53 protein-coding genes (1 of these 53 cut by a window edge) are annotated in these 56,164 nt (G+C 67.8%); 28 read left to right on the forward strand and 25 right to left on the reverse strand.

The features are described 5' to 3' along the window. The 4 genes from FFS23_RS05115 to FFS23_RS05130 form a co-directional block, all read right to left on the reverse strand. Positions 1–2,501 (reverse strand): TonB-dependent receptor (locus FFS23_RS05115; RefSeq protein WP_137897721.1); only part of this gene is annotated, 2,501 nt, incomplete at its 3' end. A gap of 83 nt (positions 2,502–2,584) precedes the next feature. Next, a complete protein-coding gene (locus FFS23_RS05120; protein WP_137897722.1) occupies positions 2,585–3,532 on the reverse strand; it encodes a FecR family protein in 948 nt (315 codons plus the stop codon). A 76-nt stretch (positions 3,533–3,608) separates the two neighbouring features. Further along, complete coding sequence (locus FFS23_RS05125) at positions 3,609–4,097, reverse strand: RNA polymerase sigma factor (protein ID WP_171009363.1); 489 nt, start codon at positions 4,095–4,097, stop codon at positions 3,609–3,611. Between the two features lie 58 nt (positions 4,098–4,155). After that, the gene (locus FFS23_RS05130; RefSeq protein ID WP_249340529.1) at positions 4,156–4,665 is read right to left on the reverse strand and encodes a hypothetical protein; all 510 of its coding nucleotides are present in this window, start codon (positions 4,663–4,665) and stop codon (positions 4,156–4,158) included. A gap of 392 nt (positions 4,666–5,057) precedes the next feature. Here FFS23_RS05130 and FFS23_RS05135 point away from each other — a divergent pair, with 392 nt between their 5' ends. The 7 genes from FFS23_RS05135 (at position 5,058) to FFS23_RS05165 (ending at position 13,606) form a co-directional block, all read left to right on the forward strand. After that, positions 5,058–5,972, forward strand: a complete 915-nt coding sequence (locus FFS23_RS05135) for a transferrin-binding protein-like solute binding protein (protein WP_137897724.1) — start codon at positions 5,058–5,060, stop codon at positions 5,970–5,972. Positions 5,973–6,451: 479 nt separating this feature from the next. Next, positions 6,452–8,470: an HAD family hydrolase gene (locus FFS23_RS05140; protein WP_137897725.1), complete on the forward strand. Its 2,019-nt coding sequence runs from the start codon at positions 6,452–6,454 to the stop codon at positions 8,468–8,470. Then, positions 8,467–9,600, forward strand: a complete 1,134-nt coding sequence (locus FFS23_RS05145) for a glycosyltransferase (protein WP_137897726.1) — start codon at positions 8,467–8,469, stop codon at positions 9,598–9,600. The genes FFS23_RS05140 and FFS23_RS05145 overlap by 4 nt, the downstream gene beginning before the upstream one ends. Positions 9,601–9,796: 196 nt before the next feature. After that, positions 9,797–10,702, forward strand: a complete 906-nt coding sequence (locus tag FFS23_RS05150) for a galactosyltransferase-related protein (protein WP_137897727.1) — start codon at positions 9,797–9,799, stop codon at positions 10,700–10,702. After that, positions 10,699–11,772 carry a glycosyltransferase gene (locus FFS23_RS05155; RefSeq protein WP_137897728.1) on the forward strand — a complete coding sequence of 358 codons (1,074 nt, stop codon included), beginning with the start codon at positions 10,699–10,701 and terminating at the stop codon, positions 11,770–11,772. The genes FFS23_RS05150 and FFS23_RS05155 overlap by 4 nt, the downstream gene beginning before the upstream one ends. Next, positions 11,769–12,686 (forward strand): polysaccharide pyruvyl transferase family protein, encoded by a 918-nt coding sequence (locus FFS23_RS05160; RefSeq protein WP_137897729.1) that lies wholly within the window; start codon positions 11,769–11,771, stop codon positions 12,684–12,686. Before FFS23_RS05155 ends, FFS23_RS05160 begins: the two co-directional genes overlap by 4 nt. A 5-nt stretch (positions 12,687–12,691) precedes the next feature. Beyond that, a complete protein-coding gene (locus FFS23_RS05165) occupies positions 12,692–13,606 on the forward strand; it encodes a glycosyltransferase family 2 protein (protein ID WP_137897730.1) in 915 nt (304 codons plus the stop codon). On the opposite strand, the gene FFS23_RS05170 is transcribed toward FFS23_RS05165, so the two are convergent. Further along, entirely contained in the window at positions 13,603–14,091 is a 489-nt protein-coding gene (locus FFS23_RS05170; RefSeq protein ID WP_137897731.1) for an RES family NAD+ phosphorylase, read from the reverse strand. The genes FFS23_RS05165 and FFS23_RS05170 overlap by 4 nt on opposite strands. Before the next feature lie 23 nt (positions 14,092–14,114). Beyond that, positions 14,115–14,465, reverse strand: coding sequence for a hypothetical protein (locus tag FFS23_RS05175; RefSeq protein ID WP_041394159.1), 351 nt, complete (start codon positions 14,463–14,465; stop codon positions 14,115–14,117). A 102-nt stretch (positions 14,466–14,567) separates the two neighbouring features. Here FFS23_RS05175 and FFS23_RS05180 point away from each other — a divergent pair, with 102 nt between their 5' ends. Beyond that, entirely contained in the window at positions 14,568–14,996 is a 429-nt protein-coding gene (locus FFS23_RS05180) for a hypothetical protein (RefSeq protein ID WP_137897732.1), read from the forward strand. 85 nt (positions 14,997–15,081) lie between these two features. Further along, the gene (locus tag FFS23_RS05185) at positions 15,082–16,161 is read left to right on the forward strand and encodes a DUF5694 domain-containing protein (RefSeq protein WP_249340530.1); all 1,080 of its coding nucleotides are present in this window, start codon (positions 15,082–15,084) and stop codon (positions 16,159–16,161) included. Between the two features lie 46 nt (positions 16,162–16,207). Here FFS23_RS05185 and FFS23_RS05190 read toward each other — a convergent pair whose 3' ends face one another. Next, a complete protein-coding gene (locus tag FFS23_RS05190; RefSeq protein WP_041394156.1) occupies positions 16,208–16,444 on the reverse strand; it encodes a hypothetical protein in 237 nt (78 codons plus the stop codon). A gap of 222 nt (positions 16,445–16,666) precedes the next feature. Between FFS23_RS05190 and FFS23_RS05195 the strand changes: the two genes are divergently transcribed. Beyond that, the gene (locus FFS23_RS05195) at positions 16,667–18,691 is read left to right on the forward strand and encodes a TonB-dependent receptor domain-containing protein (protein WP_171009364.1); all 2,025 of its coding nucleotides are present in this window, start codon (positions 16,667–16,669) and stop codon (positions 18,689–18,691) included. A 14-nt stretch (positions 18,692–18,705) separates the two neighbouring features. After that, the gene (locus FFS23_RS05200; RefSeq protein WP_137897735.1) at positions 18,706–19,188 is read left to right on the forward strand and encodes a hypothetical protein; all 483 of its coding nucleotides are present in this window, start codon (positions 18,706–18,708) and stop codon (positions 19,186–19,188) included. Positions 19,189–19,204: 16 nt separating this feature from the next. Here FFS23_RS05200 and FFS23_RS05205 read toward each other — a convergent pair whose 3' ends face one another. Continuing rightward, positions 19,205–20,398 (reverse strand): PQQ-dependent sugar dehydrogenase, encoded by a 1,194-nt coding sequence (locus FFS23_RS05205; protein WP_137897736.1) that lies wholly within the window; start codon positions 20,396–20,398, stop codon positions 19,205–19,207. A 272-nt stretch (positions 20,399–20,670) separates the two neighbouring features. Here FFS23_RS05205 and FFS23_RS05210 point away from each other — a divergent pair, with 272 nt between their 5' ends. Both FFS23_RS05210 and FFS23_RS05215 read left to right on the forward strand, forming a co-directional pair. After that, positions 20,671–21,612, forward strand: a complete 942-nt coding sequence (locus FFS23_RS05210) for a diguanylate cyclase domain-containing protein (RefSeq protein ID WP_171009365.1) — start codon at positions 20,671–20,673, stop codon at positions 21,610–21,612. A 66-nt stretch (positions 21,613–21,678) separates the two neighbouring features. Then, on the forward strand, positions 21,679–22,461 hold the full coding sequence (locus tag FFS23_RS05215) for a hypothetical protein (RefSeq protein ID WP_137897738.1): 783 nt from the start codon (positions 21,679–21,681) through the stop codon (positions 22,459–22,461). Between the two features lie 16 nt (positions 22,462–22,477). On the opposite strand, the gene FFS23_RS05220 is transcribed toward FFS23_RS05215, so the two are convergent. After that, a complete protein-coding gene (locus FFS23_RS05220) occupies positions 22,478–22,951 on the reverse strand; it encodes a hypothetical protein (protein ID WP_212742912.1) in 474 nt (157 codons plus the stop codon). A gap of 24 nt (positions 22,952–22,975) precedes the next feature. Here FFS23_RS05220 and FFS23_RS05225 point away from each other — a divergent pair, with 24 nt between their 5' ends. Continuing rightward, the gene (locus tag FFS23_RS05225; protein ID WP_137897739.1) at positions 22,976–23,344 is read left to right on the forward strand and encodes a hypothetical protein; all 369 of its coding nucleotides are present in this window, start codon (positions 22,976–22,978) and stop codon (positions 23,342–23,344) included. A 60-nt stretch (positions 23,345–23,404) separates the two neighbouring features. Here FFS23_RS05225 and map read toward each other — a convergent pair whose 3' ends face one another. Together map and FFS23_RS05235 are read right to left on the reverse strand one after the other, a co-directional pair. Beyond that, positions 23,405–24,172, reverse strand: coding sequence for a type I methionyl aminopeptidase (gene map, locus FFS23_RS05230; protein ID WP_137897740.1), 768 nt, complete (start codon positions 24,170–24,172; stop codon positions 23,405–23,407). Next, the gene (locus FFS23_RS05235) at positions 24,172–24,363 is read right to left on the reverse strand and encodes a ParD-like family protein (protein ID WP_041394142.1); all 192 of its coding nucleotides are present in this window, start codon (positions 24,361–24,363) and stop codon (positions 24,172–24,174) included. Before FFS23_RS05235 ends, map begins: the two co-directional genes overlap by 1 nt. Positions 24,364–24,698: 335 nt before the next feature. Here FFS23_RS05235 and FFS23_RS20015 point away from each other — a divergent pair, with 335 nt between their 5' ends. After that, complete coding sequence (locus FFS23_RS20015; protein ID WP_171009366.1) at positions 24,699–24,854, forward strand: hypothetical protein; 156 nt, start codon at positions 24,699–24,701, stop codon at positions 24,852–24,854. A 55-nt stretch (positions 24,855–24,909) separates the two neighbouring features. Here the strand turns inward: FFS23_RS20015 and FFS23_RS05240 are convergent, their stop codons facing one another. After that, positions 24,910–25,917, reverse strand: a complete 1,008-nt coding sequence (locus FFS23_RS05240) for an aldo/keto reductase (protein WP_249340531.1) — start codon at positions 25,915–25,917, stop codon at positions 24,910–24,912. Between the two features lie 174 nt (positions 25,918–26,091). Here FFS23_RS05240 and FFS23_RS05245 point away from each other — a divergent pair, with 174 nt between their 5' ends. Both FFS23_RS05245 and FFS23_RS05250 read left to right on the forward strand, forming a co-directional pair. Next, entirely contained in the window at positions 26,092–28,122 is a 2,031-nt protein-coding gene (locus tag FFS23_RS05245) for an alpha/beta fold hydrolase (RefSeq protein WP_137897741.1), read from the forward strand. A gap of 13 nt (positions 28,123–28,135) precedes the next feature. After that, the gene (locus FFS23_RS05250; RefSeq protein ID WP_137897742.1) at positions 28,136–29,221 is read left to right on the forward strand and encodes a catalase family protein; all 1,086 of its coding nucleotides are present in this window, start codon (positions 28,136–28,138) and stop codon (positions 29,219–29,221) included. Positions 29,222–29,506: 285 nt separating this feature from the next. On the opposite strand, the gene FFS23_RS05255 is transcribed toward FFS23_RS05250, so the two are convergent. Beyond that, entirely contained in the window at positions 29,507–30,226 is a 720-nt protein-coding gene (locus FFS23_RS05255) for a Crp/Fnr family transcriptional regulator (RefSeq protein WP_041394135.1), read from the reverse strand. A gap of 196 nt (positions 30,227–30,422) precedes the next feature. Between FFS23_RS05255 and FFS23_RS05260 the strand changes: the two genes are divergently transcribed. Further along, positions 30,423–30,713: a hypothetical protein gene (locus FFS23_RS05260; RefSeq protein ID WP_137897743.1), complete on the forward strand. Its 291-nt coding sequence runs from the start codon at positions 30,423–30,425 to the stop codon at positions 30,711–30,713. A 1-nt stretch (position 30,714) separates the two neighbouring features. Here the strand turns inward: FFS23_RS05260 and FFS23_RS05265 are convergent, their stop codons facing one another. The 4 genes from FFS23_RS05265 to FFS23_RS05280 all read right to left on the reverse strand — a co-directional run bounded on the left by FFS23_RS05265 (position 30,715) and on the right by FFS23_RS05280 (position 34,654). Then, complete coding sequence (locus FFS23_RS05265; protein WP_137897744.1) at positions 30,715–31,698, reverse strand: GGDEF domain-containing protein; 984 nt, start codon at positions 31,696–31,698, stop codon at positions 30,715–30,717. Further along, entirely contained in the window at positions 31,691–31,924 is a 234-nt protein-coding gene (locus FFS23_RS05270) for a hypothetical protein (protein WP_137897745.1), read from the reverse strand. Before FFS23_RS05270 ends, FFS23_RS05265 begins: the two co-directional genes overlap by 8 nt. Positions 31,925–32,147: 223 nt before the next feature. Next, positions 32,148–33,473, reverse strand: a complete 1,326-nt coding sequence (locus FFS23_RS05275) for a chloride channel protein (RefSeq protein ID WP_137897746.1) — start codon at positions 33,471–33,473, stop codon at positions 32,148–32,150. Between the two features lie 62 nt (positions 33,474–33,535). After that, positions 33,536–34,654: a serine hydrolase domain-containing protein gene (locus FFS23_RS05280; RefSeq protein WP_137897747.1), complete on the reverse strand. Its 1,119-nt coding sequence runs from the start codon at positions 34,652–34,654 to the stop codon at positions 33,536–33,538. A gap of 361 nt (positions 34,655–35,015) precedes the next feature. On the opposite strand from FFS23_RS05280, the gene FFS23_RS05285 reads away from it, so the two are divergent. From FFS23_RS05285 to FFS23_RS05295, 3 genes are read left to right on the forward strand one after another with little or no spacing between them, the layout of a single operon-like run. Beyond that, the gene (locus FFS23_RS05285) at positions 35,016–36,953 is read left to right on the forward strand and encodes a methyl-accepting chemotaxis protein (protein WP_137897748.1); all 1,938 of its coding nucleotides are present in this window, start codon (positions 35,016–35,018) and stop codon (positions 36,951–36,953) included. Between the two features lie 51 nt (positions 36,954–37,004). Next, positions 37,005–38,813 carry a methyl-accepting chemotaxis protein gene (locus FFS23_RS05290; protein ID WP_137897749.1) on the forward strand — a complete coding sequence of 603 codons (1,809 nt, stop codon included), beginning with the start codon at positions 37,005–37,007 and terminating at the stop codon, positions 38,811–38,813. Positions 38,814–38,860: 47 nt separating this feature from the next. Further along, complete coding sequence (locus FFS23_RS05295) at positions 38,861–40,561, forward strand: methyl-accepting chemotaxis protein (RefSeq protein WP_137897750.1); 1,701 nt, start codon at positions 38,861–38,863, stop codon at positions 40,559–40,561. A 15-nt stretch (positions 40,562–40,576) separates the two neighbouring features. Here the strand turns inward: FFS23_RS05295 and FFS23_RS05300 are convergent, their stop codons facing one another. Next, the gene (locus tag FFS23_RS05300; protein ID WP_137897751.1) at positions 40,577–41,011 is read right to left on the reverse strand and encodes a pyridoxamine 5'-phosphate oxidase family protein; all 435 of its coding nucleotides are present in this window, start codon (positions 41,009–41,011) and stop codon (positions 40,577–40,579) included. Between the two features lie 194 nt (positions 41,012–41,205). Between FFS23_RS05300 and FFS23_RS05305 the strand changes: the two genes are divergently transcribed. Further along, positions 41,206–41,853 (forward strand): PAS domain-containing protein, encoded by a 648-nt coding sequence (locus tag FFS23_RS05305; protein WP_137897752.1) that lies wholly within the window; start codon positions 41,206–41,208, stop codon positions 41,851–41,853. Here FFS23_RS05305 and FFS23_RS05310 read toward each other — a convergent pair. Beyond that, on the reverse strand, positions 41,850–42,620 hold the full coding sequence (locus FFS23_RS05310) for a thioesterase domain-containing protein (protein ID WP_137897753.1): 771 nt from the start codon (positions 42,618–42,620) through the stop codon (positions 41,850–41,852). The two genes, FFS23_RS05305 and FFS23_RS05310, sit on opposite strands and share 4 nt — an antisense overlap. A gap of 353 nt (positions 42,621–42,973) precedes the next feature. Here FFS23_RS05310 and FFS23_RS05315 point away from each other — a divergent pair, with 353 nt between their 5' ends. Further along, on the forward strand, positions 42,974–46,012 hold the full coding sequence (locus FFS23_RS05315; RefSeq protein ID WP_137897754.1) for a TonB-dependent receptor domain-containing protein: 3,039 nt from the start codon (positions 42,974–42,976) through the stop codon (positions 46,010–46,012). Positions 46,013–46,063: 51 nt separating this feature from the next. Here FFS23_RS05315 and FFS23_RS05320 read toward each other — a convergent pair whose 3' ends face one another. From FFS23_RS05320 to FFS23_RS05330, 3 genes are all read right to left on the reverse strand, one after another. Then, positions 46,064–46,252, reverse strand: coding sequence for a BrnA antitoxin family protein (locus FFS23_RS05320; protein WP_137897755.1), 189 nt, complete (start codon positions 46,250–46,252; stop codon positions 46,064–46,066). Positions 46,253–46,280: 28 nt separating this feature from the next. Beyond that, positions 46,281–46,556: a BrnT family toxin gene (locus tag FFS23_RS05325; protein ID WP_137897756.1), complete on the reverse strand. Its 276-nt coding sequence runs from the start codon at positions 46,554–46,556 to the stop codon at positions 46,281–46,283. A gap of 92 nt (positions 46,557–46,648) precedes the next feature. After that, a complete protein-coding gene (locus FFS23_RS05330; protein ID WP_137897757.1) occupies positions 46,649–48,799 on the reverse strand; it encodes a TonB-dependent receptor in 2,151 nt (716 codons plus the stop codon). A 207-nt stretch (positions 48,800–49,006) separates the two neighbouring features. On the opposite strand from FFS23_RS05330, the gene FFS23_RS20020 reads away from it, so the two are divergent. Continuing rightward, positions 49,007–49,144 (forward strand): hypothetical protein, encoded by a 138-nt coding sequence (locus FFS23_RS20020; RefSeq protein WP_171009367.1) that lies wholly within the window; start codon positions 49,007–49,009, stop codon positions 49,142–49,144. A gap of 24 nt (positions 49,145–49,168) precedes the next feature. On the opposite strand, the gene FFS23_RS05335 is transcribed toward FFS23_RS20020, so the two are convergent. Next, positions 49,169–51,247: a TonB-dependent siderophore receptor gene (locus tag FFS23_RS05335; RefSeq protein WP_137897758.1), complete on the reverse strand. Its 2,079-nt coding sequence runs from the start codon at positions 51,245–51,247 to the stop codon at positions 49,169–49,171. A gap of 447 nt (positions 51,248–51,694) precedes the next feature. Between FFS23_RS05335 and FFS23_RS05340 the strand changes: the two genes are divergently transcribed. The 3 genes from FFS23_RS05340 (at position 51,695) to FFS23_RS05350 (ending at position 53,651) form a co-directional block, all read left to right on the forward strand. Then, positions 51,695–51,943 (forward strand): helix-turn-helix domain-containing protein, encoded by a 249-nt coding sequence (locus FFS23_RS05340; protein WP_137897759.1) that lies wholly within the window; start codon positions 51,695–51,697, stop codon positions 51,941–51,943. Further along, a complete protein-coding gene (locus FFS23_RS05345) occupies positions 51,940–53,205 on the forward strand; it encodes a type II toxin-antitoxin system HipA family toxin (RefSeq protein ID WP_137897760.1) in 1,266 nt (421 codons plus the stop codon). The genes FFS23_RS05340 and FFS23_RS05345 overlap by 4 nt, the downstream gene beginning before the upstream one ends. A gap of 167 nt (positions 53,206–53,372) precedes the next feature. Next, positions 53,373–53,651: a hypothetical protein gene (locus tag FFS23_RS05350; RefSeq protein WP_137897761.1), complete on the forward strand. Its 279-nt coding sequence runs from the start codon at positions 53,373–53,375 to the stop codon at positions 53,649–53,651. Between the two features lie 61 nt (positions 53,652–53,712). Here FFS23_RS05350 and FFS23_RS05355 read toward each other — a convergent pair whose 3' ends face one another. Next, positions 53,713–54,603, reverse strand: coding sequence for a hypothetical protein (locus FFS23_RS05355; RefSeq protein ID WP_137897762.1), 891 nt, complete (start codon positions 54,601–54,603; stop codon positions 53,713–53,715). 914 nt (positions 54,604–55,517) lie between these two features. On the opposite strand from FFS23_RS05355, the gene FFS23_RS05360 reads away from it, so the two are divergent. Continuing rightward, positions 55,518–55,958: a hypothetical protein gene (locus FFS23_RS05360; protein WP_137897763.1), complete on the forward strand. Its 441-nt coding sequence runs from the start codon at positions 55,518–55,520 to the stop codon at positions 55,956–55,958. Here the strand turns inward: FFS23_RS05360 and FFS23_RS05365 are convergent. Beyond that, positions 55,955–56,164, reverse strand: partial view of a hypothetical protein gene (locus FFS23_RS05365; RefSeq protein WP_137897764.1) — the 3' portion only. 141 nt of this gene lie beyond the right edge of the window; the window shows 210 of its 351 coding nt (coding positions 142–351); the start codon falls outside the window, past its right edge — the gene reads right to left on this strand; the stop codon is at positions 55,955–55,957. The two genes, FFS23_RS05360 and FFS23_RS05365, sit on opposite strands and share 4 nt — an antisense overlap.

The following is a 56,164-nucleotide window of genomic DNA, read 5'->3' on the forward strand; positions in this document are numbered from 1 at the left end:
CGGCCGGAGGCGGGCACCCAGGTGGTCGACATGACGTCATAATAGAAGCGGTCGCCGATATTCTCGGCGCTGAGGTCGAGCCGGGTCGCCGCCCAGGGCTGGAACTGGACGAAGCCGCCCCAGATCGTCTCGTTGTTGAAGGTCTGCGCCGCCTCGGTGGTGACGCGGGCACCGAAGACGTTCACCCGGGCGCCGAGGGTCAGCGCGCGATCGAACAGGCGCAGGCCGAGCGTGCCGCTGCCCGAATAGCGCGGCGGGACATAGACGCGCTGGTAATCGGAGACGAACGGCGTCTCGTCACACTGATCCTGCGTCATGCAATATTCGACGTGATCGTAGCGCGTATAGGCGCCCTCGGCGAACAGGCGGCCGATGTCGTAGCTGCCGCTCACCTCATAGCCGCGGAAGTCGGCGTGATCGATGTTGTACGGCGTGCGCCACCATTTGTAGCCGCCCTCGGTGCAATATCGCTTCTGGTTGCACTGGCGGCGGATGACATAGTCCTGATTGTGGTTGTCGAACCGCGACACCTTCAGCCGGAGCCGATCGCCAGCGAAGAGCAGACCGTCGCGCAACACGTTGACGCCGAATTCGATGTTGTGGGCGCGCTCGGGGCGCAGATTGGGGTTGGGCACCAGATAGGTCCAGGCCATCGCCATCGTCCATTCGCGCAGGCTGACCGGGCGATAGCCCTCGGCATAAGAGGCGTAGACGCCGATGCCCCGGAACGGCGACAGTGTGATGCCGCCGGAGACCGTCGTGCCGCTGCCGCTGCCGATCTTGGACACCGCCCGCAACTCCTTGGTGCTGCGCGGATCGTCGTCGGCGAGATCACGGCGCAGACGATAATATACGTAGCGGGCGCTGCCGTTGAGCGTCAGCCAGTCGGCGACGTCGATGCGGTTGTCGGTGAACAGGCTGGTGATCTGCCGCTCGCCGTTGGCGTTGAGCAGCATGGCCGGTTCCTGCATGTCGTCGCGCGCCTTCTCCAGCGCGAGCGAAACGCCGTTGCTGCTGGTCAGCACCGCGTCGCCGGGCAATTCCACCACCGATCGATTGACCAGCGACGCGCCGGTGTTGCGGGTGTGGAACGGCGCGTCGGACGCGATGCTGCTCTCGACCTTGTCGACCACCGCGCCCTGCACGGTCAGATCGATCAGCGACTGCCCCGCCGGCTTGAACCCGTATTTCGCGGTATAGGTATCGGTCCTGGCGAATTGTTCGGGCTTCTGGTTCTTGCCCTGCGCCCAGAACAATTCGCTCTCCCAGGACTCACCGTAGCGGCTGTCGTAACGGATATAGCCGAGTTCGAGGCTGTGCTCCGGCGCGACGTGCCACGTCGCCTTGAGCAGGCCGGAGGTGGTGTGCTGGCTGGTGTTGAGCACCTCCTCGCCGCGGTCATATTCGCCGACCGGCTCGCCGCCCTGGCGGCCGGCAAAGTAATTGCCCTGATCGCGTCGCGACACCGCGGCGACGAGATCGACGCGGGCGAAACGCGCGCCCAGTGCGACGCTGCCGAAACGGTTGCGGAGCGCCGGCCAGTCGCCGTCGCGGAACCGCGGATGGAAATCCTCGTCCTTGTCGCCGAACCGGCCGCCCGATGCGCCGATCTCGGGCGGAGATACGGTGTTGCTGCCGATGCTGCCGCGCAGGCGCAGCGCGTAATGTTCGCCTTCGGGCACCAGGTCGCCGACCCGCAGGGTCGAGATGTTGACCACGCCTCCGGTATAGCCTGCCCCGGCCGGCCCGCCGGTCGGTCCCTTGTCGATCTCGATGCCGCCGATCAATTCCGGGTCGATCGACAGGCGGTTGTTGCTGCCGGTGTAGCCGCGATAGTCGGAACTGGCCGATTGCGCCCCGTCGACCAGCATCGCGACGCGGCTGGCGCCTTGCAGCCCGCGGATGTTGACGTCGAGCGTGTTGCCGATGTTGGCGCCGCTCGAGATGACCCCGGGTGCGGTCTTGAGGATGTCGCCGATCGCGGTCGGCGGGATCCGGTCGATCGCGGCGCGCGTGACATAGGCCGATGAGCCGGCGGTGCGGAACGGCCGGTCGGCCTCGTCGCGGCGGGTGCCGCCGGCGCCGCGGCCGGCCGCATCGTCGCCTGCGCCGGCGACGTGGAGCGTGGCGAGCGCGACATGCTCGCCGTCGCCGTCCGCCTGTGCCGCGGTATCGGGCAGCAGGGTCAGCGATCGCCCTTCCAGCCGCCCGTGCAGACCGGTGCCGGCGAGCAGCCGGGCCAGTGCCGCCTCACGCGACAGCGTGCCGCTGACCCCGGCGGTCTGCTTGTCGCGGGCGAGTTCGGCCGGATAGGACAATTGCAGATCGGCCTGTTCGGCGAACCGCCGCATCGCCTGTGCCAGCGGTCCCGCCGCGACGTTGAAGCTGCGCGGCTGTTCCGCCGCCTGCTGCGCGCGCGCCACGCCGACCGCCATCGTCGCCGATGCCGCCAGCATCGCCGGCACCATCGCGCCGCGGATCACCCTGCCGAACCGTATCATGAAGCCCCCAAACGCTAATGATTGTCATTACCGTTACGGAAGACGAACGATCGGCGGGATACCCGACCCGGCATCCAAAATAATCAGCCGGCGTAGAGGATCGTCACCCCGCCGAGATCGAGACGGCGCAGGCCGAGCGACGATGCGATCAGCGCCAGCGCCGCTTCGGGACGATCGAGGTCGTAGACGCCATCGACGCGGCGTTGCGCCGCGCGTGGCGACAGGAGGATGCGGCCATGGCGATAAGGCTGCAACGCCGCGATCACGTCGCCGAGCGGCTGGTCGTCGGCGATCAGCCGGCCGCGGAGCAGCGCGACGGCGGCATCGCGATCGAAGCGGCGGTCGGGTGCCAACAGGCCGTCGGCGGTATAGCGCACCTGCCAGCCCTCGCGCAGCGACGTCCCGCCGCGACCGGTGCGCACCTCGACGCGATGCTGGAGGACATCGACCTCGGTCGCGCCGGCGTCGCGCCGTACGATGAAGGCGGTGCCGCGGGCGATCGCCTGGCCGTCGCCGCTGGCGACTGCGAACGGCCGGGCGGGATCGCGGCGGACCGCGAAGGCGGCAGTGCCGCGCAACAGGCGCAGGTCGCGGCGGTTGGCGTGCATGTGCCACGCCAGCGCGCTCTGCGGTGCGAGCCACGCCTGCGAGCCATCGGGCAGGCGGATCAGCCGGCGCTCGCCGATGCCGGTGATAGCATCCGCCTGCCACCGCAGCCGCAGCGCGTCGCCGGCCGGGATCAGCACGGCGAGCGTCGCGGCCGCGGCGCTCGCCGCGAGTGCAAGCCGCGGTCGCGTCCATATCGCGCTGCCGGCGCGGCGACGCGGCCGGCGCGGCGGCACGCGCACGGGCGTCGGCGGCAGCAGGATCGCCGCGAGCCGGTCGTAGGCAGCGGCATGCGTCGGGTCCGCCGCCAGCCATGCGGCAAAGGCGCGCGTCTCGCGGCGCGACAGCGGCCCCGCGTCGAGGCGGACGACCCAATGCGCCGCTTCCTCTGCCGGCGGTACGTCGCGTGGCGGCTGGCGCGTCATGATCCCGGTCCTTTCGATCCTGCTCCCTGCAAGACCAGACGGCCGGGCGCGGCGAAACCCGACCTCGGCCTGACGCTCACGGGTCGGGTTCGTCGAGCGTGCGGGCGATCTGGGCGAGCGCGAGGCGCAGATGCTTCTCGACCATGCCGCGGCTGATGTTCATCCGTTCGGCGATCGTCGCCTGGTCGAGATCCTCGAAGCGGCGCATCAGGAACGCCTCGCGGGCCCGCGGCGGCAGCGTGTCGGCGAGGCGGCGGATGCGGGCGAGCCGGTCGCGGGCCAGCGCCTGCGTCTCGGGCGAGGCGGCGCGGTCGGCGACATCCTCGACGCGATCGCCGGCGTCGACCAGCACCTGCGCGGCGCGGCGGTACCTGGCGCCGCGGTCGATGACGACGCTACGCACGACGCGGAACAGATAGGCGGCGGGGTCGAGGACATGGCCCTGGCGCAGGCCGGGGAGCGCGCGCAGCCAGGCTTCCTGAACGATGTCGCCGGATTCCTCGCGCGGCGCCAGCCGGCCGACGAAACGACGCAACCGGCGATCGAGATCTGCAATGTCACGCACGATCACGGGCGACTATCAATAATGATAATCACCCGCAACAAGGAATCGTATACTCGGATTATGTGCGTCGACGCCTCGACGTGTCGACACCGCGACGGGTCGATGGATGCATCAGCCGCCGACGGGTGAGCGGCGGATCCTCGAACAGGTCGCGGATGGCGCGCCGGCGGAAGGCGTTCCACCAGCGTTGCCAGCGATGTTCGGCGGCATCGTGGAGCATGTGGCAGCGCTGGCACAGAGCGGCGAGGTTGGCGGCGGCATTGTTGCCGGGATCGTGGTCGAGATGCGCGCAGGCGAGCACGACATAAGTGGTGCGCACGCCGGCGAGCGGCACCGCACCGCGCCGCATCGCGATGCGGCGGCCGTCGCCGTCGCGCCAGCCGGTCGCGGCGCCGTCCCACCAGCGGCCGTCGCCGAGATGCGCGACATGGCGGCGATGCGGCCGGCGGCAGCGCTCGCAGCGCGCGCCGGCGCGCACGAAGCGGATGGCGCTGGACACCTGCGGCCAGTCGATCGGGTAGAGCCAGCGGTTTTCGGCGCGGATCGGCATCGCGATTCTATGAATCATCGCCGAGTCGCCGCCAAGCTTAATCGTTACCGCTTTGCGACTTAAGTCGATGACGTTGTAGGCAGGAAGCCTGCCTACACACGACAAATCCGGCAAGATTCACAGTGCGTTTGATGTCGCCGTGAAAGCGGATGGTGTTCCGAATCAAAGTTGTGCCGAGGCACAAATGTGATTGATATAGCGGTGTTATCACCATCATCGGTAATGATAGATGCGAGCGCCAATGCAAGTATGATTTTTATCGAATGAAAAATATGTTTCAATAATAAGAAAAACAACTGCTGGTTTGCTGATGAGATAATTTTTCGAAGGTGCAGCCCTCATAGCCTTGCCATTCTATAATCAAGAAGTGGTGAACGATGTGTTCGCCTGATGTCTATGGAGTGGAAATAATGGCGCGGCGGGTGATGACAGCGATGGTATTGGTGCTAGCCGTAAGTGGATGTGGCTCGGACGGTAAAAACGGCGCAACGTCGTCGGTGCCGGTCACTAACGGATCAACGCCTTCACCATCGCCTTCACCATCGCCGTCGCCGTCGCCAACGGCGTCTCCGTCTCCGACACCCGCGGCAACGCGAACCTACACGTATGAACGGGCCACCGACTTCACGCAGGATCGCAAATTTACCGGTTATGACCGGATCAGCGTCAAGCTGGCGAATGAAAAAGCGCTCAGCATAGAGTTTTCGTCTTCCGAGACGGCGGTCACCAGCTACGCGACACAGGGCGGAAAGATCACGCTCGCGGACAGCACAGATCTGCCTGGTAGCGGTGCGTATTCTGCCGGCGATTTCACGCTGAAGTCGGGACAGCGGGCGACCTACTCCGCTGCGGGCGGCACCGTCAGCATAGGCCTTCCCGATCTGCTTAAGGCGTATGAATATTTTACGTTCGCGTTGTTCAAGGGCTCCAACATCGCCCGCATTCTGGTGGTCGGCTCACCAACCGATCCGAAGGAGATCACGAGCGCGGGTACCCTGACCTATCTCGCGTTGATCCAGGAGGAGTCGAACGACAAGGGCAAGGCTAATGCGCAGGCTTTGACGATCAATACCAGCGCCGGCACAGTTTCGGGTACCATCCCGATGGTCAACAGCTCGGACACGACAACGGATTATGAGTTGACCGGAAAGATTGATGCAAATGCAAAAGTCACCGGCACCTTGCGCAGCAAGGACGGCGCCACCACGGGTCAGTTCCAGGGTCGTCTGTATGGCAAGGGCGGTAAGGAGATCGCTCTGCTGGTCAGCCTCAAGCAGACTGACGGCAGCTTTTTCGGAACGGTCCTCACCGGCCGCCTGAAATAACATCTGATCCCGGCCAAGCGTCTCGCGCTTACCGGCGTGAACGCTTGGTTTTGGTCGTTTGATTTTAAGGCCGGTCGACGTTCGGGGTCTAAGCAAAGTCCCCCCCCCCCGGCCAAGAAAAGATTTGCCTGATTGTCGACTCGGCCTGAAATTCTGCGTTTGCTTTCATAGGAAGTAGATCTCGACCTGCCCGGGTCGCGGCGTGGCATCAACCAGCAGGTTGGCCGGCAAAACTCTTATCGAATAGACCATCCGCATCGTGCACCGGCGCGGCAACAGGCGGATCGCGTCGGAAAGGAGGGGGCCGGCGGGCATGACCTGAACGTCGACCGGCGTTGCGCCGACTGCGCACCATCCATGATCCCCACCCCGTTCTATCTGAATCCCAACCGTCGCTTGCCGACGCAGCCGACTGCTGCCCCCAACGAAACCAATTTGCATCGGTAAACGTTGCGTTCAGACAATAACTTGGGGGTCGTTTGTTCATCCTGCATCTGGCCCTCGGCGGTTGTCTGAAGTCGCCGCCCGTCGCTTATGGGATCACCGCGGATACCGGTGGGCATATCGCTTACGTGCTCGAGGCGGCGCGGGCACAGGCGCGGCGTGACGATGTCGACCAGGTTTCGATCGTCACCCGCCGGTTCGCCGATGCGCGGCTTGACCCCTGCCATGCGCGCGCGCGCGAGACGCTCGACGCCAAGGTGACGATCGACCGGATCGCCACCGGGTCGGAGGCCTATCTGGAGAAGGAGGCGCTCGACGCCGAGCTGCCCGCGTTCACCGCGGCATTTTGCGCGCATCTGGCGGCGCTGCCGCGGCTGCCCGACGTGATCCATGCGCATTTCGCCGATGCCGCGGCGGTTGCGCGCGCCGCGCACGCGCGGTTCGGCATCCCCTTCGCCTATACGCCGCACGCGCTCGGCATCGACAAGCGCGCGGCCGGCCTGGAGGGCGAGGGGCTCGACGCGCGGATCGACGCCGAGCGTGCCGCGATCGCCGGCGCCGCGGCGATCCTGGTGTCGACCCGTGACGAGGCGGAGCGGCAGATCGGCGGCTATGACGTGGCGGTGACGGGGCGTATCCACTGCCTGTCGCCCGGCGTGCCGCAGCGCGACGCGGCCGGCGCCAACGATGCCGACACGCTCGCCGACCGGCTCGGCGACTGGCTCGACCGGCCCGAGCTGCCGATCCTGTTCGCGGTGGCGCGGCCGGTCGCCAAGAAGAACCTCGCCGCGCTGGTCTGCGCCTATGCCGGCGATGCGGCGCTGCGGGCGCAGGCCAATCTGGTCATCCTCGCCGGGCGTCACGATCATGCCGTCGGCGAGGAAGCCGCGGTGCTCGCCGAACTGCATCGCCTCGCGGCGGACCCGGCGCTTGCCGGGCGGATCGCGCTGCCGCCGCGGCATGACGCGGCCGATGTCGCCGCGCTCTACGACCGCGCCGCGCGCGGCGGGGTGTTCGTCAATCCGGCGCTGCACGAGCCGTTCGGGCTGACGCTGATCGAGGCGGCCGCGGCGGGCGTGCCGGTGGTGGCGACGCGCAACGGCGGCCCCGCCGAGATCGTCGCGCGGCTGCACCATGGCGTGCTGATCGATCCGCGCGACGACGCCGGCATCGCCCGTGCCTGCCGCGCGATCATCGGCGATCCCGTCCGCCACGCCGCGCTCGCGCACGCCGGCCGCACGCGGGTCGGCGCCTATTGCTGGACGGACTATGCCGCCGCCTCGGTCGCGATCTATCGCGACATCGCCGCGCCGCGGCTGCTCGCCTGCGATATCGACCATACGCTGACCGGTGACAGTGACGGCGCCGCGGCCTTCGCCGCATGGCGCGGCGCATCGCCGCTCGGCTTCGTCGTCGCCACCGGGCGCGGGATCGAGGCGGCGCAGGCGATCCTGGCGCGCTGGCAGCTGCCCGAGCCCGATGCCTATATCGTCGATGTCGGGACGCGGCTGCTGCTGTCCGACGGTGCCGGCGGCTGGCGTGGCTGCGCCGATTACGCGCGCGCGCTCGACGCCGGCTGGGATCGCGCCGTGGTGGTGCGCGCGTTGGCGCCGCTCGGCGTGACGCCGCAGCCGGTCGCGACCGAAGGGCCGCACAAACTGAGCTTCTTCGGCACCGCGGCGGATGCCGCGGCGATCCGCGCCACGCTCGCTGCGGCGGGGCTGGGCGCGCGGGTGATCTTCTCGCACGGCGAGCTGATCGACGTGCTTGCGCCGGCGGGCGGCAAGGCCGCGGCGATCGCTTTCTATGCCGCGCGCCACGGCTGGTCGCTCGGCCAGTGTATCGCGGCGGGCGACAGCGGCAACGACGCCGACATGCTCGCCGCCTGCGGCCAGGCGATCGTCGTCGGCAATGCCGGCGACGAACTCGCCGATCTGCCCGTGCGCGCCGGTCTGTACCGGGCGAGCGCGCATCATGCGGCGGGGATCGTCGAGGGGCTCGACCGGCTCGGCCTCGTCGCGTCCGCCACCACGCCGCTGGCGCAGGCGGCGTGAGGCCGCTCGGCTATTTCGTCCACCATCAGGGACGCGGCCATGCCGAACGCTGCGCGGCGATCGCCAACGCCTTGCCGCCGACCCGGCCGCTGACGCTGTTCTGCGCGCGCGACGACATCTTCCCGGCGCTCCCGCCGCACGTCGCGATCGTCCGCCTGCCCTCGCTGTTCGAGCCGAGCGGCGACGAGGCGGGGGCGATGGACTGGGTGGCGACGCCCGACACGCTGCATTGCGCGCCATTGGGCTGGCCGGGCATCCGCCGCGCGATGGCGACGCTGGCGAACTGGTTCGACGCGGCCGACCCGGCGCTGATGATCTGCGACGTTTCCGCCGAGATCGCGCAGCTCGCCCGCATCTGCTCGGTGCCGCACGTCAAGATCCTCCAGCATGGCGATCGCGGCGATCCCGGCCATCGCGCCGCCTATGACGGCGCGGCGGGGCTGCTCGCGCCGTTCCACGCCGCGCTCGCCCAGCCCGAATGGGATGCGGGCATGCGCGCCAAGACGTGCTTCGCCGGCGGGCTCGGCGTCGACACCCGCGTCCCCGAGCGCGAGGTGGCGCGGCAGCGGATCGGCGTCGCGCCGGACGAGGAAATGATCCTGGTCGTCGCGGGCGGCGGGGGCGGCGGGTTCGCGGCCGCGCCGCTCGGCGTCGGTGCGCGCGCGACGCCGGCCGCGCGCTGGATCACGATCGGCCCGGTGCAGCGCGACTGGCATGCCACCGAGCCCGCCAATCTCGAGCATCGCGGCTGGGTCGACGATGCCGCCGACCATATCGCCGCGGCGGACATCGTCATCGCCTCGACCGGCAACACCACCTGCCAGCAGATCCTCGCCGCGGGGCGGCCGTGGCTGGCGGTGCCCGAGTGGCGCTATTTCGACGAACAGCATCGCAAGGCCGAGGCGCTCGCCGCGGCTGGCGTCGCCTGCGTGCGGCCGCATTTGCCCTCGTCGGCGGCCGGCTGGAACGCGGCGCTCGCCGAGACGCGCGCCGGCCACCGTCCGGCAGCGCAGCGCGCGATGATCGCCGACGCACCCGCCGAGGATGCGGCGCACTGGCTGGAGGCGCTGAGCGACCGGTTGTGGACGCCGCAGGCGGTCCGCCCTGCTACCGCACCCGAGCAGGCATGACCCCCGCCCCACCCACTCCGTCACCCCGGACCCGTTCCGTGGTCCACTCTGCGGCGCGGTGCGTGGCTGAAGGGGCGAGCGCACGCCTGCGGCTCGGTGGATCCCGGAACGAGTCCGGGGTGACGGATATTGGGGGCAATCTCCTAAGGCCCACGACCCTCACGCACCCCAGCCCTCCTCTCTTACGGAACCCGCTATGACCTCCATCTCCGTCGTCACGCTCGCCAAGGGGCGGCCCGATCATCTCGTCAATCTCGTCCATGGCCTGACGCGGCAGCGCCAGATGCCGGTCGAGCTGATCGTCGCGGTGATGCAGGCGGAGGCCTATGCGCTGCCCGCCGCCCCCTTTCCGATCCGCCAGATGCACGTCGTCGCCGACGCGCTGCCGCTCGCCGCGGCGCGCAACGCCGCAGCGCGCAGTGCGCAGGGCGAGGGGATCGTCTTCCTCGACATGGATTGCATCCCGACGCCCGATCTGGTCGCCGATTATGCCGGCTTCCTCGCCGACACCGATGCGCTGCTGATGGGCGAGGTGCTCTATCTGCCCGGCGGGGCGACCGAGGCCGATCTGTCGATGGACCGGTTCGAGGCGCTTGCGGTGCGCCATTCCGACCGCCGCGGCCCCCCGCCGCAGGGCGTCGAGCGCTGCAACGACTATCGCTGCTTCTGGTCGCTCAACTTCGCGATGCGGCGCGCGACCTTCCTCGCGATCGGCGGGTTCGACGAACGCTATGTCGGCTATGGCGGCGAGGACACCGATTTCGGCAAGACGCTCGACCAGGCCGGCGTGGAGATCGCGTGGATCAAGGGCGGGCGCGCCTATCACCAATATCACCCGCACCATATGCCGCCGGTCCATCATCTCGACAGCGTCGTGCGCAACGCCGAATTGTTCGAGGCGAAATGGGGCTATCGCACCATGGGCCATTGGCTGCACGCCTTCCGCCTGATGGGGCTGGTCGACGACACCGCCGGCCGGCCGGTGCGCATCCTGCGCCGTCCCGGCCCCGAGGATTTCGCGCTCACCGGCCAGCAGAGCCACCAGCCCTATGCCAATACCGCCAGCGTCATCCGCCAGCTCGAGGCGCGCGCCGCGGCATGAGGATTGCGATCCTCGCCCATGTCCGTCAGCGTATCGCGCAGCCGTTCGCGGGCGGCATGGAGGCGCATTGCTGGCAGCTCGCCGCCGGCCTGCAGGCGCGCGGCCATGACGTCACTTTGTTTGCCTCGGGCGACAGCGATCCGCGCTTCGCGATCGATCCCGTCGTGGCGAAACATTACGAATGCGTCTTCCCCTGGGCGGAGCATCGCGGCTCGGCGCCGCTGATCGCGCATCTCGACGCCGGCTATGCCGCCGCCTGCGACCGGATCGAGGCAGGCGGCTATGACGTCGTCCACAACAACAGCCTGCACCGGTTCGCGATCGAGCCGCGGCGCACTGCGGTGACGCCGACCGTCACCTCGCTGCACGTGCCGCCCTATGATGCGTTGCACTGGTTCGTCCGCGCCAGCGCGACGTCGGGGCATCGGCTCACTGTCACCTCGGCGACGCAGCTTGCCGCCTGGTGGCCCGAGGGCGCGCCGGCGCAGGCGTCGGTGCTGCACAATGGCATCGATGCCGATGCGTGGCGCTTTTCGCCGCAGGGCGACGGCAGCGCGCTCTGGTGCGGGCGGATGACCCCCAACAAGGGGCCGCATTTCGCCGCGCAGGCGGCGCTGCGTGCCGGCGTGCCGCTCACCTTGTTCGGACCGGTCGAGGACCCCGATTATTGGGCCGCCGAGGTCGCGCCGCTGCTCGGGCCGACGGTACGCTACGGCGGCCATCTCGCCGGCGCGGCGCTCGCGGCGGAGATGGCGCGCGCCTCGGTGTTCCTGTTCACCCCCTGCTGGGACGAGCCGTTCGGTCTCGTCGCGGCGGAGGCGATGGCGTGCGGCCTGCCCGTCGCCGCCTTCGACCAGGGCGCCGCGCGCGAGGTGATCGGCGAGGCCGGTGCTTTCGCCCCTGCCGGCGACGTCGCCGCGCTCGCCGCAGCGATCGGGACGGCGCTCGCCATCCCCCGCCTCGTGCCGCGCGCGCGGGTCGAGCGGATGTTCACCCGCGATATATGGCTCGACCGGTGCGAGGCGCTCTATCGTGCGGCCGGCGCCGATCGTGCGGTGCTCGCGGCATGACCGCGCCTGCATCGCTGGCGGTGCTCGACGCCTGCTATCGCGCGCATGTCGGCGCCGGCGCGCCTTATGCGCTGGTCGATTTTCCCGATCACGCCAATGTCGGCGACAGCGCGATCTGGCTCGGCGAGCTCGCGATGCTCCGCCGCATCGCCGGCTGTGGACCTGTCTACGTGTCGACATGGCACGACTTTGATGCCGATGCCTTCCGCCGCGCCTGCCCGAGCGGCACCCTGTTCCTCCATGGCGGCGGCAATCTGGGCGACATCTGGCCGCATCATCAGCATTTCCGCGAACATCTGCTGGCGACGGTGCGCGACCGGCCGGTGGTGCAATTGCCGCAGTCGATCCACTTCCGCGATCCCGCCAGGGCCGGGCGGTTCGCCGCGCTCGCCGCGGAACATCCCGATTTCACGCTCTACGTCCGTGATGCACGCAGCCACGCCTTCGCCACCGCGCGGATCGCCTGCCCCGTCGATCTCGTGCCCGATTCCGCGATCGCGCTGGGGGCGCAGCCGCGCGGCGCGGCCGAGGTCGCGCTGCTGATGCTGTTGCGCAGCGACGACGAACGGCGCGATCATGGCGGCGCGCCAGCGGCGCCGGCGCGTGTGGTCGACTGGCTGGACGACGATCCCGATGTGCCAGCCGGTACCGGCGTCGCGGCGCGCGAGGCGCAGGCGCAGGCGCGCGTTGCGCGCGGCCTGCGGCTGCTCGCGCAGGGCGAGGTGATCGTCACCGACCGGCTGCACGGCCATATCCTCGCCGATCTGCTCGGCATTCCGCACGTCGTGCTCGACAACGACTACGGCAAGATCGCCGCTTATGCCGCCGCCTGGCCCGCCGCCACGCCGGTCGCGACCGCGGCGACGATGGCGGAGGCGCACGTCCTCGCCGAACGGCTGCGCGACGCGGGGTGAGCGGCGTGCGTCCCGATGTCAGCCTGCTGGTCTGCACGCGCGACCGCAGCGCGTCGCTGGCCGCGACGCTCGCCTCGATCGACCGGGCGGTTGCGGCGGCCCCGGCGCTGGCGGTCGAGGTGATCCTCGTCGACAACGGCTCGCGCGACGATACGCCGCGGCGACTGGCGGCGTGGCGGCCGCTTTTCCCCGTCCATCGGCTGCACGAGGCGCGGCCCGGCCTCGCCCGCGCGCGCAACCTCGGCCTCGCCCGGGCGCGCGGGCGGATCGTCGCGATGACCGACGACGATTGCGTCCTCCACGCCGATTATTTCCCCGCGCTGGTCCAGGCGTTCGCCGAGGTGGCAGGGCCGGCGATCATCGGCGGGCGCATCCTGCTCGGCGACCCCGCCGACCTGCCGGTGACGGTGAAGCTGGAGGATCATCCGATGACCGCGCCCGCGGGCAGCTTCCCCGGCGGCTTCGTGATGGGCGCCAACCTCGCCTTCACCGCCGACGTGCCGCGGCGGGTCGGCGCGTTCGACGCGCGTTTCGGGGCCGGCGCGCCGTTCGTCGCGGCGGAGGACACCGATTTCCTCGTTCGCGCGATGCGCCAGGATATCGCGCTGCACTACGATCACCGTTTCGTCGTCGACCATCATCACGGCCGCCGGCGGCTCGACGAGGAGACGGCGTTGCTCGCCGGCTATGGCTTCGGCGACGGTGCGCTCTACGCCAAGCACTGGCGCGATCCGCGCATCCGGCGCGCGCTCGCACGCGACATCGCCGACCTGCGCCGCGATCTCACCGATCCCGTCACCACCCATGGCGGCATCCGCGCCTTCTACGCCTTCCGCCTGCGCCACAAGCTGCGCGGCGCGGTCGGCTATTGGCGGCATCGCGCGGACGATGTCCTGCGGCGACGCCGGCCGTCGCGCTAGCGGCCGGTCAGCACCGCCTCGGGATCGAGCAGGGTCAGCGCCGCGCCTTCGCCGGCGAGGCGGGCGTCGTGCCATTGCCACAGCACCAGATTGGTGCCGCCACGGTGCTGGACCGACGGCACCAGCGCGCCCTCGGCGCCGGCATCGCGCAGCGTCTGCGCCAGCGTCCAGCTCGGCGGGATACCGCCGTCCAGCTTGAAGATGCGGCGCCATTGGCAATCGAGGATCGCCGGATCGGCGTCGCGCAGGTCGGCGATCGCCGTCGCGACCAGATCATAGGCGACCAGCGTCCCCGGCCGCACCAGATCCTGATGCATCTCGCGGATCGCGGTATTGTAGTCGGCGGACAGATAGAGCGCGGCCATGCCGGGCGGGTTCCAGCGTCCGCCGGTCAGATGCGCACCGCTGTCGAACGGCTGCCCCTGCCAGCGGACGCCGAGCATCCGCCAGTAGCGCGCGGCGAGCGGATGGAGCGGAACGGCCATGCGCCGGTCAGCTCAGCGACCCGTCACGCATAGACGCCCTGGTCCATCGTCTCGAGCGTCCACAGCACCGCCGCGGCCTCCCCCGCCTCGACCAGTTCCTCGGCGGTCTTGCCGAAACCGGCGATCGGCTGGTGCCGGAACCAGATGATCGCCTTGCCCTCGTCGCCGGACAGTTCGGCCGCGCGCGCGATGATCCGCGCGATCTCGCCGAGCTTGGCCTGCACCGCCGGGCTCTCCGGCTTGGCGGCCATCGTGTTGCGGTTGACGTGCGCCAGCCGCGCCAGCCGTGCCATCGGCAGTCGCAACCGATCCGCCATGCGGCGCGGGGCGATCATGTCGTGATCGCGGATATCATCGAGAAACGCGGCTAGCATGAGTGCACTCCCTGCCCGCTATATGCATTCAAAACAGCCATGACGCAATGGAGCCGCGGTCCGGCTTGCCGGGTTTATCCGTCAGGCAATCAAGGAGGATGTATGACACGCATGACGATCGCCGCGCCGCTGCTGGCGCTGCTCGCCGCGACCGGCGCCTGGGCCAGCGTCGATCCCTCGCCCAAGCCGGGCGGCGTCTACCGGCTCAAGCCCGGTATCTACGTTATGAAGGGCGCGAGCTGCCGCGATCCGGCCAATGCCGAGCTCCGCCAATATGACGGCCGCGGCCTCAGCACCGCACACACCCGCGCCTGTCGCGCCCGGGTGCTGTCGCGCAAGGGGACTCGCTATACCGTCAGCCAGTCGTGCATCGACGCGGGCGCCGGGCCCGCGCCCCGCTTCATCGAGCGCCAGACGGTGAGCGTCGCCGATGCGCTGACCTTCATGCTGGCGACGCGCGGCCCCGCGACGTCCTATCGTTACTGCCCGGTCGACCAGCTTCCCGCCGGGCTGCGCAGCGCGGTGCAGTGATCGTATACCGCTGTATTGCTCACCCAATACAGCGGTGGTAGCATGACGCATCCGCTTTTGGGGGATGCGCATGGTACGCAGGTTTGTGGGTGGGGTCGTAGCGGCGCTGTCGCTGGCTGGGGGAGCAGCGCCGGCGCAGGATTACCACCCCATCTTCCACCCGGAGACGTTGAAAGGACCACCCGTCGGCAGGCCGAACGAAGTGCTGGTGCTCGGGACGCCGCACCTGTCGGGCCTCCCCGAGGATTTCGATCCGGCGACACTCACGCCGCTGCTCGACCGCCTCACGGACTGGCGGCCGACGGGGATCGCGACCGAGGATATGTCCGGCTTGCAATGCGCTGCGCTGCGTCGTTACCCGTCGCGTTATGCCGGGACGGTCGAGGCCTATTGCTTCGATCCCGCACCCGCCGGCCGTGCGATCGGGCTCGACGTCCCCGCCGCCAATGCCGAGGCGGAGCGGCTGCTTGCCGGCTGGCCCGCCGCGCCCTCCCCCGCGCAGCGGCGCCGATTGGCGGCGGTGTTCCTCGCCGCGGGCGAGCCGAATTCCGCGCTGGTGCAATGGCTGCGACTGCCCGCGGTGGAGCACCATGCTGGCGACGGCCTCGACGCCACGCTGGTGGCCGCGCTCGATGCGCGCAGGGTATTGCGTAACGAGAGCAGCCTGATCGCGGCGGTACTCGCCGCGCGGCTCGGGCTCGAACGGCTGTGGAGCGTTGACGACCATTCCGCGGACACGCCCGACAGCCCCGATCCCGCGGAGCGCAAGGCGTATCAGGCGGCGATCGAACGGGCCTGGGACAATCCCGCCAATCGCGCCCGCGTAGCGGCGGAGGCACCGCTGCGGCGCGGCCTGTCGCAGCCCGGCGGCCTGCTCGCTTATTATCGTTTCCTCAATTCGTTCGAGATGCCGCTGCAAGCCTATCGCGCGGATTTCGGCGCAGCATTGATCGAACCATCGCCGCAGCAATTCGGCCGGGGCTATGTCGGTTATTGGGAGACGCGCAACCTGCGTATGGTCGCGAACATCCGCGACGTGCTCGGCCGCTATCCCGGCATGCGGATGCTCGCCATCGTCGGCGCGTCGCACAAAGGGTATTACGAGGCCTATCTCAGCCAGATGCACGACGTGCGGTTGGTCGATCTGCAGGTCGTGCTGCGCTAGCTGCAGGGGGAGCCGGCGACGCGAGGGTCGCCGGCTCCCGATTCGGTCAGCGGCAGACGCGGACGCGGCGGTCGTGGCGGATCACGGTGCGGCAGCGGTCGTGACGGTTGCGCTCGAAGCGGCGGCCGCGATCGTGACGCATGCCGTGCGGACCGCGATGGTCGCGATGCTCGTAGCGGCCGCGATCGCGGTCGTGGTCGCGGCGCTGCGCGTCGGCGGTGCCGACCGTGCCGAGGGTGGCGGCGATCATGCCGATGGCGCCCAGGATCGTGCTGATTTTCATGGATATCTCTCCGCACCCGGAAATGGGCTGGTGGTCAGCATTACGCGACCGACATGACATCGTTCCTGAACGAACCCGCGGAGGGTGGCCGATCAAAACCGGCCCATCCAAGCACTTGTCTTAAATATATTGACTCGCATTAGCTCTTGATCGACCGCGCTGTCCGTCGGTCAGCCTGGAGGTCCGCAGGGGAGCGGATCATGGCGCCGGTCGGGGGATATGATGAGGAAGATCTGGATCACCGCGTTGCTGCTGTCGGCGACGCCGGTGACGGCGTGGGCGCAACAGGCGCAGTCCGTCGACGATGACCACGCGCCGGCGACTGACGACGCGCTGGCGTCCGCGGCAACCGATATCGTCGTGACCGCATCAGGGCAGCGGCAACGCCTGATCGACGTTCCCGCGAGCGTATCGGTGATCACCGCCGAGCAGCTGGCGGTTCGCCCGGTCCGTGATCTCACCGATATCCTCGATCGCAGCGAGGGCGTCACGCTCAACCGCGCGGGCAACCAGCGTACCATCCAGATCCGTGGCCTGCCGAGCAACTACACCTTGTTCCTGATCGATGGGAAACGCGTCAACGCCGGCAATGCGGCGTTCCGCGGCAACAATTTCGATTCCAACTGGGTGCCGGTCGAAGCGATCACACGGGTCGAGGTGGTGCGTGGCCCCTTGTCGTCGCTGTACGGCACCGATGCGATCGGGGGCGTCGTCAACGTCATCACCAAGCCGGTCGGCGATGCGTGGCATGGCACGCTCGCCGCGGACAGCACGGTGCAGCAGGATCATGCGTCGGGCAATTACGACAAGCTCGGCGGCTATGTCAGCGGCCCGCTCCTCCCCGGCACGCTCGGGATCAAACTGTACGGCGGCCATAATGTGCGCGAGGCGGACGCTCCGACGCGCAATGCCGCCGGCGCGACACTGGCCGGATTCGACCGGGTCGAGGAGACGTTCGCCGACGGGACGCTGGTCTGGACCCCCGACCGGCGCAACAGCGTCTCGCTCAATTACGGCTACAACCGGCTGCTCCATGGCGACACGCCGTTGACCCGTCGGAGCGCGGCGCTGACCTATGAGGGGACGTTCGACTGGGGCCACGGCCAATTGCGTGCCTATGGCAACCGCATCCGCAACCTGGCCGGCAACGTGTCCGGCAGGGTTCAGCCCAATCGGGCCAGCGATGGGCAGGTCGACGGGCGACTGACCGTGCCGGTCGCCGCGCTGCGCCAGACCTTCACCGCGGGCGGCGAATATCGCGATCAGGCCCTCTACGATCCCGCGCATCTGACCGGCATGCCCGGCGTTCCGGGGGGCAGCATGCGGCCGAGCACCCGGGTCGGCCAATGGGCGCTGTTCGGCGAGGACGAAATTCGGATCGTCGATCGTCTGCGGCTGACGCTGGGCGACCGTTATGATCGCCACGAGCATTTCGGCGGGCGCCACAGTCCGCGCGCCTATCTGGTCTGGCATCCCGTCGATCGGGTGACGCTCAAGGGCGGCTGGGCGCGCGCCTTCCGCGCCCCGACCCTGCTCCAGAATGCGCCCAATTGGGGGTCGGTGTCATGCGGCAGCGCGACCGCCGGCTGCTACATCATCGGTTCGACCGCCCTGCAGCCGGAAACCAGCACCAGCTACGAGGCGTCGGCGCGGTTCGACGGCACGGGCATGTCCGCCGGCGTTACCCTCTTCCGCAACGAACTGCGCAACCAGATCAGCATCGTCAACCGCACGCGCGATCCACAGCTGGCCCGCGCCTATCCCAATTTCGTCGGTATCCTGCCCGATGGCCGTCCGATCTTCCGTTACGAGAATCTGGCGCGGGTGCGGACGCAGGGGGTCGAATCCAGCCTGCGTGCCGACGTGACCCGTCGGCTCGAGGTGACCGCCAACTACAGCTATCTCGATGCGGTCAACCGGTCGTCCGATCCGGCACTGCCGGTCGCCTATACGCCCGCACATTCCGCCAACCTGTCCGCCAATTGGCAGGCGGGCAATGCGTTCGGCTGGTTCGCGACCGCCAATTACGTCGGCCGCCAATATCTCAACGTCTCGCCCAACCCCCGCTATACCGTCACGCGCGACGGCTATGCGACGGTGGACACGTCGGTCAGCTACCGCTTTCCACGGCTGACGCTGCGGGCCGGGCTGCTCAACCTGTTCGACGTCCGCCAGGATAGGCTGACCAGCATCGACTATAACGAGGACGGCCGACGTGCCTTCGTCTCCGCCGCGGCGCGGTTCTAGCGCGCGGGAGTGCCTTGCACAGCGCGCTGCGCGGCGCGGCGCGCGTCGCCGCTATAATAAGGATCATCGCGGATATCCGGGGGGACGGCGTGGATCGGGCAGGGATACAGGAGCAGGCGGAGGAATTCGTCGCATATTATCAGGATGATACGGGCAGCGCCTTGGATTATTCCGAAGCGGGCATCGGTCAGATGGACGCATTTCTCGAAGGGCTTCACCAGAAGAGGGTCGATCCGGCGGACGTCGCCGATCTGGTGATCGGCGTGGCCTGCTATGTCGGCGAGGTGATCCGGCGCAATCTCGGGGGCGCGTGGGCGGACGACGGCGATGCCGCGGCGCGCGGCGGCATGGTCTTCAACCCCAGCATCGTCGTCGGATCGCTGCCGATCCGGCCGGTCGATGCGGTCTGCAACCGCATCAAGACCGGCGAAGCGGAGTCGCTGTCCGGCTGTTATGCCAGCCTGGCGCGGCGCGCGACGGAGCGATCGTCGACGTAACGGCGCCTCGCCTCCCCTATCGCGGCGTCAGCTGGACCAGCGCGCCCCCGGATCCGTCGCGCAATACCCAGAGCGTGCCGTTCGGCCCTTCCTCGATCTCGCGGATGCGGTTGCCGAGGCCGATGCGCGCGACCTCGCTGGCGGTGCTGCCTGACACCCGGACGCGGACGATGCTCTGCTGCGCCAGCCCGGCGAGCAGGAAGTCGCCGGTCCAGCCGGAAAAGGCGGTGCCGCGATACTGGATCATCCCGCCGGGCGCGATCACCGGCGTCCAGCTGACCAGGGGCGGCGTATAGGCGGGGTTGGTGGCGTGGCGCGCGATCGGCGTGCCGTCGTAATTGTCGCCCTCCGACACCCGCGGCCAGCCGTAATTCTTGCCCGCCTCGATCAGGTTGAACTCGTCACCGCCCGCCGGTCCCATCTCGGATTCGAACAGGCGGCCGTCGCTGGCGAAGACCAGGCCATATGGATTGCGATGGCCGAGCGACCAGATTTCCGCACGCGCGCCGGCGGTCGCGGCGAAGGGGTTGCCCGATGCGGCGCTGCCGTCGAGCGTGATCCGCACGATCTTGCCGAGCGTCCCCGACAGATCCTGCGCCGGCGTGCCCTGCTGGCGCTCGCCGCTGGTGACGAACAACGTCCGGCCGTCGGGCGCGAAGGCGAGCCGCGCACCCAGCTGCCCGCCGGTGGTCGCCGGCGTCGCGCGCCAGATCACCGCCAGGTCGGTCAGCCGCGGCGTGGTGGCGAGATCGAGCGTCGCACGCGCGACGGCGAGCTGCTGGCCGCCGCTGGCGGGCTCGGCATAACTGATCCAGATCCGCGCATTGCTCGCGAAACCGGGGTCAAGCACGACGTCCTGCAGGCCGAGCTGGCCCGAGAAGGTGACGCGCGGCACCCCGGCGACCTGCGTCTTGCCGCCGGTCTGGGTGACGAGCTGGAGCTGCCCCGATTTCTCGGTGACCAGCATCCGCCCGTCGGGCAGGAACACCATCGCCCAGGGATTGTCGAAACTGGCGACGACGCGCTGGTCGACCGCGGTCACCGCCGGGGTCGGGGTCGGCGTCGCGGTCGGTGTCGGCGTAGGGGCCGGCACCGGTGTCGGTGTCGGTGCGGGGCTGCCGATCGGGGCGGCGTCGCTGCCGCCGTCGCCATCGCCGCATGCGGCCAGCGCCAGCGCCAGCGCGATCGGGACATACAGGCCTGGCCGCATCACGTCATGCTCCCGTTGCGGCCCGTCGAAGGCCCCCGCCGCTGCGGAATGCGCCTGCGACTTCGACTAAACGTATGACAATCAAGGAGGATGCCGCGTAAAGAGGGTGAACGGCCGCTACACTATCCTGGATGAGGGCTTGCCCGCCGCCCGTCGTGTCAGGCACGATGTTTCCATAACCCAGGATGTTGCCTGCCGCATCCGGGCACGATATCTCGCGTCAGGGCAACTGTCCTATCTCCAAAACGGTCCTATCGAAAGCACCCGTCACGATGCCGTCGTTCGACCTTGCCCGCGAGGCCCTGGCATTTCTCGAACGGCATCGGCTGGACCCGAGTCCGGCCTATCAGGATCTCGCCAGCCGCTACGTCGCCAATCCGCATTCGCCGCTGGCGCGCGACATCGACGAGCATACCGACGGCGGGCTGCGGCTGACCGCGGATGCCGCGACGATGCTGATCGACCGCTACTGTCGCGACGGGCCGCCGGAAGTCACGTGGCGCGAGCGCAACGTCGCGATGCAGGCGGACGAACTGGGATCGCTCGCCGCGGACGCCCACGACCTCACCCGCACGCTCGGCGCGGATATCGGTGCGGCGGGTGGCCGCGTGCCGGTCGATCAGGATGCGATCGTCGCGCGGCTGGCGCAGGCCGAGCGCGAACTCGCCGATCTGCGTGGCGAGCTCGCCCGGCTGCGCGACGCGATCACCGGTGGCGCGCCGCGCGTCGCCGGGCACGAGCGCGACGGGCTCACCGCGGCGCTCGACCAGGCCGGCGGGGAGCGGCTGTTCCGCGAAGTCGCGCTGTCGGGACGGTCGTATGTGATGATCCTGTTCGGGATCGACGGGCTGGTCGGGATCAACGCACGTTATGGCCGGTCGGTCGGCAACAACGTGCTCAGCGCTTTCGCGGCGACGCTGCGCGAGAGCTTCCCGGACGAGGAATTGATCCGGTGGAGCGGCAACGAATTCATCGTCGTGCTGCGCGACGTCGCGCTGACGATGGCGCGGGCGCTGGCGGAGGAGGCGCTCGACGCGTTCCACGCGCGACGGCTGAAGCTGCGCGGCAGCGGCGACGTGATCGGGCCGCTCACCGCCTCGGCCGGCATCGTCGTCGGCAAGGGCGACGAGACGACCGCCTCGATCGAACAGGCGCGCGCCAATCTCGCCGCGGGCGCGGCCGCGGGCGGGCGCGACGTCTACGGGACGGTCTGAGGGGGCGCGTTTCCGCGGGCACGGCGATCCCGCTATAATGGACGGGTGACGATGGGGTGACGGTCCATGAAGCTAGCCAGGTCCACGCTGACGGCGATCGCTCCGATCCCGCATGACCGTGTCGCACCGCTATCCGCGACCGAGGCCCCGGGAATCGGATCGGCCGACGGCACGGCGCAGGCCGCGAGCGAGGCGCTGGCGACGCTGGACGCGGTACGGCGCAGCGGCAGCGATGGCGGCAAGGCGCGTGCGGCCGCCAGGATCGGCGAACTGAAGACGCGGCTGCACCTGCTCAAACTGCTCCATGCCGCCGATGCCGAGAAGCTCGCCCAGGCCGCGGCGCAGATCGCGCGCGAACTGGCCGAAGCGGTGCAGGAATATGTCGGGGCCGGCGGCACCGCCTTCGCGGTGCAGGGGACCGAGGTCACGATCGTCGGCGGGGCCAATCTGACGCCGACTCCCGCGCCGGCCGAGGACGTGCCGCAGGACCCCGCCGGCGCGACCGGCAACGCCGCCCGCAGCGAAGCGCAGGTGACCCCCGCCGCGGGCACCGCGACCCGGACGCGCAGCGAGGCCGGCCGGCGCGGCGCTGCGGCGCATCCGGACGATGGCGCCGACGACGCCGCCTTCGCCAATGACGCGCGTGCGCTCGCCAACGAGGTGCGCGCGATCCTGCGCCGCGCCGAGCGGCAGCATGGCGCGGACGATCACGATGCCGCGCGGGGCAGTCTCAACGACATCGATCGCGCGATGGCGGTGATGTCGCAGATGCCCGCCGCTTACGACGCCGCGGTCGCCCGGCTCGCGTCGGTCGCCTCGGGCGCGGCGACGATCTTCGCCCGCGGCTGAGCGCGGCCGCGGTGGATCACCGCCGGCAGAGGCGGGTGGCGACGGCGTCCAGCGCGCGATCGTAGGAGGCTCGTTCGCCTGCGCTGAGGAAGCCCTGTTGCTGCGTGAAGCCATCACTGCCGTGACGCACGCGCTCCACGCGTTGCCACAGCATATCGGCCTGCGGCTGGGTCAGCCGGCGTGCCTTGCGGGCGTTGCCGATGTCGGCCTGCAGGATGTTGGCGCGCAGCGCGACATGCGCCTGCCCCCGGTCCCCGATCGATCCACCGGGCGCGCCGACGAGCGCATGCTGCGCGCGCAGGTCGCAACTCGGATAGTCGCGCGCCGGCATCTGCACGCCCGCGCCGGTCGCGGCCAAGGCCAAAGCGGTGATCAGCACGGTCATCATTCGCTCCATCAAATCCTGATCCCGCGGCGATAGACCGCACCACCTGAATGGCGGCTGCGCGATGCAGTCATCACGCTCGACAAACCGGTCGAGTCCGATCACTCTTTCGATTGGAATGGGGGGCTTATGATTTCGATCCGGCGATCATTGGTGGCTGCGACCATATTTGGCGCGGTCGCTTTGACGGCAGCGGCATTGCCGCGGCCGGATCTCAGGCTGTCGTTTGCCTATCATCCCGGTACGAAGCTCGCCACGGCGACCGATTACGATGGCAATCGCCATCTTCTGCAAGTCCGCTGCGTGACAAGCAGCACCGGCAATTGCCACTTCGCGCTGGAAAGCGCGGGCCGGCGCAAGATCGTGATCCTCGAGCCAGGGCGTACAGCGACGCTGGCGAACATAGCGGAAGCCGGGCGAATCTGCTCGAGCGCCGTCGAACTCACGTCGACGTCGTGTACCTGGCATCCGATCCTCGACCTGAAGGACCAGGTCTGAGCTGACGGGTCGGGGCGGATCGAGCGCAGGTACGCCGACCGGGCAGCCCGGCGCCGTCCCCTACCCCGCCTGCGTCTCGTCGCGGCGCAGGGTCAGGACCTCGACGCCGTCGTGGGTGACCGCGACGGTGTGCTCGAATTGCGCGGAGAGCTTGCCGTCGTCGGTCACCACCGTCCAGCCGTCGTCGCGGGTCGAGACCCTGCGGCTGCCCTGGTTGACCATCGGCTCGATCGTGAAGGTCATGCCCTCGCGCAGCCGTACGCCCGCGCCGCGCCGGCCGAAATTGAGCACCTGCGGCTCCTCGTGCATGTCGCGGCCGATGCCGTGGCCGCAGAATTCGCGCACCACCGAATAGCCGTTCTGGCGGGCATGGCGCTCGATCGCGAAGCCGATGTCGCCGACATGCGCGCCGGGGCGGACCTGGCGGATCCCCGCCCACATCGCCTCCTGCGCGACGCGGACCAGCCGCTTCGCCGCGGCGGGGGTGTCGCCGACCAGATAGGTCTTGCTGGAATCGGCGATGAAGCCGTTCTTCTCCAGCGTGATGTCGAGGTTGATGATGTCGCCGTCGCGGACGATCTCGTCGGCGTCGGGGACGCCGTGGCAGACGACCTGGTTGATCGAGCAGTTGAGCACGAAGCGAAAGCCGTATTGGCCCTTGCTCGCCGGCCGCGCGGCGAGGTCGACGGTGATGAAGCGTTCGACCATGTCGTTGATCTGCAGGGTCGACATGCCGGCGAGATCCTGCGCGTCGAGCATCTCGAAGACCGAGGCGAGCAGCCGGCCGGCAATGCGCATCAGCGCCAGTTCGTCGGGAGTCTTGACCATCAGGCGGCTGCCGCCGCGCGGACCGACAGCTGCGTGGCGACGATATCGTTGAACGACAGCGTCGGATTGGCCTCGGCGAGCATGCCGATCTTCATCCAGAATTCGGCCTGCGCGTTGATCGAGCGGCACATCGTCGTGCTGGCGCGGCGCGCCTGTGCGTGCAGTGCGTCGTCGATCTTGACGATACCCATTTCTTCGTCCCTTTCGGCTATACGATTCGTATATGGACCGTATGTTGGCCGGTCAATGCCACGGCGTGCAGAAGGGACTGGGGCCTGATAAATCGTCATGACCCGATTGAGAGCATAAGAGGGATCGGACAATGATCTTGCCGCATCAGGGTGGCGAAAGGTCTTGCCTCTGCAAGTTGTTTGGCGTTTACATGCTTACGATGATGTTAATCATGACGAAGCTATCATCGGTTCATCACGCAATCACTTACAATCATTGGCTAAGTTCGTTGGTAGGCGGCGCTTATGTTGCGTAGGCGCCGCTCAGCCCTAGCCCGGGCCAATGGATACGAACGATGACCGACAGTTTCGAAGCTTTGTCCCTGATGGAACGTGCCCTGATGATCATGGATCGGATGGGGCTGGCTTTGCCGGCGGCTCACCTGAGCATGTCGATCGCCACGCTGGAGGAAAGCTTCGGGCTCGTCGACGAGGGCGTCGCGGTCCATTGAGGTGCGGCCGATCCCGGGCGAACACGACGGGGGCCGTGTTCGCCCGGGATCGGCATCATGCCGGCGGGACCGCCGCGTCCGGATGGAGCACGCCGGTCGCACGCAATTCGTCCCAGAAGCCGGCAGGGATCTTCGCCCGCAACGCGGCATGGTCGGCGAGGATATGCGCCGGGCTGGCGGTGCCGACGATCAGTGCCGCGGCGACGTCGGGCGCCAGGCTGAACTGCAGCGCCGCTGCGACGAGATCGACGCCGTGCCGCCCCGCGACCGCGCGCAACGTCGCGAGCTTGTCGCGTTTGTCGGCGGCAATCACCATATTGTCGGCGCCGTAATTGTAGCGCGGTTCGCCGCCCAGGAAGCCGGCGTTGAGCGCCGAACCGACGACGAAGCTCACCCCCGCCGCGCGCGCCGCGGGCAGCACCTGCTCGACCGCATTGGCGTGATCGACCAGCGAATATTGGCTGGCGAGCAGATGCACGTCGCTGTCGGCGACCTCGAGGCAGCGCAGGATCGGCTGCGGGCAGTTCACCCCCATCCCCCAGCCGTCGATCACGCCCTCCTCGCGCAGCCGGGTCAGCGCCGGGAAGGCGCCCCGCTCCGCGACGGTCCACAATGCCTCCCAATCGTCGGGCAGGAAATCGTTGTCGGGCGACAGGTCGTGGACGAAGACGATGTCGAGCCGGTCGAGCCCGAGCCGTTGCAGACTGTCGTCGATCGAGCGCAGCACGCCATCGGCGCTGTAATCGAAATGCGGCGTATTGGGCGAGTTGGTGAACGGGAAATAGCGTTTCGCCTGATGGTCGCGGCTGGCGCGCAGCAATTTGCCGACCTTGGACGAGAGGACGAATTCGTCGCGTGGCTTGCGCGCGAGGAAGCGGCCGAAGCGCCGCTCGGCGAGGCCGAGCCCGTACCAGGGCGACACGTCGAAATAGCGCACGCCGGCATCCCAGGCGGCGGCCAGCGTCGCCTCGGCCTGGTCGTCGGTGGCGAACTGGAATTCGTTGCCGATCGCGACCCCGCCGAGGCCGAAGTCGTGCGGGGGACGATACCGTTGCGGAGCCATGATGCGGCCTTTCCTGCCGGGGGCGAACCGGCCGTGCGCCGATGGCGGGTGTAGCGGCCAGAACGGCAGCCTTGGCCCGTCGTTCCCGGCCAATATGTTTTATTGATTCATATTAAAATCGGAACGCGCGAGTTGATCGACGGTTGTCGGCGGTAACGTAACAGAAAGAACGCCATGCCGACGGTCGCCCGTGATGATCTGATCATCGATTATCGCGAATTGGGCGAACGCGATGCGCCCGCGATCTTGCTGATACATGGCTGGCCCGACGATGCATCTACCTGGGACGCGGTCGCACCGGTGCTGGCCGAGGCGGGATTCCGCGTGATCGTGCCGACCCTGCGCGGCTTCGGCGCCACCCGCTTCGCCGATGCCGCGGCGCCGCGCACCGGCAACAGCGCGATGCTGGCGATCGACGCCATCGCGCTGATGGATGCGCTCGGTATCGCGCGCTTCACGGTCGCCGGCCACGACTGGGGATCGAACACCGCCGAGGCGCTCGCGGTCGGCTGGCCCGAGCGGATCGTGCGGCTGGCGATGCTGTCGACCCCGCCGCGGCTCGGCGGTATGCCGACCCCGCCGTTCGAACAGGCGCAGCGGCAATGGTATCACTGGTTCATGGCGACCGCGCGCGGCGCGCAGGCGGTGCGCGACGACCGCAAGGGCTTCGCGCACATCCATTGGGTCAATTGGTCGCCGCCCGGCTGGTTCGACGAGGCGACCTTCGCGCGCGTCGCGCGGTCGTTCGACAATCCCGATTGGGTCGACGTGACGCTGCACAGCTATCGCGCGCGCTGGGACGAGGCCGAGCCCGATCCGCGCAGCCAGTGGCTCGAGGACAAGGTCAAGGCGACGCGCACGCTGTCGCTGCCCGCGATGTACATCCAGGGCGACGCCGACGGGATCAATCCGCCGAGCGCGTCGCAGGACGTTCCCGCCAAATTCACCGGCCCGTTCGCAAAGGTCCATCTCGCCGGCGTCGGCCATTTTCCGCAGCGCGAGAACCCCGATGCGGTCGCGCGCCACCTGCTCAACCTGTTCGCCGGCGATCCCGCCGCGCTCACCGATAGTATCGACCGGAGTTTGCCCATGAAGAAAGTCGCCCCCTTTGCCGCCGGTATTGCCGCGATCGGCCTCGTCGCCGCGGCGGCCGTCGGCGTCGCCCAGGCGCAGGGGCGCGACAGCCGCCTGACCCAGGTCGCGCAATTCGACCATCAGGCGACCGGCGTCGCGGTGACCGCCGACGGCCGCCGCTTCGTCAACTTCCCGCGCTGGACCGACGATGCGCCAATCTCGGTCGCCGAGGTGATGAAGGACGGCTCGCTGCGCCCCTATCCCGACGCCAAGTGGAACAGCTGGCGCAACGCGCGCGCCAACGAACTGCCGGTCGGCGATTATTTCGTCTGCGTGCAATCGATCGTTCCCGACGGCCACGGCAACCTCTGGGTGCTCGACCCCGGCGCGCCGGGCAATGAGAAAATCCTCGAGGGCGCGCCCAAGCTCGTCCGCATCGACCTCGCCGGCAACCGCGTCACCAAGGTGATCGCGGTCCCCGGCGACGTCGCGCTGCAGGGCACCTATCTCAACGACATCCGCTTCTCGCCCGACGGCAAGACCGGCTACATCACCGATTCCGGCACGCGCGGCGCGATCATCGTCGTCGATCTGGAGAGCGGCAAGAGCTTCCGCGCGCTCGACGGCCACGCCTCGACGCAGATCGACAAGACGGTGAAGGTGGCGATCGACGGCAAGCCGCTGGTCCGTCCCGACGGCCGCCAGCCGGCGTTCGCGTCGGACGGCATCGCCATCTCCAAGGACGGCAAGACGCTGTATTACCAGGCGCTGACCGGCAAGACGCTCTACGCGATTGACACCGCCAAATTACGCCCCGAAGTCAGCGAGGCCGACCGCGCGGCCGCGGTGACCACCGTCGCGCAGACGCATGTCGCCGACGGCCTGTGGATGAGCCAGGCGGGCGTGCTCTACCTCACCTCGCCGACCGATTATGCGATCAAGCGGCTCAACGGGTCGACCGTCGAGACGGTGCTGACCGACCGCCGGCTGCGCTGGCCCGACACCTTCTCGGAAGGGCGCGACGGCACGATGTACGTCACCGCCAGCCATATCCAGGACACCAACTGGTTCACGCCGGGCGCGCCCGCGTCGATCAAGACCGAGCTGTTCTCCTTCCCGCCCGTCAAGTGATCCGGAGGCAATCATGACCTATCTGCGCTACGCCCCCGGGATCGAGACGCCCGAGCCCGACGAACAGAAGACGATCGACGGCATCATCGCCGGCATGACCAAGGAGAGCCAGACGGTCGAACAGCGCGAGGGCCATGCCGTCCGCGCCAGCCACGCCAAGAGCACCGCCTGCGTGATCGGCGAACTCACCGTCGCCGACGACCTGCCGCCCGAACTGGCGCAAGGCCTGTTCGCGCGCGGCGGCACGTTCCAGGTCGCGGTGCGCTTCGCGCAGGGGCCGGGCGAGCGGCTCGGCGACCGCGTCTCGACGCATCGCGGCATGGCGATCAAGGTGTTCGGCGTCGAGGGCGAGAAACTGCCCGGCCATGACGCGCCGACGCAGGATTTCGTGCTGGCGAGCGGCACCACCTTCCCCGCCGGCACCGCCGCGGGCTTCCTGTCGCAGGCCGGCAAGATCGGCGCGGCGACGCCGCTGCCCGAGGGCGTGAAGAGCGTCGCCTCGTCGCTCGCGCGCAACATCAACAAGGTGCTCAACGCGGTCACCGGCGGGCCGAGCCCGACGCTCGATTTCTACGGCCATCCGTTCAGCCACCCGCTCGACGATTATTATTTCAGCCAATGCCCGATCCGCTTCGGCGATTACGTCGCCAAGCTCGGCGCCTTCCCCGTCGCGCCCGAGCAGCGGGCGCTCGACGACTGGCAGCTCGACCCGCATGCCGACGAGGACGGCTTCCGCCACGCCGCGGTCGACTATTTCGACGTGCACGACGCGGTGTTCGAGCTGCGCGCGCAGCTGTGGGCGAATGCCGAGACACAGCCGATCGAGGACACGTCCGTGGAATGGCCGGTCGAGGACAGCGCCTATGTCACCGTCGCGACGATCCGGCTGCCGCGTCAGGCCGCTTATGGTCCCGAGCGCGTCCGGTATTTCGACGAGGTGATGACCTTCCGCCCGGCGCACAGCCTCGCGGTGCATCGCCCGCTCGGCGGGGTGATGCGCGCGCGGCTGCAGGTCTACAAGGCGCTCAGCGACTTCCGCCATCGCGAGAACGGCATCCCGGCCGCCGACACCGCGACGATCGAGGCGATACCAGCCTAGCCGCGTCACCCCGCGTGTTGATGATCGCCGAAGCCCCATCATTCGTCACCCCGGATCGGGTCGAGACCTCTGCGAAGGTCCCGATCATCGGGAAACCAGCGCAGTGCTCCTGCGAACGCAGGAGCCCAGAGCCAAGCAAAACAACGTCTTATGGCGTTCGGAGACTCCTGGGCTCCTGCTTTCGCAGGAGCACTGGTGGAGTTTTGCAGAAGTCTCGATCAAGTTCGGGGTAACGGAACGGGGCTGGCGAGGTCGCGGCGTCATCGCCTCGACCGGTTTCCCGGATCAGGCGGTTCTGCTGCGGCGATGGAGATAGCCATCGTCGAAGCCGGCGATGCGGACCAGCTTGGCGGGATCGCTGACCTCCAGGCTGCCGCGGTTGAGCGTCATCGCGCCGGCGACGCGCAGCTCCTTGAGCACGCGGTTGATATGCACGCTGGTCATGCCGAGCGCATCGGCGAGCAGCACCTGCGACAGCGGCAGCGCCAGCGACTGTTCGCCGGTGATCGCGATGTCGCGCGCGCGCAGGTACAATTCGCACATCAGATGCGCGACGCGCTCGATGCTGGTGCGGCGGCCCATGCTGGTGATCCAGGCGCGCATCGTGCCTTCGTCGACGAGCTGCGCGATATACATCGCGCGTGCCACCGCCGGCCGCTGCGCCATCAGCCGGTCCATGTCGACGCGGTCGATCGTCACCACCTGCGCCGGCGTGATCGTCTGGATGCTGTGATCCATTTCGGCGAGCAGGCCGATGTGGAGATCGCAGGCGTCGCCCGGCATCAGGAACGCCAGCACCTGCCGCGTGCCGCTCGGCAGCACCTTGTAGCGGCACGCCCAGCCTTCCATGATCACGAACACCGGACCGGGCCGATCGCCCTCGCGGATCAGGTCGTGCCGCGTCTTGACGAGTCGCGGGCGGGCGGTGAGCGCGAGCAGGCCGGCGACGTCCTCTTCGTCGAGCGGCGAGTAACCGCGTAATTTTTCGACGAAGAGATTGGTCATGCTGCTTCATCACACAGGAGCCCAGCATGTAATATTGCTCAAAGTTATATACAAAAATTATATACAAATATTGATACAGGCATGAGGCAGCCGGCGCGATTCCTGCTAGCTATGTCCTTGTCGGCCATATCCCAGGCTCCGCCGGCTGCGAGACGCATGAGACGCTCGCGCCTGACCGGAACGGATGACGCGCATCATGATCGACGACACTCGCGACCCCGCCCCCGATCTCGACCTCGACAGGGCTGCACCGCCGGCTGCCGACGCGCATGGCGAAGCGGCGCTGCTGCTGGTCGAAAGCCTGATCCACGGCCTCGTCGCCCGGTCCGTGCTCAGCGTCGACGAGGCGATCGCGCTCGTCACGGTGGCGATGGACGCGCGGGCGGAGATCGTCGCCGAGCGCGGTGAGCGCGAGGAGGCGCAGGACCCTGCGCTTGCGCTTCTGTCGGGGATCAGTGCCAGCCTCGCGTTCGACGCGGGCGGGTAAGCTACGCCGGCGCGAGGCGCACGCAATTGCGCCCGCCCGCCTTGGCGGCATAGAGCATCGTATCGGCGCGCTGCAGCCAGACCGGGAAGGATGCGATGTCGGGGCCGAGCGCGGCGACGCCGAAGCTCGCGCTGACCGGCAGCATGCGGCCGTCGGTGAGCGCGATCGGGTGATCGGCGATCGCACCGCGCAGCCGCTCGGCGACGACCATCGCCTCGTCGCCGTTGGTCTCCGGGAGCAGCAGCGCGAATTCCTCGCCGCCCAGCCGGCCGAGCACGTCGCTCGGGCGCAGCGTCACGCCGACGACTTCGGCGACGCGTTGCAGCACCTGGTCGCCGATCGGATGGCCATAAGTGTCGTTGACCGCCTTGAAATGGTCGAGGTCGAGCATCACCAACGTGCTCGACCGCCCGTAGCGGCACGATCGCGCGATCTCGCGCTCCGCCTGTTCGACGAAGCCGCGGCGGGTCAGCGCGCCGGTGAGGTGATCGACCTGCGCGATCATGCGCAGCTCGAGTTCGTCGGAGACGATATTGGCGAAATTGCCGAGGATCGCGATCTCGGCCGCGGTGAACTGGCGGACGACGGTGTCCATCGCGCACAGCGCGCCGACGTTATAGCCCTCGGGGGTGCGCAGCGGGATGCCGGCATAGCTGCGGACATGGGGCGGCCCGACGACCAAAGGGCTGGCGGCGAAGCGCGGATCGGCCTGCGCATCGGCGATGATCAGCGGCTCGCGCTGCTGGATCGTGTGGGTGCAGAAGGAGATCGCGCGCGGCGTCTGCCGGCAGTTGATGCCGCGCTCCGCCTTGAACCATTGCCGGTCGCGATCGACCAGCGTCACCGTCGCGATCGGCACCGCCAGCACGGTGCGGATCAGCGTCACGATCTTCTCGAACGGCGACTCCGCCGCGCTGTCGAGCACGTCGAGCCGGCGCAGTGCGGCGACGCGCGCATCCTCGTCGTGCAGCCGGGCGTCATCCATGCAACTGCCCCCTCAGCATCTCGCGCAACGCGGCGGTGAGTTCGTCGGCATAGCTGTCCACCAACGTGCGGACGCTGGTGGCGACCATAGCCTCGTCGACGCCCGCCGCGCGCAGACTGGCGATCAGCGCGGAGAGATGCTCCTGATGGCGGGCGACGCTCGCCGCCAGCTCGGGCGGGATCGCCAGCGGCGTCGCGCCGGGCGGCATCGGCCGAAGCTCCTCCATATCGCTCTCCCTCCTGTGCGGCGTGTCCTTGCCTCCACGCTAGACCGCAAAGGTTAACGTGCGGAAAAAGCACATTATTGCAGGGCCGCGGCAAAAGGCCGGCTGCCCCCCGGACGAGGGGCAGCCGGAGGAGTCCATCAAAGGATCGCCAGGCACAGGGTAAAGAGGCACTGGCAGGACGATACTAGCAGGCACGCCACAAGTGTGCCACCAATATAATACACTAAGGCGCCTGATGCGGTGAAAAGGTCGCCGACAGGCCGTGGTAGAGTTTCTCGCGGCACACCGCCTGGCTCGCCCAGTCGGCGAGGAAGGCCGCGGCGAACATCGGCAGCATCAGCCCGCGGCTCGCGGTCGTCTCCGACAGGATGATCACCGCGGTCAGCGGCGCGCGCACCACGCCGGTGAAATAGGCGACCATGCCCAGGATCACCACCGCGCCGGTGGGATCGGCGGGGAACAGCGCGTGGAGCAGGTTGCCGACGCCCGCGCCGACCGCGAGGCTCGGCGCGAAGATGCCGCCGGGCAGCCCCGCCACCGCCGTCGCCAGCGTCGCGACGAACTTGGCCGGGCCGAACCACAAGGGCGCATCGACCCCGCCGATCATCCCGCGTGCGGCACCATAACCAGTGCCCCAGGTCATGCCGGTGGCGACGCCCAGTCCGGCGACGACCAGCCCGCACAGGCCAGCGAACAGCAAGGGGTGCGCCTTGCTCCACCGCGTCAGCCGGCTGCCGCCGCGCGCCAGCGCCAGCATCGCGCGCGCGAACAATCCGCCCGCCAGTCCGCCGGCGAGGCCCGCCACCGGCACCACGACCAATGCCGCGGTCAGCGACATATGCGCGCCGATCTCGCCGAAATAGACGTAATTGCCGGTCAGGCTCTGCGCGACCATGCCGGCGATGACGATCGACGACAGCACCATCAGCGTCATCCGCTGCTCATAGGCTGCGGCCAGTTCCTCGATCGCGAACAGCACGCCGGCGAGCGGCGTGTTGAATGCCGCGGCGACACCCGCCGCGCCGCCCGCGATCACCACCGTGCCCTTCATCGTCACGCGCATCAGCCTGTGGCTGACCCCCATCACCGCCGCGGCGATCTGCACCGTCGGCCCCTCGCGCCCGACGCTGCCGCCGCACAGGATCGCGCCCATCGTCAGCAGCGCCTTGCCCGCCACCGTCTTCACCGCGATCAGATTGCCGGTCGCCGCGGCGGGGTCGGCGCGCGCCGCCATCACCTGCGGGATGCCCGATCCGCGCGCCAGCGGCACGTAGCGGCGGGTGAGCCAGACCAGCGCCACGAACCCCAGCGGCGTGGTCAGCAGCGGCAGCCACGGCAGCCGCCGCACGTATCGGTCGAACAACAAAGCGGTCGCGTCGGCGGCTTCGGCGAACAGCACCGCGACGATGCCGATCGCGACCGCGCCGGTGATCACCGCGATCCGCTGGCGGAAGCGCACCGAGGTCGGCCCGCGCGAGCGCAGCAGCGCGCGGAACCGCGCCGGCGTCCAGCGGCGGCCGCGGCGGGGGAGCGTCGGTGTATCGGGCATGCCGCCCTCTTAATCTCCCGGCGCGGCGATCGTCACCCGTCTTGTCCCCGCATCGCCGCGGGTTACGGCTGCAACCAGGTTAGCGCATCGAACTCGCGCGCGAACCCGACCCGTGCCGCGCGCGCATAGACGCGCTGGCCGCCGGCGCCGTTGGTCAGCACCACCAGCCCCGTGCCGCGGTCGAGATCGAGGACGAACAGATTGGCGACGCCGTCGTTGCTGCCCCAATGCCAGGCGAAGCGCCGTCCGCCCGACCGTTCGAGCCCCCAGCCCAGCCCCCAGGACAGGTCGCCCGCCACCGTCACCGCCGGCGCGTCCATCGCCGGATAGCGCCGCGCGAAGCGCAGGAAGCGCGCATAATCGCCCGCCGTCGTCCACAATCCCGCCGCCATGTTCGGCGTCATGAAGAGCGGCAGCGGCGGCTTGCCGAGCGCGGCGGCCGCGGCGATCTGGTCGCTGCGCGTCCACGTCTCGACCGGGCGGCGCGGTCCGGCGGCCCGTTGCGCCTCGAAATGCGCCGGCCCGGCCTCGGGCAGCAATTCCCCGTCGGCGTCGTGTGCCCAGGCGACCGCCGGTGTCTGCTCCGCGGTCCAGCCGTAGCGGCTGCGCGTCATCCCGGCCGGGACGAGCACGCGATCACGCACCACCTCGGCCGCGGTGCGCCCGGTCACCGCCTCGACCAGCCGGCCGAGCAGGACGAACCCCTCCCCCGAATAGCGGAACGCCGACCCCGGCGCGAAGCGGCTGACGAGGTCGCTGCCCGCATCGGTGCGCCAGTTCGGCAGGCCGCCGGCATGCGACAGCAAATGGCGCGGGGTGATGGCGCGGGTCGCGGCATCGCGGGTGAAGTCGACATGGCGCGCGACGGGCGCGTCGAGGTCGATCCTGCCGTCGCCGACGAGCGCGTGGACCGCGGCGGCCAGCACCGGCTTCGACAGCGATGCCGCCTCGAACAGCGTCTCGGGAGTGGCGGGGACGCCCGCGCGGGCGTCGCCCTCGGCCTGCGCGGTCACCGTCGCGCCGTCGAGCCATGCCCAGCTCGCCCCCGGCACCGCGGCGAGCGCCAGCCACGGCTGCAACCGGAACGCCGGGGACGCGCGCCTGGCCGCCCCGGCGCCGCTGGTGATGGCTCCGGCGGTTGCGCCGATCAGGAGCGTACGGCGTGTCGTCGTCATCGTCATGCGCCGACCATAACGTATCGGCGAACGTGTGTTGCATGAATAATACGGGCGGAAAGGATCGGATCACCGGCCGGACCCATTAACTCGATCTTAAATCCATATCGGACATATGCGTGATCCAGCGTTTTCCTGTTTCTTTGTTTCGCGTTTCACATGTTCGAATATGGCGTCATGATAATGGGACGCAATAACCTGCGGTTTGCCTGTCTTCGGCGCCGCCTGACATGCCTGCCCCGCCATGACCCGGCGAGGCTGTTTTCGTTGCCGGCAGCGCACGGTGGCCGCCTCACCAGCGGCGGCCCGCGACGCATCATGCCGGTCTGTTGTCCGACGTTTTCCTCCGTATCAAAGGCAATTGGTCATGCGACCCTATCTCTCGTTGAAGGATTCGGCTCATATCCAGACCGCGGTCGCGGAAGTGCGTCGCCTGCGCGGCGCCTTCGCCGAAGGCCGCCTGACCGAGCGCGGCGACGCCGCGGCAGGCAGCGGCGAGGTCCGCGAGTTGCTGAACGAGATCAACGCCATGCTCGACGCGGCGACTGCGCCGGTCGGCGCCTTCAAGGATGCGGTCGCGACCATGTCCGCCGAGCATGAGCGCGGCGACATCGACGTCGTGCTGCCCGCCGCACACTTCGTTGGCGACCTGCGCATCGCCGCGCAGGACGTCAATTACATGGTCGCCAGCCATATCGCCGCCAAGAAGAAGACGATGGCCTGTGTCGCTGCCTTCGGCGACGGCGATTTCGAGGCGCCGCTCGACGCCTTCCCGGGCAAGAAGGCGTTCCTCAACGACACGATCGAGCAGCTGCGCGGCAATCTCAAGGGGCTGATCGCCGAGATGAACCGGATGTCGGCCGAGCACGACAAGGGCGACATCGACGTGTTCGTGCCCGTCGACGCCTTCCGCGGCGATTTCGCGACCATGGCGGCGGGGATCAACACGATGGTCGCCGGCCATATCGCGGTGAAGAAGCAGGCGATGGCCTGTATCGAGCAATTCGGTCAGGGCCATTTCGATGCGCCGCTCGACGCCTTTCCCGGCAAGAAGGCGTTCATCAACGACACGATCGAACTGCTGCGCACCAATTTGCGCGCGATCATCGCCGAGATCCAGCGGCTGATCGTCGCCTCGACCGCCGGCCAGTTGCGCGAGCGCGGCGACGCGGCGCGCTTCAGGGGCGATTTCGCCGGGCTGATCCAGGGCGTCAACGGCATGCTCGACGCGATCCTGCTGCCGATCGGCGAGGGCAATCGCGTGCTCGATCTGGTCAGCACCGGCTCGCTGCTCGAACGCGTCGCGATCGACTGCGACGGCGATCACCAGCGGATGAAGGACGCGATCAACACGCTGGTCGAGTCGCTCGTCAGCTTCGCCGGCAACGTCTCGGGCGCGGCCGACCAGGTCGCCAGCGGCAGCCAGCAGCTTTCGTCGAGCGCCGAGCAGATGAGCCAGGGTGCGACCGAACAGGCCGCGGCGGCCGAGGAAGCCTCGGCATCGATGGAACAGATGGCGGCCAACATCAAACAGACCGCCGACAATGCCGCGCAGACCGAGAAGATCGCGCGCCAGTCGTCGACCGAGGCGGAGCGCAGCGGCGTCGCGGTCGATCGCGCCGTCCGGGCGATGCGGACGATCGCCGAGAAGATCGTCTTCGTCCAGGAGATCGCGCGCCAGACCGACCTGCTCGCGCTCAACGCCGCGGTCGAGGCGGCACGCGCCGGCGACCACGGCAAGGGCTTTGCGGTGGTGGCGGCGGAGGTGCGCAAGCTGGCGGAGCGCAGCCAGACCGCCGCGGCGGAGATCAGCGCGATGTCGTCGGACACCGTCGGTGCGGCGACCGAGGCGGGCGAGATGCTCACCCGGCTGGTGCCCGAAATCCGCCGCACCGCCGAGCTGGTCGCCGAGATCAGCGCCGCCTGCCGCGAACAGGATATCGGCGCCTCGCAGATCAACCAGGCGATCCAGCAGCTCGATCAGGTGACGCAGCAGAACGCCTCCGGCTCCGAGCAGATCTCCTCGACCGCGGGCGTGCTCGCCGACCAGGCGGAGGAATTGCAGCATAGCATCGCCTTCTTCCGCCTGCCCGAGGATGCGGTGCGTCCTACCCGCAGCGTCGCGCACCGGCCGGCGCCGGTGCCGGTGAAGCGCCCCGCGATCAAGGGCACCAAGGCGGCGCGGCTGCTGGCGCCGCGCGCCGGCACGCGCATCGACCCGTCGTCGCGCCTGCGCGGCTTCACCCTCGACCTCGCCACCGGCGGCCCCGATGCCGAGGATGTGGAGTTCGGCCGCATGGAGTGATGCGCTTCCCAGCCTACAATGTCTTACATTGGTTACGGCCGGAGAACGAACGTGCGCGCGACGATCAAGGTGAAGCTGGTCACGACGTTCGGCATTTTGATCCTCATGCTGTTAATAATGGCCGGCATTGGCGTCACCCGCGTCGCCCTGCTCAATACGACGATGACGGGGGTGATCGACGGACCCGTGCATCGGCTGAACATCTCGCAGCAGGGCGTGATCGAGATGAATACGGTGGTCCGCTTCGAAAAGAACATGGCGCTGACCGACGACGAGGTGCTGAAGCGGTCGTTCGACGGTCAGATCGACCAGCATCGCCGTGCGGTCGAGGAGCTGATCGCGCAGGGCAGCAGCATCGCGACCGAACGCGGCAGGCCGTTGTGGGTGCGGATCAGGGAGGAATGGTCTGCCTTCAAAACGGTCAACGACCGCGTCCGCGCCCTCGCGCGGGCCAATGGGAATGACGAGGCGGCGCGTATCTCGATCACCGAATCCGGCAAGGCGGCGGCCGAGATGATCGATACCGCCAACCAGATCGTCGCGCTGCAGAACGAGTTCATGCGCACGGCGCGCGAACAGGCGGCGCAGACCTATGTCGGTGCGCGGGCGAGCATGATCGCCGCTGCGACGATCGCGACCCTGTTGGCGCTCGCCGGCGCATTGTGGATCTCTCGCATCGTCTCGCTCGGCCTGTCGCGCGTGCGCGTCGCGCTCGACGCGGTGGCGATCGGCGATCTCGACCAGACGGTGACGATCACCAGCGACGACGAGATCAAGGACCTGATCGAGACGGTCAACGCGATGACCGCCAATCTACGCCGGTCCGCGACGCTGGCGGACCGGATCGCCGACGGCGACCTGACTGGCGACCACATGCCGCTGTCCGACCAGGACCGGCTTGGCATCGCGCTCAAAACCATGGTCGCGCGGCTCCGCGCGGTCGCCGGGGACACGATCGGCGCGGCCGAGCAGGTCTCCGCTGGCAGCCAGCAGCTCTCGGCCACTGCCGATCAGGTCAGCCAGGGCGCGACCGAACAGGCCGCGGCGGCCGAACAGGCGTCGGCGTCGATGGAGCAGATGGCGGCCAACATCAAACAGAATGCCGACAATGCCGCGCAGACCGAGACGATCGCACGCCGGTCGTCGAGCGAGGCGGAGCGCAGCGGCGCGGCGGTGCAGCGGGCGGTGGGTGCGATGCGCACCCTCGCCGGGAAGATCGGCGTCGTGCAGGAGATCGCCCGCCAGACCGATCTGCTGGCGCTCAACGCTGCGGTAGAGGCGGCGCGTGCCGGCGATCACGGCAAGGGTTTCGCGGTCGTCGCCGCCGAGGTCCGCAAGCTCGCCGAACGCAGCCAGGCCGCTGCGGCGGAGATCAGCGGCATGTCGGCCGACACCGTCGGCGCGGCGACCGAGGCGGGCGACATGCTGGTCCGGCTCGTCCCCGACATCCACCGCACCGCGGAACTGGTCGCCGAGATCAGCGCCGCCTGCCGCGAGCAGGACATCGGCGCGTCGCAGATCAACCAGGCGATCCAGCAGCTCGACCAGGTGACGCAGCAGAACGCCTCCGCCTCCGAGCAGATTTCGACGACATCGGAATCGCTCGCCGATCAGGCACAGGAACTGCAGCACAGCATCGCCTTCTTCCGCTTGCCCGAGGCCCGGTCGATCCTCACCCGGACGCGTGCGCGCAAGGTGCCCGCCATCGCCAAGCGCCCTGCGATCAAGGGCACCCGGACCGCACGACTGCGCAAGTCCACGGCGCTCGTCGACCAGCCCTCGCGCGTTCATGGGTTCGCGCTGGATCTAGCCCCAGGCGGTGCCGATGCCGAGGATGCGGAGTTCGGCCACGTGGGATGACCGTTCCCAGCCTACAATGCCTATATTGTTACGGCTGAGGAACGAACATGCGCGCGACGATCAAGGTGAAGATGGCGATGACCTTCGCCGTCCTGATGCTGCTGCTGGTCGGCGTGGTCTGGATCGGCATCAGCCGGATGGATGCGCTCGACCGCGCGGTCGACGATCTCGTCCACGGCCCGGCCAGACGGCTGGAGATCGCCCAATCGTTCGTCATCAAAGCCAATATCGTCGTCCGCCAGGAGAAGAATCTGGCGCTGATCGACGATGTGACGCAGATGCGGCAGCTCGATGCCGACCTGATGACGACGCGCAACGAGGCGCAGAAGCTGCTCGCGAGCGGCCTTGCCGGCGCGACCGACAAGGAACGACCGCTATGGCAGCAGGCGCAGGCGAAATGGGCCGAATTCCTGCCGGTCCATGATCAGGTCCGCACGCTCGCGCTCGCCAACAGGAATGCCGAGGCAGGCGCGCTGTCGGTCAATCAGTCGCGCCTGCTGGTCAATGCGCTGGTCGCCATCGCCGACCAGATCGTCGATCAGGCGCGTACGCAGATGGTCGAGGCGAACAGCGAGACGCACGCGCTCTGCAACTCGGCGCGGCGGACCTTGTTCGTCACCGCCGGGCTGGCGTTGCTGATCGGGTTCGTCGGCTGTTTCTGGCTGTCGCGGATGGTCGCGCAGGGGTTGCGCACCACCGGGCAGGCGATCGAGACGGTCGCGGCCGGCGATCTGCAAAGCGAGGTGCGCGTCACCGGCAACGACGAGATCAGCGATCTGGTCGCCACCGTCAACACCATGTCGGGCCGCCTGCGTTCCGTGGTGCACAGCATCGGCGAGGCGGCGCACAAGGTCGCGGCGGGCAGCATGCAATTGTCCGCCTCGTCCGAGCAGATGAGCCAGGGCGCGACCGAACAGGCCGCGGCGGCCGAACAGGCGTCGGCATCGATGGAGCAGATGGCGGCCAACATCAAACAGAATGCCGACAATGCCGCGCAGACCGAGAAGATCGCGCGCCAGTCGGCGCGCGATGCCGAGGACAGCGGCGTCGCGGTCGATCGCGCGATGCAGGCGATGCGCACGATCGCCGAGAAGATCGGCATCGTCCAGGAGATCGCCCGCCAGACCGACCTGCTCGCGCTCAACGCCGCGGTCGAGGCGGCGCGCGCCGGCGATCACGGCAAGGGCTTCGCGGTCGTCGCTGCCGAAGTGCGCAAGCTCGCCGAGCGCAGCCAGGCCGCCGCGGCGGAGATCGGTTCGGTCTCCTCCGATACCGTCGTCGCCGCCACCCAGGCGGGCGACATGCTGACCCGATTGGTGCCCGACATCCGCCGCACCGCCGAACTGGTCGCCGAGATCAGCGCCGCCTGCCGCGAACAGGACCTCGGCGCCAATCAGGTCAATCTGGCGATCCAGCAGCTCGACGAGGTGACGCAGCAGAATGCCGCGGCCTCAGCACAGATATCTGCGACGTCGGAGACGCTCGCCGACCAGGCGGAGGAGTTGCAGCAGACGATCGCCTTCTTCCGGTTCGACGATACCGGCCTGACCAAGGCCAGGGTCACGCGCAAGGCGGTGGTCGCCGCCACGCCACGCCGCCTCGCCGTCAAGGGCACCAAAGTGGCGACCCTGAGCAAACCCCGACCGGGATCGGTGCTCGACCAGCAGGCGCGCGTCCGCGGCTTCGCGCTCGATCTGACCAGCGGCGGCCCGGATGCCGAGGATGCGGAGTTCAGTCAGGTGGCGTGAGGCCGCCGGGCCGCGTCAGGGCGTGATCTCGCCCTCGTCGCTGCCGTCCCAATAGCGGATGCGCGCGGCGTCGACGCGGATCATCACGATGCCGGGCGTGTCGATGCCGTCGGGGAAGTAGCGGTCGAGATCCTTGGTCCAATGGTCGGCGAACGCCTGACGGTCCTCGATCAGCGCGGCGCGGCCTTCGACGGCGACGAACAGCGGCGGCCCGCCGAGCATCCCGGCCGCGCCGGTGTAACTGAGCGTCGTGTGCGGATCGTCGCTGAGGTCGGCGATCTTGCGCGAATCCTGATAGGAGAAGAAATAGCTTTCGCCGTGATAGTCGACGTCGCCATTGTTGCTCATCGGCCGTGCGGTGATGACGCCGGCCGCCGAGCGGGTGGCCATCATCGCGAAATCGAGCTTGGCCATCTTCTTCGACAGATCGTGGAGCGTGAGGTCCGTCATGCGGCATGTCCTTTGCTGGGCGCGAAGGTGCGACAGGCACCGGCGGCTGGAACGAACGCAGCCGCCGTTCGGGTGCGTCGTGCCCCCCAAGCCCATATCGCCGCGAAGAATAATCGGTTATGGACTAAGATGCTGCTTTACCACGATACTCTGGCACCCGCCGCGGCACGGGGGCCGGCACCATAGGATTCGGAATGCCTGTTGCGCATTGTGTCTCGAGCACGGCGGGAACGATACTCGTCGCGGACAGCAATTTCTGCCGCCTGCTGCAACGGCCGCATGCCGAATTGATCGGCGCCTCCTATCGGTCGATCACCGTCGCCGAGGATCTCGACAAGAGCGCCGACATGCTCGGTAGCCTCGTCGACAAGGCGGCGCCGACCCGGCTGCGCAAGCGCTATTGGCGCCCCGACGGCACCACCGTCGAGGTCGACCTGCTCGTCTCGCGCTTCGATGCGGCGGGGCATCTGGTCTCGACGCTGTCGTGGCGCGAGGATGAGGCCCCGCGCGACACGCCGTTGCGCATGTGGAAGGCGGCGCTGCGCCTCAAGCACCTCTACAGCCTCAAGATGGAGGAATTCGGCCGCGAGCTGTTCGGCGATTTCCCCGGCCTCATCCTGCTCGACCTCTATCTCGCCGAGGCCGAGGGGCGGCTGGCGTTGGTCGCGGACGTCGCCGGATCGACCGGCCTGCCGGTCGACTCGGTGCAGCGCTGGCTGCGGGTGCTGGCGCAACGCCGGCTGGTGCAGTCGTCCGACGGAACGGCGAGCGTCCAATTGGGGCACGACGGCCTCGGCAAGATCGAACGGCTGCTGACCGCGGCGCTCCAGCCGGTCGACTAAACGCCGCTCGCGGGTCGGTCGTGCAGCAGGTCGGCAAGATCGTCGTACAATTCGGGCTGTTTGAGGATCGTCCAGTGATCGCCCGGCATCCGCCTCATTTCGAAGGTCGCGGCGAACCGGCTCCAGCCGAGATCGACCGCGGTGATCCGCGGCCGGTGCTTGGCCGCCTTGTACAGCAGCACGCGCCCGCCATAATCGGGCAGGGTCGTTCCCGTGATCGCATCCACCCAATAATGCACGAGGAGGCGCATCCGTGATCCGTTGATATGCTTGGGGCTGATCCTGTTCCCCAGCCGCACGTACGCCCGGGCGACGCGCAACAGGCCGCCGCGGATCGCCAGCATCGTCGGCAGGTTGATGACGATATAGCGCAAGCCCCGCGCCAGCTCGGTCCTGACATCCTGCGCGAGGCTCAGTGCGGCGGGTGGATAGACTGCGCTGCTGTCGATCATGATGACCAGGTGCGGCGCGCGGCCGCGGCGCGCCAGCCGGTCGGCGAGCGCGAAGGCGAGCGTCCCGCCGATCGAATAGCCGACCAGCACGACGCGCCGCGCCGTCGGCGTCGCCGACAGAGCGGGTTCGAGCAGATCGAGCAAGGCGGCGAAGGTCCCGGCAGTCCGCAGCGCCATGCGGAGATCCGGCACGCTGCGCAGCTGGTGGACGCTGCCGAACCGCTCCAGCGTCGCTACCAACGTGCGGACGTGATGGCCCGCGTCGTCGCCCAGCCCGGGAAGCAGCAAAAAGTGATAGGGGAGCGCTGCCGTCATGCCTTCGCATCATAATCGATGCCCCGTTGAGGCTTGCTTACCGGCAGCGGCGGGGGCGGTGGTTGACGATGCCGGGCGGCGCGCTGGCATCCGGTCGCGGCGGTGGCCGATGGGAGCGGTCCACCGCCTGCCCGTCAGCGCCCCATATGGCACGCATGCCACAGTTGCAGGGGATAAGTGCCTTCAAAATCAAGATGTATTTACTTTAGGAGGAAATTGGTATTATCCCGGTCTGGTGAGGACCTGATTTGGTTCCGACCGCCGGACAGTTTACGGTAGCGTTACCAGGCGGCGAAAAGAGAGGGAGAGGCGTGTTGATTCACTCGGTTTCGCGTATCGCATTGATCGGTGCGATGGGGCTTTGGACCCTCCCGGCGATGGCGCAACAGGCGCCTGCGGCGACCCCGAATCCGGCCTCGCCCGATGCCGTCACGCAGGCGGCGCAGGCCGATCCGCAGCCCGGCGCCGATGCCGAGGTCGCCTCCGACACCCGCGCCGCGGCGATCGCCGGCCAGTCGGGTGACGCGCCCAGCTCGGGCGAGATCGTCGTCACCGGCACGCGCATCAACCGCCCCAACGTCACCTCGGCCGCGCCGATCACCTCGGTCACGCAGCAGGACATCCGCGCGCAGGCGCCGGTCAACGTCGAGGACGTGCTCAACCGCCTGCCGCAGGTCGCACCCGACAGCCAGCAGACCTACAACGATTCCGACGGTCGCCAGCGCATCAAGCTGCGCACGCTCGGCTTCGAGCGGACGCTGGTGCTGATCGACGGCAAGCGCCTCGGCACGCAGAACGGCCAGGACGTCGGCATCATCCCGCCGTCGCTGCTCGAGCGCGTCGACGTGCTCACCGGCGGTGCCTCGTCGGTCTATGGTTCGGACGCGGTCGCCGGCGTCGTCAACTTCGTCCTGCGCAAGGACTTCGAGGGCGTCCAGCTCGACGCCAACTACAATTTCTACAATCACAACAACAAGGACACGATCGTCTCGCCGCTGGCGCGCAACGCTGGCTTCACCAGCCCGCGCGGCCTGACCAACGACGGCGGCCGCGCCGACCTGACGTTGACCGCCGGCACCAAGCTGTTCGACGGCAAGCTCCACCTCAGCGGCTTCGTCAATTATCGCAAGACCGACGAGGTCCCCCTCACCTCGCGGTCGAACGCGGGCTGCTACCTCACCCAGCTGGAGCTCAACGGTCCGCTGTCGTGCGGCCTGACCCCGAGCAGCTCGACCAGCGGCCTGATCACGCCGCAGCAGGGAACCAACAAGGGCGTGCAGCTCGTCAACAATCCCGACGGCTCGCGCACTTTCGTGCCGTTCGCCGCAGGCCCCGGCAACGCGTCGAACTACTTCAGCGGCTATGCCTATCAGCGGCCGTCCGAGCGGGTGAACGCCGGCGGCTTCGCGACGCTCGAACTTGCCCCCGAGGCCGAACTCTATGCGTCGGGGATCTGGTTCCGCGACAAATCGTACAACAACTATCCGACGATCGCGAGCGGCACCAATATCAACGTCAATTGCAGCAACCCGTATCTGTCGGGGACGCAGGCGACCGCGATCGGCTGCGGCGCGGGCGTGCCAAGCGTGCCCGTCAATATTGCCTATCGTCTCGGCGAGAACAGCGACCGCCCCGACACCTACGTCAACACCGGCGTCCGTCTGACCGGCGGTGTCCGTGGCAAGGTCGGCGATGCCTGGACCTATGACGTGGGCGGCGTCTATGCGCGCAACCATCAGGATTACATCCCGAGCTTCGGCATCGCGGGCAATCTGCAGAATGCGGTCAACGTCGGCGGCACCGCGGCGGCCCCGACCTGCGCCAGCGGCGCGGCCGGCTGCGTGCCGTTCGACATCTTCAGCGCCGGTAACACCGACCCTGCGCTGATCAACTATCTGTTCGGCACCGGCACCTCGGTGACCACCGGCACGCTGTACGACGTCCAGGCCAATATGACCGGCGACCTTGGCAAATACGGCATCACCTCGCCGTTCGCCGAACAGGGTCTGGCGATCGCGCTGGGCACCGAATATCGTAAAGACACGCTCAAATCCTCTGCCGACAGCGCCTATCGCGCCCGGCTCGGCGGCAACGACACCTATCTCAGCCAAGACGTCTGGGAAGCCAATATCGAGGTGCAGGCGCCGCTGATCGAGCACAAGCCGTTCGCCGAGCTGGTGCAGCTCAACGGCGGCTATCGCGTCTCCAAGTACAGCAGCAATCCGAGCACGTTCAACACCTGGAAGGTCGAGGGCGTCTACGCCCCGGTCCGCGACCTGACCTTCCGCGCCTCGTTCAACAAGGCGCAGCGCGCGCCGACCGTCGTCGAGATCCGCCAGGCGAGCAACATCGAGTTCGCGGGCGGCGGTTCGGGCACGTTCAACGACTTCTGCGCCCCGACCGTGGTAAATGGCGTTCTGGGCGCGCCGGTCGCCTCGCGCGAAGTGTGCCGCGCGACCGGCCTGTCGGACGCGCTCTACGGCAGCCAGACGCTGCTGTGCAGCAACAACCCCACGCCGAGCGGAAACAGCACCGCCTGTTCGGTGCGCTCGGGCGGCTTCACCGCCGATCCGGAAACCGCCTACACCCAGACCTATGGCCTGGTGGTCAAGCCGCGCTTCATCAAGGGACTGGTCTTCTCGGTGGACCGTTACCGGATCAAGATCGACAATTCGCTCGGCTACAACGACTATAGCTATTACACCGACGGTTGCCTGCGCTCGGGCGGCGATCAATATTTCTGCCAAGGCATCGTCCGCAACCCGACCACCGGTACGCTCTTCGCCAACGGCACGAACGCGACCACCGGCTTCATCCGCCAGGGCACGACGAACTATTACACCTCGATCGCGCAGGGCTGGGATTTCCAGGCGCAATATGCGCTCGACCTCGACACGATCGGCCGTCTCGACTTCGGCTTCAACGGCTCGCTGACCACCTTCGCCGGCGGCCAGGATTCGCCGGTGCAGCCCGAGCGCAATTGCGCGGGCTATTACGGCAACGGCTGCGGCCAGCTGATCCCCAAGTGGAGCCATGGCCTGCGCACCACCTATACGACGATGGACAAGAAGTTCAGCGCCTCGTTCAACTGGCGCTATGTCGGCTCGCTGACCAACGCCAACAATTCGGGCGATGCGGCGATCGGCGGCACCCCGGAGCGGGCGCTGACCAATTACTATCGCGTCGCGCCGCAGAACTATTTCGACCTGGCGCTCAACTTCGCGATCGCCAAGCAGTTCGCGCTGCGCCTGATCGCCAACAACCTGCTCGACAAGAGCCCGCCGATCGTGCCGGATTCGTACAATATCAGCCTGGCACGCAGCAACACCATCCCCCAGCGTTACGACTCGCTGGGCCGCAACATCGCGATCGGCACGACGATCAACTTCTAAGCCTGACCATCCGTCATCCCGGCCATGCCGGGATGACGCGATCGCGGCCGGTCAGATCTGTCCGGCCGCGACCATCCTTGCCAACAATGCGTTGACCCGCGTCTGCCAGCCGGGGCCGCTGCCGCGCAGATGCTCGACCGTCGCCGCATCCAGACGGATCTTGATCTCCACCTTCGGTGCGTCCGACTTGGGACGCCCGCGTCGCGATGGCGTCATCCCGCTCATGAAGGTGGCATCCATCGGCGGGTTGTCGTCGTGGATAGCGGGATCAAATTTGGCCATGATAGAATCTCGCTTCATGTTTCTCGGCGGGACGCAGGCTGATCGCGCGCACGGCACCGTCATGGGAGCCTTCGGTAAACACCAGCACATGCAGGCGATCGGCAATCATCCCCAAGGCAACGAACCGGACCTCCCCATAATCGAAGCGATCGTCCTCACGCTCCAATGCCGTGTCCCAGTCAAAGCCTGCCGCCGCACGCAGCGACACACCATGTTTGGCGAGATTGCGCGCATCCTTGGCTGGATCGAACTCGATCTCCATCGTCGTTTATCGTACACCCGGAAATAGACGTCGCAAAGCCATAGTCCACCATAGGTGGTCAGGGATCTGCCCGATGCGGCCCGCGCCGGGCGTCAGCCGAACGCCTTGCTGACCCCGAAGAAGACGCCGCGCCGCGGGCCATATTGCGGCGCACCGACGCCGACCCCGCCGCCATCGCGGATCTCATATTTGTGGTCGGCGACGTTGATGACGTCGAAGCGCACATCGACGTTGGGCGCGGCGAAATGGTGGCTCGCGGTCAGGTTGACCTGCGCATAGGGCGACAATTTGGCGCCGTTCGGCACCGCACCGTCGGTGCGCAGGCCCGAACCGTAGAGCAGGCTGCCGCCCAGCTTGGTCCCGGCCAGCGCGCCCGTGCGCATCGCATAGGACAGGCCGCCCGAGCCGGTGTAGCTCTGGTCGTGATCGAGATAGATGTAATGGTCGGCGATATAGGCGAGATCGTCGGCGCCGAAGCTGAACTGGCTCGAGACGATGTCACGCCCCTTCGCCTTCGCCGCGGCGAAATTGGCGTACACGCTCCACGGCCCGCGGGCGTAGCTCGCATTCGCCTCGATCCCGCCGATCCGCCCCTGCGCATAGTTGAACGGCGTCAGGATGATCGGTGCGCCGAACTGGCCCTCGTCGATCAGGTTCTTGGAGATGCGGTAATAAGCGTCGATGCCCCAGGTGAGATGCGCATCGGGCTTTATCTGGAAGCCGGCGTCGAAATAATGCTGGCGCTCGGCGAACGGTGTCGTGTCGGTGGTGACCGCGGGATAGGCGCTGGTGCCGGCGAGCGAGGCGACGCTGGTCACCGCGACATTCTCGAAGGGCGGCGGCACGAAATAGCGCGCATAGCCGATATGGCCGGTGAAGCGGGCATCGGGCTGCCAGACCAGATTGGCGCGCGGGCTGAGCTGGTTCTCGGTGCGATAGCCGGCATAATGGTCGTAGCGCGCGCCATAGTTGAGCGTCAGCGTGCGCGCGAACGCCCATTCGTCCTGCAGATAGCCGCTCAGCGTCACCGCGGTCTTGGCGGCGCGATCGGCGATCACGATCGGCTCGCCCGCCTGCGCGCCGTCGTCGTCGACCGGGAAGACGTTGGTCTGCGTCGCGCTGGTGCTGCGGTCGCGGCTGGCGAGCAGGCCGCCGCGCAGCGTGTGCGCGCTGCCGAGATGGTAGACCGCGTCGGTCTGTGCGCCGAGCGTGAAATCCTGCTTGAGCGCCGCCTGCGCCTGGCCGTTGAACAGCAGTTCGCCGAGCACGTCGGGGCGATAGCGCAGCGATGAATAGCGGCCGAACACCGACGCTTGCACGGTCAGCGGTTCGGCGTCGTGGAGGATGCTGAGCTGCCCGAAGCCGGTACGTTCGAGCTGGCGCTCGTCGAGCGCCTCGCTCGGAAAGGCGGTGCGGCCGCCGACCGACCAGGTCCCGTCGGGCTGCGCGCCGACCGGATTGGGGATCTGGAACCATTGGTTCGAATAGCCGCCGACGAACGAGATGCGGTTGTTGTCGTTCAGGATGTGATCGACATAGGCGAAGCCCTGATATTGGTCGGTATCGTCGTGCACCGGGTTCGACCGGCCGTCGACGCTCTCGATGCCGAGCGCGTCGTGGCGATAGTCGCCCGAGACGAAGTAATTGGTCCGCCCGGTCGAGCCGCCATAGGTGAAGCTCGGCTCGATCGTGTCGTGGCTGCCGCCGTACAGCGACACGGTGCCGCCGTTCTGGAACAGCCCGCTCTTGGTGGTGATATCGATGATCCCCGCGCTGCGCAGGCCATATTGCGCGGGCAGCGCGCCAGTGAGCAATTCGAGCTTGTCGACGAGGCGCGGCGACAGCGTCTGGCCGAATACCGCCAGCCCTTCGGGCAGGATGGTGCCGTTGATGCGATATTGCAGGCCGTTATGATCGTCGCGGACGTGGAACTGGCCGAAGCCGTCCTGCACCACGCCGGGCAATTGCAGCAGGATCTGGTTGAACTGCTGGTTCTCGCCGCCCGGCAGCGCCTGGATCGTCGCGCTGGTCATCTCGTAGCTGGTCGCGCCGAGGCTCGGCTGGATATGCGCGCGCGCCGCATCGAGCCGCTGGCCGGTGACGACGATGTCGGTGCCGGCGCCCGCATCGCCGGTCTGCGCAGCCGGGGCGGTTACGGGCGGCACCGGCGCCGGCGCATCCTGCGCGCGGGCGATCGACGGGGCGAGGAACGGCAGCAGGCTTACGATCAGGGCAGGTCGCATCGGCGTCCCCTATGTTATAGTGTAACATGATCTCCCGGGCCGCAGCCCCTGCACCGCACGTTCGCCACCGGCAAGCCGAACCGGCGATGATGACGCATTATTCATCAGGACGTTAGCCGAACGGGCGACTGGCCCCCTTCGCGCGCCGACCGTCGGTGCCGTTTCTGCGCGCTCGTGCGTTTGCACCGTACAGCAGAGGACGAAACGATGAACCCGACCCGCATTCCGGGCAACGAGCCCCCCGGCGATATGTCCACCGAGCCGGGCACCGGCATACCGAACGACAGTCCGGCGGAGCATGATCTGCCCGATGACGAGGCCGATAAACTGGGTAATTTCGCTTAGACGGAACGCCGTGCGTCGGTGTGGTCAGATCCCGATCCGCAAGGACGCGCGCACCGTTCGCGGTGCGCCGGGGAAGACCCACAACCTGCTGTAGGAACTTGCGGCATAGCGGGCGTCGAAGAGGTTGTCCGCTTCGAGGCGGACGCGCAGCACGTCGGACACCGGTACCTCGATCGCGGCCTTCGCCTTGACGTAGTCGGGCAGCACCAGCGGCACGGCGTCGAGCGATCCGGCGCGGTCGCCGACATAGCCGATGCCGCCGCTGAGCTGCCATGTGCGGTTCGCCAGCGGTAGGTGGTGCACCACGAACACGGTGCCGGCATGGGCGGGAACGCCGAGGACCCGCGGCGTCGCGAAGGCCGCGTCGTCGTTGCGTGCATCGACCCAGGCGTAATTGGCGACGACCTGCCAGCGCTGCCCCAGGCGCAGCGAGGCGTCGACCTCGACACCCCGGCTGTTCAACTCGCCCACCGGCGCATTGAACCCGGCGTCGATGGGATCGGTGGTCAGGATGTTCGTCTTCGCAATGTCGAACCAGGTCAGGCCGACGTCCAGCCCGGGCCAGCGTCCGGCAACGCCCACTTCATAGCCGCGCGCCTGTTCGGGGGCGAACCCCTCCCCGGTCCGCCCGGTGCCCGAGTTGAGGAGGAAGGACTCACCCCAATTGGCGTGGACGGAGACATGGTCGTCCACAGCATAGCGCGCGCCGGCGCGGAACTTGACCGGCGCGTCGACGGTGCGTCCGGTACCGCCCGTGGTGTTGTTGACGATCGTCTGGCGATAGGGATCGATCCTGGCCCCACCGACGAGGGTGAGCCGGTCGGTCGCGTCCCACATGTCCTGCACGTAGAGCGTGCCGGCCCAGCGGCGCTCGTCGTTGTTGGTGAAGGGCAGAAGCGGCGCGGCGATCGCGCCATAGGTCGGCGCAGGATCGTACAGATCGACCGCATAGGGCGCCGCCCCGGTGGGATTGCGGCGCATCCAGCGCTCGCCATAGGTCAGGCGATAGCCCTTCAGTCCGAGGCTCACGCGGTGCCGTCCGACGTCGCCGGCGAGTTCCAGCCGTGCGGACAGATCGTCGACGACAAAGTCGCGCGACCGGCGCTGGCGCCATAGCTGCGTGCCGACGATCCGCGACTGATCCGCGGAAAAGCCCTTGAGCGATCCCGTCCGCCACACGACACCGCCGTTCAGCGTCCAGCGGGTGTCGAGCCGCGCGAGGCCGGTGAGCTGATGGCGCATATTGCGGAACCGCGTGACGCCGTTCGCCGGCTCGCCGTAATAATTTGAGCGCGGCAGCGCATTGGCATCGTCGCCGACGGCGGGGATGCCGCGATCGAACGGCGTGTCGAACCGCATGATCTCGCCGAGATAGGTCAGGCGAACCGCCGCGCTGGGCTGCCAGGTCAGCGATGGCGAGACGATGCGGCGCCGGAGCGAGACGGTATCGCGCCAGCCGTCGCTGTCCTCCGCCGCGACGACGATCCGTGCGGCCAGAGTGTCGCTGATCGGCCCCGTCGCATCGAGCTCGGCCCGGCGCGTATCGAACGATCCGTAGGTGACGGCAGCATGCGCATGCGACGAGAAGCGCGGCACCTTGCTGACGATGTTGACCCGCCCGCCCGGATCGACGTCGCCGAAGACGGCGCCCGCCGGCCCTTTCAGCACCTCGATCCGCTCGACCGTCGCGGGATCGCGGGGCGGCGCCATGCCGCGATTGGCGACGAAGCCGTCGACGTAGAATTCGGCGCCGCCATCGGGTGTGCCAAGAAAGCCGCGGATGGCGAAATTGTCGAGGACACCGCCGCGATTGTTCTGCTGGCTGAAGCCGCTGACCAGCTCCAGCGCATCGCTGAGCCGGTACGTGCCCGCCGCTTGCAGGACGTCGTGTTCGAGCGAGCGGCTGGACTGCGACATCCGCTCGGTCACCGGATCGGACGACAGCGTCCGATCGACCGTGCTGCGCGTGCCGAGCACGACGATGTCGGCGCGCTCCTCCTCGACGTCCTGCGCCTCCGCGGCGAGCGGCGCGGCACCGATCGCAAGGACGTACCCCAAAGCGGACGGACGGAAACGACGGACGAAGCCGGTAGTAAGAGGCATGCGGTCTCCAGGCACCGGTCCATCATGCGATGCGTCGGCGTTAGGTATGTTGCAACGTATCATAGAGCCGCTTTGCTGCGACGCAATACCGCCTGTCCCGACAGGTGAGGCCGGAGCGGAGGCTCCCGACAGACCGGGCGCAAGGCGTATAAGCGATGTCGCCAACGCGATCTGGCCTCCGTCAGCGACGAAGGCGTAGCAGTCACCACCCGGCCGACCCTGATGCGGTCACGTGGTCGGCTGCGCCTAATCCGAAACGGTAGGATCGACGCCGATCAGCTATGGGCAGCCGTCGCGCGGCGTCATGCCGGGTGAAGAATAGTTTCCCGATCGGGAAAAATAGCGGCTTAGATGCTTCAAGCGGCATCAACCTTTCCCGAACGGGAAAGAAGAGCTTGATTTCCAAGTGCCAATGTCTGATCTTTCCCGTTCGGGAAAGGATGTTTCATGGATCATGCTGACAAGGAAAACGATGCGCTATGGTTCTCCCGCCGCTTCGGCGCGCTTGTACGAGCGCGTCGCCAGCAAATGGGGCTCAGTCTCGAGGATCTGGCTACCGTTGCCGGTGTAGGCATCCGCTTCGTCCACGAACTGGAGAAGGGCAAGCCGACCTGCCAGGTCGGCCGCGCTTTCGTCGTCGCCGGGCTGGTCGGGCTGGACCCGGTCAGCCTGCTCGAAGCGCAGAGCGCCGCATGATCCTGCCGGTCTATTTCGAGGAACATCTGGTCGGTGAGGTCCATGAGGAGGCCGCCGGACCACGGTTTGTCTATGCCTCTTCGTGGACGAACGCCCGGCATGCTTTTCCAATTTCCATCACGATGCCGCTCGACGAGCATGGGGTGGAGTCCGCCCGTTTCCTGACCTGGGCGAGCAACCTGCTACCGGAGGCCGAGCAGCTTGCGGTCATCTCGCGCCAGCTCGGCGTCGCGCAGACCGACGTTCTGGCCCTGCTGGAAGCGATCGGCCGGGATACCGCGGGCGCGCTGTCGTTCGGTGCACCGGGGCTGACCGGAACGCAATCCTGGCAGCGGATCGCCACTGACGACGATCTCGAACGCATCATCGAAGAACTTCCCCGCAAGCCGTTCCTTGCCGGGGACGATGGCGTGTCGATGTCGCTGGCAGGCGTTCAGATCAAGCTGGCGGTGGCCTGCGACGCCGATGGCCATCTTTACATCCCGCTCGACGGCTCACCGTCCACGCATATTCTAAAGCCCGACAGCGACCGTCTCCACGGCAGCGTGCAGAACGAAGCCTGGTGCCTGACGCTGGCCCGGCATTGTGGCCTGACCGTGCCGCCGGTTACGACCGGCGTGGCGGGCGGCAGGCAATACTTCCTGATCCCGCGATACGATCGCTTGTCGGATGGTATGAACTGGCACAGATTGCATCAGGAAGACTTCTGCCAGGCTTTGGGGAAGCCACCCTCCGCCAAGTACGAGCGCAACAGAACGGGCATTCGTGGCTCGACCATCGCCGACATGATGAACCTCGTCCGGCGACAGGCGCTCGCGCCTGATGCGTTGCGACTGTTCGATGCCGTCGTCTTCAATGTGCTGGCGTGCAACACCGATGCCCATGCCAAAAACTATTCGATCCTGATCCCGGCAGGATCGCGAGTGCGGACCGCCCCCCTGTATGACGTGATGTGCGCGGAGGTGTTCGACGGTGTCACCCGCAATCTCGCGCAGACGGTCGCAGATAAGAACCGCGGCGACTATCTGAAGCGAAGGCACTGGCTGCGGCTCGCCGCCGCCTGCGGATTGGGCGCAGCACCGACCATCCGCCGCGTTCGCACGCTGGCGAACCGGGTGCTGGCCAACGTCGTTCGGGCGCGGATGGATGTCGAAGCCATGCCCGCGGGGGGCGACGCCACCCTGCCGATGATCGTCGACGCGGTTACCGCGCGGTGCCGCGCGATCCTTGCCGGTCTCGATGACATGGAGGGCGTAAAGTAGGGCGTCTTCGATCATTCCTTTGTCGCCGCGTAGAATGCTCGGGACTTCTGTGCTGATCGCACCAATTTGCGCTCACTCGCCGCCGCTTCGCGATAATCGACGACGGCAACGGCTTCCGGCTTTTATCCTGATCGCGCGACGATCTCAGGCATCAGTTCGACGAACTGGTGCCCAGAACCCCCACACGACTACAGCCCGCCGACGTCCTGCGCCCCGCCGCGCTCGACGCCCTGAAGGCGCTCGCCTGCCCCGCCGCAGCCCTCGACATCGCCGACGACGGTGACCTGTGCACTTACACCGTCGCTGCCGTCCGGAAGGTTTCGGCCATGCCCTCCATCGCCGTCGATCCGATACGGATTCTGCGCATCCACGCCGCCGTCCCGCCGCTTGGGGAAGCCCCCTTCACGGACGCCTTCCTCAGCCTTCGGAACACCCTTGCGCGCTGACGCGAGAAGGGCCCCGGCAGTCTCCCGCCGAGGCCCTTACAGGAGGCCGGATCGTCGGTCGTCAGCGTCCCTGACGCTTCATCCCATCCACGATCTCCTCGCGCTCACGACGCAGCTCCGGATCGCCCACGCTCTTCTTCATCACCGCCCGAGTGCGGCGCTGTCCCTCCGGCCGCTCACGCTTGCCGTACCTGTCGGTGACGCCCTCGATCGCCTCGCGAAGCTCGTACTCGAAGTCGATGTCGCCGGCCCAATAATCGAAGACGTCGAGCATCCGCTCGGTGCCGTCCTGGCGCTTTTGACGGATCGCCTCCTCACGCTCGGATCGCCGCTTGGGATCCTTGATCAATGTGAGTTCCTCCGCCATCGCATCCGCGCCGACGTGGCCGCTCACGGCCCGCATGACCGTCCACGCCGGACCCATGGCGAACATGGGTGCCATGATGCTCAGAAGGTGCTCGCTCACAACGTACTCGATGAAGGCGGCGTCCTTGGATTTGGCGACAGCAAGTTTGCTCCGCGCCTCCTCGAGATGACGCTGCGCAGTCTCCACCTGACGCTCTGCCTTACGCACTCCCGTCACGTGCCTTGCGACCGACTTCGACTGCCTCTGAACAGCCCTTCCGATGGCTACGCCGGCCGGTGCGGGCGAGGCGAGCCTCGACCGTTCGAAGGGGGCAGCGCCGCCCTGCAGCCAGCGCGCCCACAGCACCGGATTCACCCGGTCGGGCATCATCGCAGTGACGAACTCACGCAGGACCTCTTCGCGGTCTTCCTGAGTTCGCAGCATGTCCAGCGAAACGCTATCCATGTCCAGACCACCACGGTGGTCCAATGCACGTGCAGCCACCATCGCGAGGATGGCTGCAAAGTCTTCGGTGCCCTGCGGGTCGTCGGCTTTGGACGCTGAAGCGCTATGGCCGACCCGGGCCACGTCAGTCGTCGATGTCATAAGCTAAAGCCCCCTTGGGGCGCGCCTGGAACGGTCAATAGACCGGCACTCCCATGGTCGTGAAAATGTATCCAGACGCGGACATCGTCAACGACTTCCGGAAGGGCCCCACCTTGGCTTTGTCATATCCACGGGGCTCCGTTTCACTCCGTTCGAGGACATGACAAATCCGCTACCAGACCCTCCGGTTCTGGCTTTTTGACCCCTGACAAAAAGGTAGTTTTGTCATGCTCAAAAAGTTCGGCGCAATACCGTAAACCTGGGGACTCCAGATTTACTGCGCCCCTAATCGCGCTGCACGCTCACGAAGCTGAAAAATGAGCCAATCGGCCGCTTGCCGCTGCACCCTCTTTTTGCCGGTTTGTCATGTCCAAGGGTGCGCCGATTACGCCGTATCTTGACATGACAAAAGTTGGTTCCGAGGTTGGCAAAAGGGCCAAACGTCACATGACAAAAGATGCAATTTGTCATGCTCAAAAAGTTGGGCGCAATACCGTAAATGTGCCGCCGGCAAATTCACTGCGCCTCCAAGGGGCATGGTCAGCGGAGACGTTGATTTCGACGTGATGACACACCTGCCAGCAGAACGTGCCCTCTACCGATTTGTCATGCCCCTTAGCCGTTCCGTGGGGCGGATGCGGGGACCAACTGCGCGGCTGCTATAGGTCGGGTGGCGCGTGTCCGCGCCAGGTCCTCCAGCCGACATGATCGGCTTCCGGAAGGCGGCAGCGCCAGTTGCGCTGAGGACGTTAGCAAGGTTCGGTCATAGCCGATTTGTCCTCGGCCATCTCAGGAAAGACAGACGACTGGTAGGCCGGCAATCTCACTGCCAACGGTACAGAGCAGGAAGGCAGCGACGCGAAGCTGTCGACGTGGATGAAAGCGAAGGCAGCCTGATCCGATCCGACCGGGCGGTGATCCTGCTGCCGAAAGAACCCATGTCCTTAAATGCCAATCCCTGCGCCTCCGGTTCCGGGACCAACCCCGCCTGGCTGCTCGACCTGATCGGGCGAATCATGATGACGCACCGTCTGCCGTGGGACTATCTGGTCGTGGCGCTGGGGACGGCGCCGGGCGATGCCGTCGCGCTTATCGACCACGGCTGCCTGCCGCACATCGACCACGGGCAAACTGAGCGCCTCCGACTGTTCGCCAACATCCTCCAGCGGATCGAACACGGGCTCGGCCATGATGGCGCCGCCATCCGCCGCGCCTTCGAATGTCCGCTGTGCGTGCTGTCGGGCCTAACGCCCGCCAAGATGCTCGGCGGCACGATCGAGGATCTTTGGCGGCTGCGCGCCGCCATCGACACGATCGAGGCGCCCCGGACCAAATGGTACCGGGTCGGTCACTAACATTGCTTCCGGGCATCCCGGCGCGTCTGGCGTCGCGCCGCAACGTCGGTTTGCCCGATCAGCACCGAGAACGGGTTGTTCGACCGCAGCAGGCGCCCGTCGGCATCGTCCGCCGTCATGCACCGGATAATCATGTCGAGGGGCTCACCGAGAAGGGCATGCCACAGCCGCTGCCCGAGCGTCGCCTCGCCTGTCCCGACGACCAT

The organism is Sphingomonas sp. 2SG, assembly GCF_005503285.1.
Lineage (GTDB): Bacteria > Pseudomonadota > Alphaproteobacteria > Sphingomonadales > Sphingomonadaceae > Sphingomonas > Sphingomonas taxi.

Excerpts from the sequence above, each read along its gene's own strand:
- FFS23_RS05120 (WP_137897722.1), bottom strand. The coding sequence starts at position 3,532 with ATGACGCGCCAGCCGCCACGCGACGTACCGCCGGCAGAGGAAGCGGCG.
- FFS23_RS05130 (WP_249340529.1), bottom strand. The coding sequence starts at position 4,665 with ATGATTCATAGAATCGCGATGCCGATCCGCGCCGAAAACCGCTGGCTC.
- FFS23_RS05135 (WP_137897724.1), top strand. The coding sequence starts at position 5,058 with ATGGCGCGGCGGGTGATGACAGCGATGGTATTGGTGCTAGCCGTAAGT.
- FFS23_RS05150 (WP_137897727.1), top strand. The coding sequence starts at position 9,797 with ATGACCTCCATCTCCGTCGTCACGCTCGCCAAGGGGCGGCCCGATCAT.
- FFS23_RS05155 (WP_137897728.1), top strand. The coding sequence starts at position 10,699 with ATGAGGATTGCGATCCTCGCCCATGTCCGTCAGCGTATCGCGCAGCCG.
- FFS23_RS05160 (WP_137897729.1), top strand. The coding sequence starts at position 11,769 with ATGACCGCGCCTGCATCGCTGGCGGTGCTCGACGCCTGCTATCGCGCG.
- FFS23_RS05170 (WP_137897731.1), bottom strand. The coding sequence starts at position 14,091 with ATGGCCGTTCCGCTCCATCCGCTCGCCGCGCGCTACTGGCGGATGCTC.
- FFS23_RS05175 (WP_041394159.1), bottom strand. The coding sequence starts at position 14,465 with ATGCTAGCCGCGTTTCTCGATGATATCCGCGATCACGACATGATCGCC.
- FFS23_RS05180 (WP_137897732.1), top strand. The coding sequence starts at position 14,568 with ATGACACGCATGACGATCGCCGCGCCGCTGCTGGCGCTGCTCGCCGCG.
- FFS23_RS05190 (WP_041394156.1), bottom strand. The coding sequence starts at position 16,444 with ATGAAAATCAGCACGATCCTGGGCGCCATCGGCATGATCGCCGCCACC.
- FFS23_RS05195 (WP_171009364.1), top strand. The coding sequence starts at position 16,667 with ATGAGGAAGATCTGGATCACCGCGTTGCTGCTGTCGGCGACGCCGGTG.
- FFS23_RS05205 (WP_137897736.1), bottom strand. The coding sequence starts at position 20,398 with ATGCGGCCAGGCCTGTATGTCCCGATCGCGCTGGCGCTGGCGCTGGCC.
- FFS23_RS05210 (WP_171009365.1), top strand. The coding sequence starts at position 20,671 with ATGCCGTCGTTCGACCTTGCCCGCGAGGCCCTGGCATTTCTCGAACGG.
- FFS23_RS05215 (WP_137897738.1), top strand. The coding sequence starts at position 21,679 with ATGAAGCTAGCCAGGTCCACGCTGACGGCGATCGCTCCGATCCCGCAT.
- FFS23_RS05225 (WP_137897739.1), top strand. The coding sequence starts at position 22,976 with ATGATTTCGATCCGGCGATCATTGGTGGCTGCGACCATATTTGGCGCG.
- map (WP_137897740.1), bottom strand. The coding sequence starts at position 24,172 with ATGGTCAAGACTCCCGACGAACTGGCGCTGATGCGCATTGCCGGCCGG.
- FFS23_RS05235 (WP_041394142.1), bottom strand. The coding sequence starts at position 24,363 with ATGGGTATCGTCAAGATCGACGACGCACTGCACGCACAGGCGCGCCGC.
- FFS23_RS20015 (WP_171009366.1), top strand. The coding sequence starts at position 24,699 with ATGACCGACAGTTTCGAAGCTTTGTCCCTGATGGAACGTGCCCTGATG.
- FFS23_RS05240 (WP_249340531.1), bottom strand. The coding sequence starts at position 25,917 with ATGGCTCCGCAACGGTATCGTCCCCCGCACGACTTCGGCCTCGGCGGG.
- FFS23_RS05245 (WP_137897741.1), top strand. The coding sequence starts at position 26,092 with ATGCCGACGGTCGCCCGTGATGATCTGATCATCGATTATCGCGAATTG.
- FFS23_RS05250 (WP_137897742.1), top strand. The coding sequence starts at position 28,136 with ATGACCTATCTGCGCTACGCCCCCGGGATCGAGACGCCCGAGCCCGAC.
- FFS23_RS05255 (WP_041394135.1), bottom strand. The coding sequence starts at position 30,226 with ATGACCAATCTCTTCGTCGAAAAATTACGCGGTTACTCGCCGCTCGAC.
- FFS23_RS05260 (WP_137897743.1), top strand. The coding sequence starts at position 30,423 with ATGATCGACGACACTCGCGACCCCGCCCCCGATCTCGACCTCGACAGG.
- FFS23_RS05265 (WP_137897744.1), bottom strand. The coding sequence starts at position 31,698 with ATGGATGACGCCCGGCTGCACGACGAGGATGCGCGCGTCGCCGCACTG.
- FFS23_RS05270 (WP_137897745.1), bottom strand. The coding sequence starts at position 31,924 with ATGGAGGAGCTTCGGCCGATGCCGCCCGGCGCGACGCCGCTGGCGATC.
- FFS23_RS05275 (WP_137897746.1), bottom strand. The coding sequence starts at position 33,473 with ATGCCCGATACACCGACGCTCCCCCGCCGCGGCCGCCGCTGGACGCCG.
- FFS23_RS05280 (WP_137897747.1), bottom strand. The coding sequence starts at position 34,654 with ATGACGATGACGACGACACGCCGTACGCTCCTGATCGGCGCAACCGCC.
- FFS23_RS05285 (WP_137897748.1), top strand. The coding sequence starts at position 35,016 with ATGCGACCCTATCTCTCGTTGAAGGATTCGGCTCATATCCAGACCGCG.
- FFS23_RS05295 (WP_137897750.1), top strand. The coding sequence starts at position 38,861 with ATGCGCGCGACGATCAAGGTGAAGATGGCGATGACCTTCGCCGTCCTG.
- FFS23_RS05300 (WP_137897751.1), bottom strand. The coding sequence starts at position 41,011 with ATGACGGACCTCACGCTCCACGATCTGTCGAAGAAGATGGCCAAGCTC.
- FFS23_RS05305 (WP_137897752.1), top strand. The coding sequence starts at position 41,206 with ATGCCTGTTGCGCATTGTGTCTCGAGCACGGCGGGAACGATACTCGTC.
- FFS23_RS05310 (WP_137897753.1), bottom strand. The coding sequence starts at position 42,620 with ATGACGGCAGCGCTCCCCTATCACTTTTTGCTGCTTCCCGGGCTGGGC.
- FFS23_RS05315 (WP_137897754.1), top strand. The coding sequence starts at position 42,974 with ATGGGGCTTTGGACCCTCCCGGCGATGGCGCAACAGGCGCCTGCGGCG.
- FFS23_RS05320 (WP_137897755.1), bottom strand. The coding sequence starts at position 46,252 with ATGGATGCCACCTTCATGAGCGGGATGACGCCATCGCGACGCGGGCGT.
- FFS23_RS05325 (WP_137897756.1), bottom strand. The coding sequence starts at position 46,556 with ATGGAGATCGAGTTCGATCCAGCCAAGGATGCGCGCAATCTCGCCAAA.
- FFS23_RS05330 (WP_137897757.1), bottom strand. The coding sequence starts at position 48,799 with ATGCGACCTGCCCTGATCGTAAGCCTGCTGCCGTTCCTCGCCCCGTCG.
- FFS23_RS20020 (WP_171009367.1), top strand. The coding sequence starts at position 49,007 with ATGAACCCGACCCGCATTCCGGGCAACGAGCCCCCCGGCGATATGTCC.
- FFS23_RS05335 (WP_137897758.1), bottom strand. The coding sequence starts at position 51,247 with ATGCCTCTTACTACCGGCTTCGTCCGTCGTTTCCGTCCGTCCGCTTTG.
- FFS23_RS05340 (WP_137897759.1), top strand. The coding sequence starts at position 51,695 with ATGGATCATGCTGACAAGGAAAACGATGCGCTATGGTTCTCCCGCCGC.
- FFS23_RS05345 (WP_137897760.1), top strand. The coding sequence starts at position 51,940 with ATGATCCTGCCGGTCTATTTCGAGGAACATCTGGTCGGTGAGGTCCAT.
- FFS23_RS05355 (WP_137897762.1), bottom strand. The coding sequence starts at position 54,603 with ATGACATCGACGACTGACGTGGCCCGGGTCGGCCATAGCGCTTCAGCG.